Genomic DNA, 57,671 nt, shown 5'->3' with positions numbered 1-57,671 from the left:
AATGAGGGATGCCGAATTTTGGCGAAGTCTAATATTGGCTTTATTAAAGGCGAGATCAAATTTTTGCGTTTGACCATAAATAGGCTTTTCAAGTACAACGGAAACAAAGTTTGAGCCGTTAAATACCACATTATTGGCGAATAAATTTTTGAGTGAAAAATCGGAAAACAACATTTCGATGTTGGCAGAATTCAATGCGTTTTCACTCAATTTGGCTTGCTCAATGGTGAGCTGTTGTAATTTTATTTCACCGAAAATGAGTGGGAGAAAGGCGAATTTTCCCTTAATTTTTTTTAATGAAACGGTGCGATAATTCAGTTGTTCAATGGAAACGGTTGGTTGAGGAATGAAGTTTAAATCCAACGATTTAACCTCAATTCCCCGTTGTGCGAATTGCTCGGTGAGCTGTGATTTGATTTGCTGTAATTGAACATAAAGACCGACAAAGATCGCAACAAGCACGATCAGCAGGCTTATTGCGATCTTTTTCATTATTTATCCTCATCAATACGGCTTGCCACCGCATTTTGCTGATTTTTATATTTGGCATCTTTACGGCTATTGTAAGGGCGTGCTGCCGTGCCGCTTAACACTTCAAAACTTAATGCACCAATCACCATATTCGGGCGAAGGGCTAAAGGCAATTTGCCGGAATTATAAAATTCCAACACGATTTTGCCTTCCCAACCCGGATCGATACGGTGGGCGGTTACGTGAACCATTAATCCTAGACGGGCAAGGGAAGAACGTCCGTCCAACCAACCGATAATATTTGCCGGTAATTTTACCGATTCAAGGGTTGTGGCAAGTGCCAGTACACCGGGGTGTAGGAAAAAGGCTTCCCTCTCGGGAATGATGATTTCATCGCTCATCACGGATTCTAACTGAGCGGACACCTCCTCTTTTGGGCCGCTTAAATCAATATATGGGGCGGAATGTTCACGAAATACACGGAAAGAATTGCCTAAACGCACATCAATGGTGGCACCATTGATTTTGTCATTTTCGGGACGGGGCGTTAAAGAAATAATGCCATCGTCCAGATAGCGTTCAATATCGGTATCACAAAGGCGCATAACTTCTCCTATTTTTGACTTAGTAAATGAAGAATTTGAGCTTTTAACATATTGATCGCAATACGGTTTTTGCCACCGCGTGGAATGACAATGTCGGCATATTGTTTGGAAGGCTCAATAAATTGGAGGAACATTGGGCGAACGGTGGCACGATATTGCTCAATAACCGATTGAAGGGAACGCCCGCGTTCTTCCATATCGCGTTGTAAACGGCGGATAAAACAAATATCCAGCGGCGTATCCACAAAGACGGAAATATCGGTGAGTTGGCGAACCCATTCATCAGTGAGTAATAAAATGCCTTCTAAAATCACAATACGCTTCGGCGTAAAACGGGTGGTTTCATCTGTACGGGTGTGTTCGACATAGCTATATACTGGAATATCCACGGCACGACCGGCTTTTAAATCTTTCAAATGTTGAATCAATAAATCACGATCCATTGAATTAGGGTGATCATAATTGGTTTTCACCCGTTCACTCATTTCTAAATGGCTTTGATCTTTATAGTAGCTATCTTCTGCAATAATCCCAATTTGTTGACAACCTAATTCATTGCAAAGTTCTTTGTGAACGGTGGAGGCGATGGAGCTTTTTCCGGAAGCGGATGCGCCGGTAACGGCGATGATGATACAAGATGAATCTGGCATAAAGAGAATCTGAAAGGTTAGAAAAATTCCCCGAATTATAAAGAAAAGTGCGGTCGATTTCACCTTTATTTTTTATGTTAAATTTTAAAAACTGTGAGGGCTATCACGGTATTCTTTCGCATTTTCGCATAAGATCTTACCATTTTTATCCAATAGGAGTGTTTATTATGAAATTCAACAAAATTTCTTTTGCGATTTCAACCGCACTTTTGGCGGCAGGTTTAGCCGTATCCGGTGCGGCGAATGCTAAAGGTCGATTGGTGGTTTATTGCAGTGCAACCAATATTTTATGTGAAACCACCACAAAAGCCTTTGGCGAAAAATATGATGTGAAAACCTCTTTTATTCGTAACGGTTCGGGCAGTACCTTTGCCAAAATTGAGGCGGAAAAAAATAATCCGCAAGCGGATGTGTGGTTTGGCGGTACGTTTGATCCGCAGGCACAAGCGGCAGAACTCGGTTTAATTGAACCTTATAAATCCAACTATATTGCGGAAATTACCGAGCGTTTTCGTGATCCGGCAAAAACCAAAGGACATTATGTTTCCGCCATTTATATGGGCATTTTAGGTTTTGGCGTAAATACGGAACGCCTTGCAAAATTAGGCATTAAAGAGGTGCCAAAATGTTGGAAGGATTTAACCGATCCACGTTTAAAAGGCGAAGTACAGATTGCCGATCCACAAAGTGCCGGTACGGCTTACACCGCTTTGGCAACCTTTGTTCAACTTTGGGGTGAAAATCAAGCCTTTGATTTCTTAAAAGCCTTGCATCCGAATATTTCTCAATACACCAAATCCGGTATTACCCCTTCCCGAAATGCCGCACGTGGTGAAGCGGCAGTGGGCGTTGGGTTCTTACACGATTATGCCCTTGAAAAACGTCAAGGTGCGCCATTAGAATTAGTCGTGCCTTGCGAAGGAACAGGCTATGAATTGGGCGGTGTGAGCATTTTAAAAGGCGCACGCAATATTGATAATGCCAAATTATTCGTGGATTGGGCGTTATCCAAAGAGGGGCAAGAATTGGCTTGGAAGAAAGGCGATTCACTACAAACCTTAACCAATACCACGGCAGAACAATCGCCAATGGCGTTTGACCCGACTAAACTTAATTTAATCAATTATGACTTTGAAAAATACGGTGCAGCAGAACAACGCAAAGCCTTAATTGAAAAATGGGTGCAAGAAGTAAAACTGGCACAATAATGTTGTTGATGAAACGGTAGATCTTCTGCCGTTTTATCTTTTTACCTTCTGCGAGGTTGTATGAACGCAAAAAAACTTTCCATTTTGCATTCCGCTAATTTTTGGATCATTTTATCTTTACTGGCATTTGCCTTTTTACCTTCCCACGCATTGGATTATGGCTTGTTTGAAAGCACTGCCGATGAGTATTGGGAGGCGATGGGGTGGGCTTCTTTGAATCTCACTTGGTTGTGGTTTTTGCCTATGATTATTTACGGCACACTGCCCTTTTTCAATCAACCCAAAGTGCAACAGGCAAAAACAGCATTATTTTTGACCGCACTTTCCGTCCTTTTTATGTTTGTCAGTGCTTCCATATATAAAATCAGTATGGGCTATGCCGTGATTGTATTGCTTGCCGGTTATACCGCATTGGCAACCCTTTCTTTGGCAAAACTAAACGTTATGCAGGGCGATAAATTTATTATCGCTTCCTTACTTTGCATTATTTTGCTGATTTTCTTCTTTATCGTGTATCCAACATTGGCGATTTTTGTGTCAATGTTTTATGACGGTGAAACCTTTGCGCCACAACAGGTGATGCGTATTTTGACGCAGAACTATATTGTCCGTGTGATTAGCAACTCGCTTTTGCTGTCCGGTTTTGTGGGGACTGTTTCCACCGTGTTTGGTTTAGCGTTTGCACTCTATACCACCCGTATCGCACGCAAAACCGCTTTTATTGGAAAAATCTTCTCTATTTTACCCATTGTTACCCCACCATTTGTGGTGGGCTTGGGCGTGACCTTAATGCTAGGGCGTTCCGGTTATGTTACCGAATTTTTAAGCACTTATTTGGGGTTCACAAATTACAACTGGCTTTATGGCTTTAATGGCATTGCGATTGCACAGATTCTCGCCTTTGCGCCGGTTTCTTTTATGATTTTGGACGGCGCATTAAAATCTGTTCATCCCTCCATTGAAGAAGCCTCTTACACCTTGCGGGCAAACCGTTATCAAACCTTCTATCATATTATTTTCCCATTGCTCCGCCCTGCATTGGCAAACTCATTTTTAATTGTGTTTATCCAATCCCTTGCGGATTTCAGCAATCCATTGGTATTAGGCGGTAGCTTTGATGTGATTGCCACACAAATTTATTTTTATATTGCCGGTTCACAGCTTGATTACGCGTCGGCAAGTACATTGGGATCTATGCTGTTAATTTTCTCACTGGCAATTTTTATTATTCAATATATTTGGATTGGTAACCGCTCTTATGTAACGGTTTCCGGCAAGTCTTATCGAGGTGATGTGCAAGATCTGCCTAGTGGTTTGAAATATACGATTATCGCAATGCTCGGTTTTTGGATTCTGTTCAATATGGCACTCTATGGCAGCATTTTCTACGGTAGCTTCACCGTAAACTGGGGCGTAGATTACACTCTCACCTTGAAAAACTACGCTATGTTGTTTGGTCAAGGTTTCAGTGACGGTGCGTGGCCATCCCTGATTAATACCCTAATCTATGCGGGTATTGCCGCACCGTTGACAGCATTCTTTGGGTTATTAATTGCCTATATTGTGGTACGGAAAGATTTCCAAGGTAAAAAATCCCTTGAATTTTTAACAATGCTTTGTTTTGCCGTGCCGGGAACGGTTGCCGGTGTTTCCTACATTTTAGCCTTTAATAATGCACCGCTTTATATTACCGGCACCGGCGTTATTGTGATTATTTCAATGGTTATGCGTGATTTGCCAATTGGTATGCGTGCGGCTATTGCAGGCTTGGGGCAACTGGACAAATCTTTGGATGAAGCCTCCCTTTCTTTAAAAGGCAGTTCGTGGAAAACCCTTTGGTATATCGTGTTACCGTTGTTAAAACCGGCATTACTGTCCGCACTGGTTACCAGTTTTGTACGGGCAATGACAACCGTGAGCGCCATTATTTTCCTAGTGACGGCAGATACCCGTGTTGCAACCGCCTATATTTTAAACCGTGTAGAAGACGGCGAATATGGTATCGCTATCGCATACGGTTCTATTCTGATTGTAGTGATGATGGCGATTATTTTATTTTTCGATTGGATTGTAGGCGATACCCGTATTGCCCGTTCCAAAGCGAAAAAAATGAATTAATGCAATTTAGGTAAAAAATTATGAGCAATAATGATTTCTTAGTATTAAAAAATATCACCAAAGCCTTCGGCAAAGCCGTTGTGATTGATAATTTAGACTTAACCATTAAACGCGGCACAATGGTCACTCTGCTTGGCCCTTCCGGTTGTGGAAAAACAACGGTTTTGCGGTTAGTGGCGGGGTTGGAAAATCCAACTTCCGGTCAAATTTTTATTGACGGCGAAGATGTCACAAAATCCTCCATTCAAAATCGGGATATTTGTATTGTGTTCCAATCCTACGCCCTGTTCCCACATATGAGCATTGGCGACAATGTTGGCTATGGTTTAAAAATGCAAGGCATTGGCAAAGAAGAACGACAACAACGCGTAAAAGAAGCATTGGAATTGGTAGATTTAGCCGGTTTTGAAGATCGCTTTGTGGATCAAATCTCCGGTGGTCAGCAACAGCGGGTGGCATTGGCACGTGCCTTGGTACTAAAACCAAAGGTACTTTTATTTGATGAGCCATTAAGTAATTTAGATGCCAATCTTCGCCGTTCAATGCGGGAAAAAATTCGTGAATTGCAACAACGCTTGGGAATAACTTCTTTGTATGTTACCCACGATCAAACAGAAGCCTTTGCCGTCTCTGATGAAGTGATCGTAATGCACAAAGGTAAAATTATGCAAAAAGCCCCGGCAAAAGAACTTTATCTTCGTCCCAATTCCCTGTTTTTAGCGAACTTTATGGGCGAATCCAGTATTTTCGAGGGGAAATTAAACAATAGCATTGTGGAAATTAACGGCTACCAAGTCTCTCTTTCCAATGCCGAACAATTTAATTTACCAAATGGTGAGTGTTTAGTCGGTATCCGCCCTGAAGCGGTTTTCTTAGCGGCGAGTGGTTCGGAATCCCAACGCTGCACCATAAAAAGTGCGGTTTATATGGGAAACCATTGGGAAGTAGTCGCAAGCTGGGCCGGTAAAGATTTATTAGTGAATTGCAAACCGGAAGATTTTAATGCAGATCTCAAACAAGCCTATGTGAATTTGTCGGAATACGGCGTTTTTCTGTTGAAGAAAGAATAGTACGTATTGCATAGTAATTGTATAAAGTGAAAATAATCTGATTAGTAGGGACGCTACGCTTGGCGTCCCTAGTTAATTTATTGAAATTGTTTGTTTTTGGATATAGGACGCGAGGGATCGCGTCCCCACTGATCACGTTAGTTGTGTGATAGGTGTATTGCGTTGAAAACTTCCGAAATTTTGACCGCACTTTTTCTCGTTAAAGATGTTTCACCCGGCGTTTTACTTCCTCCTGTTTGCCTGCATTGAATGGGCGGGCATCAGGGCTGCCTAAGTAGCCGCATACCCGGCGGGTAACGGATACTTTTGCGCTATCGTGATTGCCACATTTCGGGCAGACAAAGCCTTTGCTGGTACATTCGAATTCACCGGTAAAACCACACTCGTAACACTCATCAATCGGGGTGTTTGTGCCATAATAAGGCACACGCTCGTAACTGTAATCCCACACATCTTCAAGGGCTTTCAAATTGTGTTGAATATTCGGGTATTCGCCATAGCAAATAAAGCCACCGCTCGCCAATGGTGGATAAGCCATTTCAAAATCAAGTTTATCGTAGGGATTCACTTTCTTTTCAACATCCAAGTGATAGCTATTGGTGTAGTAACCTTTGTCGGTGACACCCTCAATCACGCCAAATTGTTTGGTATCCAAACGGCAGAAACGGTCGCATAGGTTTTCGCTTGGCGTAGAATACAGGCTAAAAGCATAACCCGTCTCTTTTTGCCATTGTTTTACGGTATCGCTTAAATGGCGAACAATCGCAATGCCTTTTTCGCGTAATGTTTCATCATCAAAAATATGTCCTCGATGATAAAGTGCATTGATGGTTTCGTGAATGCCGATATAGCCAAGGGAAATGGAAGCCCGCCTATTTTTGAAAATTTGCGCTACATTATCGTCCGCCTTCAGACGTACACCGCACGCTCCCTCCATATAAAGAATTGGGGCAACACGGGCTTTGGTATTTTCAAGGCGGGCAATGCGTGTCATTAAGGCTTTTTTGGCAATCGCAAGGCGTTCGTCCAAAGTGCGGTAAAATTCCGCTTCGTTTTTGGATTCTAATGCGATGCGGGGCAAATTCAGACTTACGACACCTAAATTATTGCGACCATCGTGAATTTCTTCGCCTTGTTCTTCATATTTCCCTAGGAAACTACGACAACCCATTGGTGCTTTGAAAGACCCGGTGACTTTCACTACTTGATCATAATTAAGAATATCCGGATACATTCGCTTAGAAGCACATTCTAAAGCAAGTTGTTTGATGTCGTAATTGGGATCGCCTTTTGCCTGATTAAGCCCTTTTTTAATGGTGAAAACCAGTTTTGGGAAAACCGGTGTTTTGTGGTTTTTGCCTAACCCTCGAATGCGGTTTTTCAAAATAGCTTGTTGAATTAAGCGTGCTTGCCAACTTGTACCAAGACCAAAACCGAAGGTGACAAAAGGTGTTTGACCGTTAGAAGTATGGAGTGTATTGACTTCGTATTCTAAGGATTGGAAGGCATCAAAACATTCTTTTTCAATGAGTGCTTTGGCGTAGCCTTCCGCATTGGCTACATTCCATTCTTGTGCATTGTTCAAATGTTTTTCATAACTGATCTGAACATAAGGGGCAAGCACTTCATCAATGCGGTTGATCGTTGTACCGCCGTAGATATGGCTAGCGACTTGGGCGATAATTTGCGCCGTGACAGCAGTCGCCGTGCCGATTGATTTTGGCGGTTCAATTTCGGCGTTACCCATTTTGAAACCTTGCGAGAGCATTCCCTTCAAATCCACTAACATACAGTTAAACATTGGGAAGAAGGGGGCGTAATCAAGATCGTGATAATGGATTTCGCCTTTTTCGTGTGCTTCCACCACATCACGTGGCAGAATGTGGTGTTTGGCATAATGTTTTGCCACAATGCCGGCAAGTAAATCACGTTGGGTGGGAATGACTTTGGCATCTTTATTGGCGTTTTCGTTAAGTAATTCTACGTTGCTTTGCTCAATCAATCCCTCAATTTCTTTGGTGAGTTGGCTACGTTTTTCCCGTGCCAGATCACGATCGTGGCGATATTCAATGTAAGCCCGTGCGATTTGAGGATAACGACCCACCATTAATTTATCTTCAACGATTTTTTGAATTTGATTAATGTCGATTTCTTGTTGGTGATGGGTGAAAATTTCGTTACTTACTTCCGCACCGAGTTGGTTGCAGTAAAATTCATCGTGAATATTCACCGCACTTGCGGCTTTTTTGATGGCGTTGATTATACGCTGAATTTCAAAATCAGCCCGAGATCCGTCACGTTTAATTACCTGAAAATTGCTCATAGAATGCTCCGATATATTGTGTCTTTAAAATTTGAGTTGCACTATATATAGATCTAAAAAGATAATCAACACACAATATGTAGTGTTTTTGATAGCAAGAGGGCTAGGGAAATTGCCTTAAATATTGATTTTATTGGTTGGAATGAAGTTTCTTATTGAGAATTAATCTCAAATAAAAAATGATTTTTGTGATCTTGATCAAACTTTGGATGGGAAATAAAAAACGGTCGAAAAATCGACCGCTCTTTTTACCTTTTTACTTAACTTCTAAGATTATGCCGCAACCATTACCATTGCGGGACGAATAACACGACCGTTTAAGGTATAGCCTTTTTGTAATACGGTAGTGATTTGATTCGCATCAAAGCCTTCTGCCGGTTGCATTGAGATAGCTTGATGCAAATCCGGATTGAAGACTTCACCAACGACACCCACGGCCTCTACACCAAAGCGACCAACGGTAGAAAGTAACTCTTTTAGGGTGAGTTCTACACCGTCAAACAGGGCTTTGACACTTTCATCTTCGGTATTTGCCGGTGTGGCAAGGGCGCGTTCTAAATTATCAATGGTATTTAAAATGTCTTTTGAGAATTTTTCTAAAGCAAATTTGTGGGCTTTTTCTACATCTTGTTCGGTACGGCGGCGAATATTGTCTATTTCAGCACGGGTACGGAGCAATAAATCTTGTTCTTTTTTCGCCGTTTCTTCCATTTGTGCTTTGAGTTGTTCTTCTAGTTCTTGCACTCGAGCGATGGCCTCCTCTAAAGGATCTTCCGTTTGCTCTGTTTCTTGTGCTTGTTGGGTTTCCAACTCAAGTTCATCGGTGTTTTCAAATTTTTGTTCTTGTTCAGACATAGAGGTTCTCCGTAAATCAAAATTTTCGCTATTTTAGCAAGCTTCCAACAAAATTCATACTTTTGACAAGCCTATGTAATATAATGGTGCAAATGTTAAATTCAAGTGCGGTCAAAAATGAGAGAATTTTCGCACGATTTTAGAGTTAACTATGGAACATTTATTGCGTTCTTTTAAAACGATTGGATTAGTGGGGAAGCCCCGCAACGACATTAATTTGCAAATGCATAAGAACTTGGCGCAATGGCTGCAGGAGCGTGGCTATCGCGTGTTGGTGGAAAAAGACGTGGCGGAAAAACTGGCGCTGCCTAAAGAAAGCCTTGCTACATTAGAGGAAATCGGTCAGCAGGCACAACTGGCGGTGGTGATTGGTGGTGACGGCAATATGTTAGGGCGTGCGCGAATTTTAGCCAAATATGACGTCGCCTTAATTGGTATTAACCGTGGAAATCTGGGCTTTTTAACCGATATTGACCCGAAAAACGCCTATGCACAACTAGAGGCTTGCCTTGATCGTGGTGAGTTTTTTGTGGAAGAACGTTTTTTATTGGAAGCCAAAATTGAGCGGGAAGGCGAAATGATTGCTTCAGGCTATGCCGTGAATGAGGCGGTTATTCACCCGGCAAAAATTGCTCATATGATCGATTTTCACGTTTATATCAATGATAAATTTGCTTTTTCGCAGCGTTCTGATGGGTTGATTGTCTCTACGCCGACAGGTTCGACCGCCTATTCCCTTTCTGCCGGCGGTCCAATATTGACACCGAACTTAAATGCCATTGCGCTTGTGCCAATGTTTCCTCATACCTTAACATCACGTCCCTTGGTCATTGACGGCGACAGTAAGATCTCCATTCGTTTTGCCGAACATAATACCTCCCAACTGGAAGTGGGGTGCGATAGCCAAATTGCACTGGATTTCACACCTGACGATATTGTACATATTGAAAAAAGTAGCCATAAATTACGCTTACTTCATCTTAAAAGTTACAATTATTACAATGTATTAAGTACCAAATTAGGTTGGTTGAAAAATTTTTAGGCGAAATAATAAAAAAATCTTTACTGTATATTAAATCAGTATTAATATGACAAATATACAGTGATAGAGGATATTGTTATGCTTACTCAATTAACTATTAATAATTTTGCCATTGTTCGCCAGCTTGAAATTGAATTAGCGAAAGGAATGTCGGTGGTTACCGGTGAAACCGGTGCCGGTAAATCCATTGCCATTGATGCTCTGGGCTTATGTTTAGGGCAGCGCGTTGAAAGTGCAATGGTAAGAGAGGGGCAAGAACGTGCAGAAATCTGTGCGGCTTTTTCCCTTGAACCGCATAACCCTGCTTATCAATGGCTACAAGAACAAGAATTGCAAGATTCTGATAACCCCTCCGAATGTATTTTACGCCGTGTTATTAACGCGGATGGACGTTCCAAGGCATTCATCAATAGTACACCTGTTTCCGCCTCACAGTTAAAAGAAGTCGGACAATATCTTATTCACATTAACGGACAACACGCCTCCCAACTTTTACTGAAAAACGACTATCAACTGCAAGTGGTGGACAGCTTTGCACAACATTCTCGGCTGCTTAATCAAATGCGGGAAGACTATCGCACGTGGAAAAATCTACAAACGCAAGTCAAAACTTTTCAACAAAAAGTGGCGGAAAATGAGGCGAAAAAACAGTTACTTCAATATCAAGTGCAAGAATTGGATGAATTTAATCTTCGCCCAAATGAATATTTGGAATTGGAAGAAGATCAACGCCGATTGTCGAATAGTGAGCAACTCACTTTACTTTCCCAATCTGCTTTGCAAATTTTGAGTGAAAATGAAACGGTGAATATTGATACAATGTTGTACCGTGCAACTCAATATATTGAAGAATTGGCTGAATTAGATCCCCGCTATGCCGATGTGCAGAATTTACTGAATGAAGCATTAATTCAAGTGCAAGAGGCGACAAATGAAATACAGCATTTATCTTCAAATATTGAACAAGATCCGGCGTTATTACAAGAAATTGAGCAACGTATGGGACAGGCGTTGCAACTTGCCAAAAAACATAATGTGAAGCCTGAAGAATTAGTGGAATGGCATAAAAAATTAAAGGCAGAATTGGCCGCACTTTTAGATTTTTCAGAAAGTGAAGAAGTCTTAATCGCCCAAGAAAAAGCCGCATTTGCCCAAATGCAGGCTACGGCTGCCGAATTAACTGCAAGTCGTCAAAAATCAGCAAATTCATTGGCGCAACAAGTTACCCAATTGATTAAACAACTTGCAATGGAAAATGCGGAATTTTACGTAGAATTGAAAACCGATAATGAAAAAGTGACCTCAAATGGGGCGGATCAAATTGTATTTACGTTACGCAGTAATTTAGGTCAACAACCCCAACCTTTGGCAAAAGTGGCATCCGGTGGTGAGCTTTCCCGAATTTCTCTTGCGATTCAAGTGTTGACTTCGGATCAATGGGCAATTCCAACTTTGATTTTTGATGAAGTAGATGTGGGGATTAGTGGTTCAACCGCAAGTGTAGTGGGGAAATTATTGCGTGAATTAGGTAACAAATGCCAAGTGCTTTGTGTTACTCATCTACCACTGGTGGCTTGTTGCGGACATCACCAATTTAATGTGGAAAAATTCACCGTAAATGATAAAACAGAAACCAAAATGACCGCACTTTCTCAAGAAGAACGTATCCCTGCGCTGGCGCGTTTATTAGGGGGAACGCAAATGACAGAGCTTGCATTGGCAAATGCAAAAGAAATGTTGGAATCGGTGATTTAAGTTTTTGTTTACTATTAACACATTGAAATTGTTTGTTTTTTGGTATGGACGCCAGCGTGGCGTCCATACCGATCACGTTATTTGGGCATTACTATGCAACTCCTTTTCCTTCTTCTTCCATTTTATTTTTTTCTTCAGAAGGCTGCAGATCTTGTTCTTGTTGTGTTAATTTTTTGATTTTTTGTTCTTCATCATTAGCTAAAATTTCCGCTGCTTCGTCATTTAGTGCTTCGGCATCAATATGAGGTTCAATAAAGGGTTTTGGTGTCCAGTAGCGGCGGACAATATCCATTGAAAAGCCGTGTAATACTTCTTCATTTAACCGTTCTTGGTCGAGATGACGAACTTCTGTAATCACCTCATCGGCTTCCATTTTATTCACGCCTAATTGCATAAGAGTGGCGTGAGCCAAGGTGAGTGCGGATTCAAAGGTTTCCCGTACAATAAAATCCACATCTTGTTTGATAAGATTCACGGTGGTTCGGCGATCGTAAGTTCGGGTCAAAATCGGCAAATGTGGATAGGCGTGTTTGAGTTGCTCTACAATGCCTTCAATACGGTTTGTATCACTGATACCAATAACGATACATTTTGCTTTATCAATGCCGGCGGCGTGTAATACGTCTAAACGCACGCCATCCCCATAATAAACTTTAAAGCCAAATTTTGCGGCTGCACGGATGTTTTCAATATCACGGTCAATCACCGAGACATTAATACCGCGTACCAATAAGGTTTGACACACAATTTGACTGAAGCGTCCAAAGCCCAATACCACCACAGAATCTTCCAAGTTTTCGATTGGATCGAGATCACTGGTGTCGGGTTCGACTTTATTTTTATCGGCATAACGTTGGGACAGTCGGCGTGAAAGTAGGGTAATCAATGGGGAAAATAACATTGAAATAATCACGGCGGCAGTAAAGGTGGCATTTTGATTCACGCTTAGTACACCGGCAGTGGTAGCAGCAGAGAAAAGCACGAACGCAAATTCTCCCCCGTGAGCCATAATGGTCATTCGCCCGATAGATTCACGCTGATTCAAGCGGGTGAGACGTGCCACAAGGTAAACCGCCAGTGCTTTTCCCAAAATATAAAGTAATACAATGCCAAGGAGCAGTAACCAATGTTGGAAGACAAGGGACAAATCTAGGGACATTCCCACGCCCATAAAAAATAGCCCCAGCAATAAACCACGGAAAGGTTCAATATCTGCTTCTAATTGGTGGCGGAAAGCCGATTCTGACAACATTACACCTGCTACGAAAGCCCCCATTGCCATAGAAAGTCCGCCTGCTTCCATTGCTAAAGCCGCGCCCAGTACGACAAGAAGTGCTGCAGCCGTCATCATTTCACGAATATGTGCTTTTGAAATAAGGCGGAAAATGGGGTTCATTAGCCATTTCCCTGTCACAATTAATCCGATCACCGCAGAAAGTGCGATACCAATGGAAGTCCAGTTGGTTTGATGTTCAACGTGCTTGCTTTCAGGGGTTAAAAAGGCGATAGAGGCAAGCAGTGGCACAATAGCGAGATCTTCAAAAATCAAGGTGGAAATAACACGTTGTCCCTTTGGTGTAGCGGTGATCCCCCGTTCTTCCAACACTTGCATTACGATTGCGGTGGAGGAAAGGGTGAACCCCATTCCGGCAATAAAAGCGACTTCTTTGGGTAAATTGAGGAGATAAATGCCGGCAAGGGTCAGGAGTGTGCCGCATAAGCCCACTTGTAATAAGCCTCGCCCGAAAATGGCTTTACGCATCGCCCAAAGGCGTTCGGGATGCATTTCAAGCCCAATGATAAATAAAAACATCACCACACCCAGTTCCGCCATATGCACTACGGAAGCCGGATCTTGAATAACGCCAAATACAGAAGGGCCAATTAAGCAACCTGCCACTAAATAGCCTAATACACTGCCTAAGCCAATACGTTTAAACAGTGGCACAATGGTAACACTGGTGGCAAGTAGAACAACGGTTTTGATTAATTCGGGACTGACGACATTTGACATTGAATAACCTATTTGAGGGCGAGGAATGAATGCCCAATTCTAGCTTTTTTCATTAAATAAAAAAACACAGCAAATTAAGAAATTGCTATAATTTCGCAAAATTTATCTTTCACAAAACGGTCATTTTTATGACCGCACTTTTTATTTTCTTCTCGGAGTTTTATGTCATTACAATTTAATATGATCGCCTTGTTATTAGTGGTGTTAATCATACTTGGCGTGGTGAGCCATAATAGTGCGATCACGATTTCCGCCGCCGTGTTATTGATTATGCAGCAAACATTTTTATCCGAACATATTCCCTTACTTGAAAAATATGGTTTAAAGGTGGGCATTATTATTTTAACCATTGGCGTATTAAGCCCCTTGGTTTCCGGCAAAATTCAATTACCCGATTTAGCCGGTTTATTAAGTTGGAAAATGGCACTTTCTATTGCGGTGGGGATTTTTGTCGCTTGGCTTGCCGGAAAAGGTGTGCCTTTAATGGGGGAACAGCCGGTATTGGTAACCGGTTTGTTAATCGGCACGATTATTGGCGTATCGTTTCTTGGTGGCATTCCTGTCGGCCCACTGATCGCCGCAGGGATTTTGGCATTATTAATGGGGCGAATTTAAGTGAAAAATAAATGGTTATTGATTGCCTCAATAAGTGGCTTTTTTTGCGTTGCGATGGGGGCTTTTGCCGCACACGGATTAAGTAAAATTTTAGACAACAAAGCCTTAATGTGGATTGATACCGCACTCAAATATCAAATGTTTCACACCCTTGCCATTCTGAGTATCGGGCTTGTGCAAATAGGTCGGCAACCATTTGTTTTCAACAAAACCTTTAATTTGGCTGCCTCAGCGTGGTCGCTTGGCGTATTTTTGTTTAGTGGCAGTTTATATGCCTTGGCACTCGGTGCAGGAAAATGGATGGTGTGGGTAACGCCTGTAGGTGGTGTGTTATTTTTAATCGGATGGCTATGTTTGGCTTACGGTAGTATAAAATGCAAATCGGTATGAAAAAAAGAACAGTAAAACAACAGTTAAATCCTTTACAACAATCTCTCCTTGCTCAATTAAATAATGTAATGTTCACGGATAAACGCCGTTTATCCGCCCGAATTTACGGCATTGGTAAAATTAGACATCAAGAAGCACAACAAGCTGTGGCGGCAGAGATTGCACAACAAATTCAACAAGCTCAATGGCGTGTGGCACAACGTCAAAGTGCGGTCAAAAATCCCATTGTTTTTCCGGAAACACTCCCTGTTAGCCAACGCAAAGCGGAAATTCAAACATTATTAGCCGAACATCAAGTGATTGTGGTGGCAGGGGAAACCGGATCGGGTAAAACCACCCAGTTGCCAAAAATGTGCTTGGAATTGGGGTTGGGCAACCTTGGTATGATTGGGCATACTCAACCACGCCGAATCGCCGCACGTTCTGTCGCCACACGTATTGCCGAAGAATTACAAACGGAATTGGGCGACTTGGTGGGCTATAAAGTACGTTTTAACGATCAGATGAGTGACAATACTCAAATCAAATTGATGACGGATGGGATTTTACTGGCTGAAATTCAAACGGATCGTTTTCTTAACCAATATTCCTGTCTGATTATTGATGAAGCCCACGAACGCAGCCTGAATAATGATTTTATTTTAGGCTATCTAAAGCAACTATTGCCACGCCACCCTGATCTGAAATTAATCATTACCTCTGCAACCATTGATGTGGAACGTTTTTCCAAACATTTTGATAATGCCCCGATTATTGAAGTTTCCGGTAGAACTTATCCGGTGGAAGTGCGTTATCGCCCGATTAGCGAGGAAGCGGATCAAGATCAACTGCAAGGTATTTTAAATGCGGTGGATGAACTACAGGCGGAAGGGCGAGGCGATATTTTGATCTTTATGAATGGCGAACGGGAAATTCGCGATACCGCCGAAGCGTTGAAAAAACAAAATTTAAAACACACGGAAATTCTACCGCTCTTTGCCCGCCTTTCTGCGCAAGAACAAAATAAAATTTTTCACCCGAGCGGATTGAATCGAATTGTACTGGCGACAAATGTCGCGGAAACTTCACTCACCGTACCGGGGATAAAATATGTGATTGATCCGGGAACGGCACGTATTTCCCGTTATAGTTATCGCACCAAAGTACAGCGTTTACCGATAGAACCGATTTCGCAGGCTTCCGCCAATCAACGTAAAGGGCGTTGCGGACGGGTCAGCGAGGGGATTTGTATTCGCCTGTATTCGGAAGAAGATTTTCATTCCCGCCCTGAATTTACCGAGCCGGAAATTTTGCGCACCAATTTAGCCTCCGTTATTTTGCAAATGACGGCGTTGGGCTTGGACGATATTGAGGCTTTTCCTTTTGTGGACGCACCCGATAAACGCCACATTCAAGATGGCGTAAAGTTGTTGGAAGAACTGGGGGCGTTTGAATGGAAGAATATTAAAAAATCCCGCTCTATGGACGGGGAAAATAACGCCCCAAACTATCAAGAAAAGCGGGTACTGACAAACCTTGGTCGCCAACTCGCTCAACTTCCCGTTGATCCACGATTAGCGAAAATGCTACTAAGTGCGGTCAATTTGGGCTGTGTTTATGAAGTGATGGTGATTGTTTCCGCATTATCTATTCAAGATCCGCGCGAACGCCCAACAGAAAAACAACAAGCGGCAGATGAAAAACACCGCCGTTTTGCCGATAAAAAATCGGATTTTTTGGCGTTTTTAAATCTTTGGCACTATGTTCAAGAACAACAAAAATCACTGAGTAAAAATCAGTTCCGCCGCCAATGTCAAAAAGATTTCCTAAATTATCTCCGAATTCGGGAATGGCAGGATATTTATCAGCAAATTCGTCTTGCCGTGCGTGAAATGGGATTGCCGATTAATTCGGAAAAAGCGGAATATCCGCAAATTCACACTGCACTTTTAAGTGGTTTGCTTTCCCATATCGGCTTAAAAGAGGCGGAAAAACAGCAATATCTCGGCGCACGTAATGCGCATTTTGCGATTTTCCCTAATTCCGTTCTTTTCAAAAAACAACCGAAATGGGTGATGGCGGCTGAATTGGTGGAAACCTCCAAACTTTGGGGGCGTATGGTTGCCGATATTGACCCTGAATGGATTGAACCCCTTGCAGAACATTTGACCAAAAAATCCTATTCCGAACCACGCTGGTCAAAATCCCGTGGGGCAGTGATCGCCAATGAAAAAGTGAGTTTATATGGTGTGCCGATTGTCGCTGCACGACCGGTGAACTATGGGGCAATCGACCCTATGGTGAGCCGTGAAATCTTTATTCAATCTGCATTGGTGGAAGGGGATTGGCACACCAAACATTCCTTTTTCAAACAGAATCAGCGACTCATTCAGGAGGTGGAAGAGCTGGAGCATAAAAGCCGCCGCCGCGATATTTTGGTGGACGAACGGGCTTTGTTTGATTTTTATGATCAACGTATTGGCACGGAAGTGGTGTCGCAAAAGCATTTTGATGCTTGGTGGAAAAAAGCCTCAAAACAAGATCCTGAGTTACTCAATTTTGAGCGTTCTTTTTTGATTAATGAGGATGCCGAGCAGGTGAGCAAACTGGATTTTCCTAATTTCTGGCATCAAGGAAATTTAAAGCTCAAACTGACCTATCAATTTGAACCGGGGACAGATGCCGATGGTGTTACCGTTCATATTCCGCTGCCCCTGCTCAATCAAGTAGAAATGACCGGCTTTGATTGGCAAATTCCCGGCTTGCGGGAAGAATTGGTGATTGCCTTAATTAAATCTTTGCCGAAAACCTACCGCCGTAATTTTGTTCCTGCGCCGAATTATGCACAAGCCTTTTTGGCACGTGCCGTTCCTTTAGAAAAACCATTATTGGAGACACTGATTAATGAGTTACGGCGAATGACGGGCGTAACGGTGGAGGCGGAACATTGGCAATGGACGCAAATTCCAAGTCATCTAAAAATGACATTCCGAGTGGTGGATGAAAAGGGTAAAAAAATTGCCGAATCAATGGATCTGGATTCCTTGAAATTCGAGTTGAAAGATCGGGTGCAAGAAAGCATTTCTGCCGTGGCGGATGACGGCATTGAACAAAGTGGCGTGCATATTTGGAATTTTGCCGATTTACCACAATTTTACGAGCAGAAAAAACAGGGCTTTAGCGTAAAAGCCTTCCCCGCCATTGTGGATGAAAAAGAGGCAGTGGGGGTGAAATTATTTGAAACGGAATTTGAACAGGCGGTGGCAATGCAACAAGGCTTGCGCCGATTGTTGCTACTGAATGTGCCGTCTCCCATTAAATATTTGCACGAAAAATTACCGAATAAATCCAAACTGGGGCTATATTTTACGCCTTTTGGACGGGTGCTGGAGTTGATTGATGACTGTATTGCCTGTGCCGTAGATAAACTTATCAATGATTTTGGCGGTTTTGTGTGGAACGAACCCGATTTTGATAAATTGCGTGATTTTGTGCGGGAAAATCTCAATGAAGTTACCGTAGATATTGCACAAAAAGTGGAGCAAATTTTGACGTTCACCCACACCTTGAATCAACGCCTAAAAGGCAAAATGGATTTCACAATGGCATTCGCCCTTTCGGATATTAAAGTTCAGCTTGGAGGCTTGGTATATCAAGGTTTTGTGCAAAAAAGCGGTTATGATCGCCTGCCGGATTTATTGCGTTATTTACAAGCCATTGATAAACGTATCGATAAATTATTGCAGGATGTTAATCGAGATCGTGTAGCAATGCTACGAGTAGAGCAAGTACAACAAGCCTACCAACAACTGCTCAACAAACTCCCAAAATCAAAACCCATTTCTAATGAAGTGGCAGAAATCAGATATATGATTGAGGAGTTACGGGTGAGTTTATTTGCCCAACAGCTAGGCACGAAATATCCAATTTCCGATAAGCGAATTTTAAATTTGATCGTGCAATGCTAACAAATATCAATATTGTAGAATAAATAATCATGGTTTTATATTTTTTGTGAGCTACTTCAAACTTTCAACAAAAAATATAAACCTTCTATTTTTTTTATAGTCTTTTGAGCGTATATTTTTTCGCAAAATATTTGGAGAAAAAAATGTTGGAAGTTCAACAGTTTGGTTTAGAGGATATTAAAATCCTGAATGAAGAAACCGTGTATGACGGTTTTTTTACACTTAAAAAAATTCAATTTAAACACAAACTTTTTGCCGGTGGCGAAGGCGGTGTGGTTACGCGAGAATTGCTTATCAAAGGCGCAGCTTCCGCAGTGATTGCTTATGATCCCAAAGAGGATTCGGTGGTGTTGGTTGAACAAATTCGCATTGGAACAGCCTATCATCCCGTACCAAATCGCTCCCCTTGGTTATTGGAACTCATTGCCGGTATGGTTGAAAAAGGCGAGCAACCGGAAGAGGTGGCGTTACGTGAAAGTGAAGAAGAAGCCGGTGTAGTAGTGAAGAATTTAACCCATTGTTTGAGTGTATGGGATAGCCCCGGTGGCGTGGTGGAACGGATTCATTTATTTGTCGGGGAAGTGGACAGCTCGCAAGCGAAAGGAATTCACGGCTTGGCGACTGAAAATGAAGATATTCGCGTATGGGTTGTAAAACGTGAACAGGCTTATCAATGGATGTGTGAAGGAAAAATTGACAATAGCATTGCGGTGATGGGATTGCAATGGCTTCAATTAAATTATGCGCAGCTACAACACCGTTGGCAACGGGGGTAGGAGGCTTCTATGAAAAACACGTTTGTTCATCGGTCGGCAAATTCTGTTGTTAAGTTATTACAGATCACAGATTCACATTTGTTTAAAGATGAAAAAACAGAATTATTGGGTGTAAACACGCAAGCAGGTTTTGCACAGGTTTTAGCGGAAATTCAACAAGAAAAGCGGGAGTTTGATGTCATTTTTGCGACCGGTGATTTGGTGCAAGATGGCAGTGATGAAGGGTATCAACGTTTTGTTGAAATGATAAAACCTTTTGGTAAACCGGTATTTTGGATTCCGGGCAACCACGATTTTCAACCTAAAATGGTAGAAAATTTGAATCAATCACCAATGGAAAATGCAAAACATATTTTATTGGGCGACCATTGGCAGGCGTTATTATTGGATAGTCAGGTTTATGGCGTGCCACACGGCGAACTGAGCCAATATCAGCTTGAATTGTTAAAATTAACCTTGGCAGAATATCCCGAACGTTATACCTTGATTGTGTTTCATCATCATTTATTGCCGACCAATTCCGCTTGGCTTGATCAGCATAATTTACGCAATTCTCACGATTTACTTGATGTGCTTGCGCCTTTTAAAAATGTAAAAGCCATTTTATATGGGCATATTCATCAGCAAGTAGATGGGCAATGGAAGGGGTATCAAGTGATGGCAACCCCTTCAACCTGTATTCAATTTAAGGCAGACAGCAATCATTTTGCATTGGATACGGTGCAACCGGGATGGCGTGAAATTGATTTATATTCTGACGGTTCTATCGTGACAAAAGTCAAACGAATTCAGCAAACAAGGTTTTTACCTAATATGCAGGAAGAAGGGTATTGATTACAGGCATTTATGTTGTCGTTACGGTGAATTTTTACGAGATTATCCCAAAATTAAACGAAAGTGCGGTCAAATTTGACCGTATTTTTTATGGCGCTAAAAAATAAATTTTGACTGGTAAGCATAGTGACAAATCTGTACAATAGCCGACCGTTTTTATTGGATAAATTGACGATTGTAGAAAGTAAAAGATGACGCAAAAATTACATATTAAAACCTGGGGCTGCCAGATGAACGAGTACGATTCATCAAAAATGGCGGATTTATTATTAAGTACCCACGGGCTTGAATTGACAGAAATCCCTGAAGAAGCAGATGTGTTATTGTTGAATACCTGTTCCATTCGTGAAAAAGCACAGGAAAAAGTATTTCATCAATTAGGGCGTTGGAAAGAATTAAAGAAAACCAATCCAAACTTAGTGATTGGCGTGGGGGGCTGTGTTGCTTCTCAGGAAGGTGAGCATATTCGTCAGCGCGCGCCCTATGTCGATATTATTTTTGGGCCGCAAACCTTGCACCGTTTACCGGAAATGATTAATCAAATCCGTGGCGGTAAAAGTTCTGTGGTGGATGTGAGTTTTCCGGAAATTGAAAAATTTGACCGTTTGCCGGAGCCACGTGCAGAAGGGCCGACCGCATTTGTTTCCATTATGGAAGGTTGTAACAAGTATTGTACCTTCTGTGTTGTACCTTACACCAGAGGCGAAGAAGTAAGCCGTCCGGTAGATGATGTGTTATTTGAGATTGCACAGCTTGCCGAACAAGGCGTGCGTGAAGTGAATTTATTGGGACAAAATGTGAATGCGTATCGTGGCCCAACCCACGATGGACAAATTTGTAGCTTTGCCGAATTACTGCGTTTGGTGGCTTCCATTGACGGCATTGATCGTTTACGTTTCACCACCAGTCACCCGATTGAATTTACCGATGACATCATTGATGTTTATCGTGATACACCGGAATTGGTGAGTTTCTTGCATTTACCGGTGCAAGCCGGTTCTGACCGTATTTTAACGATGATGAAACGCGGCCATACTGCGTTGGAATATAAATCGATTATTCGTAAATTGCGTGCCGTGCGTCCTGATATTCAAATTAGTTCAGACTTTATTGTCGGCTTTCCGGGGGAAACGGCAGAAGATTTTGAGCAAACAATGAATTTAATTGCACAAGTGAATTTCGATATGAGTTTTAGCTTTGTGTATTCCGCCCGTCCCGGCACACCGGCTGCCGATATGCCGGATGATGTTACGGAAGAGGAGAAAAAACAACGTTTATATGTGTTGCAAGAACGCATTAATCAACAAGCGGCACAATTTAGCCGCCGTATGTTAGGAACGGAACAACGTGTGTTGGTGGAAGGCCCGTCTAAAAAAGACATTATGGAATTAACGGGAAGAACGGAAACCAATCGTATTGTGAATTTCCGAGGTTCACCGGAAATGATCGGTAAGTTTGTGGATGTAAAAATCACGGATGTGTACACCAATTCCTTGCGTGGCGAGGTGGTGCGTACAGAGGAGGAAATGGGGTTACGCATTGCCCAGTCTCCACAAGAAGTGATAAATCGTACAAGAAAAGAAGATGAATTAGGCGTGGGACGTTACCACGGATAATGATAAGTCAGGCAGGTTGATTAACCTGCCTTTCTTTTTAGAATTACGGTGATTTTTTCTCCCGCCAATAGGTGGCAAAGCGTGGTTTACCGGAATGGGTTAATCCACGGTATTTATAAGTAATCGTTGATCCTATGGGCGGCGGATTTTCACGTTCCTTAAAATTAAATCCCGAACCGATTTTAAATTCCCCGCGATCATTTTTACAGGTGAGCGATCCCATTACATTTTCAAATTGCCCTCTGCCTTTGTGGTGTGCAATGACAGTGCATTCTTCATCGTGAGCCGTTTTTAGTTTGAGTATTTGTGAACTGCGTTTTCTCTCATAGGGGGCATTGGGATTTCTTACCACAACACCTTCACCTAATTTACTTTCTACTTCACTTAAAAATTCATATAAGTGGGCTTTATCCCGCACGGGAATTTGTTCGATAATTTGAATATAGGGCGTGGGATGTTCAGCCAAATAAGTTTTCAATACGGCTAACCGTTCAAATAAATTTCCCTTGGCATCAGGTACGTCAAAAACATAAAGTTTGAGTTTTTCCCATCGTTCGCCTTTGAAAGATTTTGTAATAGAAGCGATTTCTTCAAAATGGTTCCGTTCACTAAAAAGTTCGCCGTCTATGGCAAAAGGGGGAAAGTCTTTCACAAAATAAGCCGGCGGTGAAAGCCGTTGATTTTGACGGGTTAAAAGTTGTTTACCATCCCAGTATCCTCGAACGCCGTCCAGTTTTTCCGACATCACCCAACCTTCAACAGATTGATTGTCATAATTTTGCAGAAGCATTACATCTACATTGGCATAAGGTTTTAGGCTGATAAATAAAATCAAAATGGCGAGTAGTTGTTTCATTGTGTTTCCTTGAGTAAAAACCAAAGAAAGACTAAAAAAGTGCGGTCAATTTTTGAAGTATTTTCAAACCGCTTTGCGGACAGAATCACAAAAAAGAGCGGTTTAGGGCGAAAAAGAGCGGAATTTGTTTTATCAACCTAGCGAAAAAAGGGTATCTGCTATACAATGCCGTGCGAATTTTCCATTGCTAAAAGGAGCAAAAATGTACTTAGATCAAATTAAAGCGGAACTTGTTGAAGCACAAGATGTATTAAATAAATTCATTTCTGATGAAAATAACATTAAATTAATTCAACAGGCGGCATTATTAATTTCGGACAGTTTCAAACAAGGCGGTAAAGTTCTTTCTTGCGGTAACGGCGGATCACATTGTGATGCAATGCATTTTGCGGAAGAATTAACCGGACGTTATCGTGAAAACCGCCCCGGTTATCCGGCGATCGCCATTTCCGATGTGAGCCATCTCAGCTGTGTGAGTAACGATTTTGGCTACGATTATGTATTCTCCCGTTATGTCGAAGCGGTGGGACAAAAAGGCGATGTGCTATTTGGTTTATCCACGTCAGGTAATTCTAAAAATGTGCTGAATGCTATTGAAGCGGCAAAAGCAAAAGGAATGAAAGTGATTGCGATGACCGGTAAAGACGGTGGAAAAATGGTAGGTTTGGCAGATGTTGAAATTCGCGTACCACATTTCCGTTATGCGGATCGTATTCAAGAAATTCACATTAAAGTGATCCATATTTTAATGATGTTAATTGAGTTTGAAATGGCGAAAAACGCCTAAAGTGCGGTTGTTTTTGACGATCTTTTTTCAAAAATCCCAAAATTTTTTGGGATTTTTTATTTTTACCGCTTGCATAAATATGCATAAAAACGTAATATTTCTTCACTTTATAAGAAGCAGAGAATAAAAATGGCGATACGAGTTAAAAATTTGAATTTTTTCTATGGTTCGGTTCAGGCATTATTTGATATTAATTTAGAAGCCGAAGAAGGCGATACCGTCGTATTACTTGGCCCGAGTGGTGCCGGTAAAAGTACGTTAATTCGCACGTTAAATTTATTGGAAGTGCCGACTTCCGGCGAATTAAACATTGCCAATAATGAATTTGATTTATCAAAAGCAACAGCGAATGCGAAGGCGGTTCGTCAGTTACGCCAAGATGTGGGAATGGTGTTCCAACAATATAATCTTTGGCCGCATTTAACGGTGATTGAAAATTTGATTGAAGCCCCGATGAAAGTGTTGTCAATCAATGAAACAACAGCAAAAAAAGAAGCAATGGAATTATTAAAACGCTTACGTTTAGAAGAATACGCGGATCGTTTTCCTTTGCATTTATCCGGCGGTCAGCAACAGCGTGTGGCGATTGCACGGGCATTAATGATGAAACCACAGGTTTTATTATTTGATGAGCCAACGGCGGCATTAGATCCGGAAATTACCGCTCAAGTTGTTGATATTATTAAAGAATTACAAGAAACCGGCATCACGCAGGTGATTGTTACCCACGAGGTGAATGTGGCACAAAAAGTGGCAACAAAAGTGGTCTATATGGAACAAGGCAAGATTATCGAAATGGGATCGGCAGATTGTTTTGAACACCCGAAAACCGAACAATTTAAACAATATCTTTCTCACTAGAAATTAAGGACATATTATGAAAAAATTACTTTTAAGCGCAGTATTATTAGGTTCAGCCGCGGTAGCGACCGCACAAGATATTACTTTTGCAATGGAACCAAGCTATCCACCTTTTGAATTTACCAATGAGAAAGGCGAGATTATCGGCTTTGATGTGGATGTGGCGAATGCCATTTGTAAAGAAATTCAAGCGACCTGTAAATTTAAAGGTGAGTCTTTTGATTCTTTAATCGCAAGTTTAAAAGCAAAACGTTTTGATGCGGCAATCTCGGCAATGGATATTACCGAAGCACGTGCAAAACAAGTATTGTTCTCCGATGCGTATTATGACAGCACCGCAAGTTATGTGGCGTTAAAAGGTAAAGCGACCTTAGAAACGGCGAAAAATATCGGTGTGCAAAACGGGACGACTTTCCAACAATATACCGTGAATGAAACCAAACAATATTCACCAAAACCCTATGCCAGCCTGCAAGATGCTATTTTGGATTTAAAAAATGGGCGTATTGACATCATTTTCGGTGATACCGCCGTGCTTGCGGATATGATTAACAAAGAGCCTGAAATTCAATTTGTAGGCGAAAAAGTAACCAATAAGAAATATTTTGGTAACGGTTTAGGTATTGCGATGAATAAATCTTCCAAAGATTTGGCGGCAAGCTTTAATAAAGGCTTGGCAGCGATCAAAGCAAGTGGTGAATACCAAAAAATCTATGATAAATGGATGACAAAATAATTTATGTTTGCCGATTTTCTTTCTTTAATGTTTACCGCAGCCCTTGTAACGTTGGGGCTGGCGGTTTGTTCTCTGGTAGTCGGCTTACTCTTTAGCGTGTTATTTGCTTTGTTGGAGGCAAATCGTTTTGTGGGTAAGCCAATGGCGGTGTTTGTCGCGTTATTGCGTGGATTGCCTGAAATTTTGGTGGTACTGCTGGTGTATTTTGGTTCTACGGAACTGGTGGAAATGCTTACCGGTGAATACATTGAATTTGGCGCGTTTGGCTGCGGTGTTTTTGCGTTGTCGCTTATTTTTGCGGCTTATGCTTCGCAAACATTACGTGGCGCGATCCAAGCCATTCCAAAAGGGCAGTGGGAATCCGGTGCGGCTTTAGGGTTAAGCAAAGGTTATACCTTCACCCACATTATTATGCCGCAGGTTTGGCGGCACGCTTTACCGGGGTTGAGTAATCAATGGCTGGTTTTATTAAAAGATACGGCACTCATTTCCCTTATTGGAGTAGATGATTTAATGCGTCAGGCACAACTGATTAATACCAACACGCATCAACCCTTCACTTGGTATGGCATTGCCGCATTAATTTATTTAATTGTTACTTTAGTCAGCCAAGCCGGTATTCGCCGTTTAGAGTTACGTTTTACCCGCTTTGAAAGAGGAGTGAAATAATGTTTCAAGAATATTTCACCGTGATTGCACAGGGAATTCCAACCAGTTTATTGCTCACGGTGGTTTCGTTATTAATTGCTTTCTTTCTGGCGTTATTTTTAACCTTTTTACTTTCAATGGAAAATGTATGGGTAAAAAGAGCGGTCAATTTATACCTTACTTTATTCACCGGTACACCGTTACTCGTGCAATTTTTCTTGATTTATGCCGGCCCGGGGCAGTTTGAGTGGGTGGTGAATAGCCCGTTTTGGCATATTTTGTCGAATGCGTGGTTTTGTGCGGCACTTGCCTTAGCTTTAAACAGTGCGGCATATTCCACACAATTATTCCACGGTGCGGTAAAAGCCATTCCGAAAGGTCAGTGGGAAGGTTGTGCGGCACTCGGTTTAAGTCGTTTGCAAACCTTAAAAATTCTGATTCCTTATGCGTTAAAACGTGCATTGCCTTCTTACAGCAATGAAATTATTTTAGTTTTTAAAGGCACAGCATTGGCATCAACCATTACGATTATGGATATTATGGGCTATGCCCGCCAGCTTTACGGCACGGAATATGATGCCTTGACCATTTACGGCATCGCCGGCGGTATTTATTTAGTGATTACGGGAATTGCCACTTTATTATTGCGTAAACTTGAAAATAAAGTGCTTGCTTTTGAACGATTAGAGACGAATAACACATAAAGTGCGGTCAGAATTTTAAGTAAATTTAATGGGTTGCCGAGGCGACCCATTTTTTATTACCTAGGTTATCAAACTTGCGATAATGATAAATAACGCAAAAATTACAAACCAAATAAGATGAAGTTTTGTGCTTTTTCGATTGATTTCTTCATTTCGTAAACGTCTTTCTTCCAGTTTTTGTCTATATCTTTCTATATTTTCCTGCTTAAAAGAAAAACCGCAGCTTGGGCAATATTCCGCGTGATTGCTTATTTTTTTGCCACATTCAGGGCAACGAAGAAGTGCCATTTTGTCCTCGTTGGTCGGTGTTTGGTATTTTTTATTGTATTCAAAATAAATGAATTAGGAAATGTGATGTTCATCACAAAATGGTGAAAATCACATAAATTCACTTTTTCCTTTGTGGGAAGTTGGCATAAAATAGCGCCGCTTGTTGAGAGCGTTTTTTTAACGACACAATTAATTATTTCCTGAGGTACATTTATGTTGTGGTTTTTCTTTTGTGTAGCCGTGTTGATTCTCGGTTATTTTATTTACGGAAAAATTATCGAAAAAATCTTTGTCATTAATCCTAAGCGTCAAACGCCGGCTTATCAAATCAATGATGGCGTGGATTATATGCCAATGTCCAAAACCAAAATTTGGTTGATTCAGTTATTAAATATTGCGGGTACGGGCCCGATTTTTGGCCCTATTCTTGGGGCGTTGTATGGGCCGGTGGCGATGCTTTGGATTGTTCTCGGTTGTATTTTTGCCGGCGCGGTACACGATTATTTCTGTGGAATGTTAAGTATTCGTCACGGTGGAGCAACAATGCCTTATTTGGCTGGGAAATTCTTAGGACGTCCGGTTAAAGTATTCATTAACCTGCTTGCTTTGGTATTGCTATTGTTAGTTGGCGTAGTATTTGTAGCAAGTCCAGCCCAATTAATGGGGACTATCACGATGGATGTTTTAGGGGCTTCTCAAGGTGCGTTACAACTTGGGGATGCGGAAGCGGTTCATCACGCGGTAGAAGCCGGTGGTATTAAAGTGTGGGGAATGGATAAAGCAACGGTGGTTGCCGTATGGACGTTGATTATCTTCGCCTATTACATTCTCGCCACATTATTACCTATTGATAAAATTATCGGTCGAATTTATCCACTCTTTGGTGCGTTATTGCTCTTTATGTCTGTTGGTATGGTGTATGGTTTGGTGTCTTCCCATTTACAGGTGGCTGATCCTATCGAATTTTTCCGTACGGTGAATACAGACGGCGAGGGATTAACTTGGGCTAAATTTACCCAAAACTTCCAAGTAAAAGGTGATGTGCCAATTTGGCCGTTGCTATTCTTAACCATTTCTTGTGGGGCATTATCCGGTTTCCACGCAACCCAAACGCCATTAATGGCACGCTGTGCGGAAAATGAAAGCGAAGGTCGTTTTATTTTCTATGGTGCAATGATTACGGAAGGGGTGATTGCATTGGTATGGTGTATGGTTGGTCTTGCTTTCTATGAAAATCCTCAAGCATTGCAAGATGCAATTTCCGCCGGTTCGCCATCTAAAGTAGTATATGACAGTTCATTACATTTTTTAGGCTTCATTGGCGGTATTTTTGCTGTGTTAGGCGTGGTTGTTCTGCCGATTACATCAGGCGATACGGCATTCCGTGCGGCACGTTTGCAATTAGCGGAAATTTTCAATATTGATCAACGTTCCCTGCCAAAACGTTTATTAATTGCGGTGCCGTTATTTGTGTTGGGGTATTTTGTTTCAACCATTGACTTTAGTATCTTATGGCGTTATTTCACTTGGGCGAATCAAATGACCGCAATGGTGATGTTATGGACTGCGGCAGCGTATTTATATCGTTATCGTAAATTCCACTGGGTGGCATCAATCCCGGCGTGGTTTATCACAACCGTTTGTGCAACCTATTTGTATTACAACAAAATTGGTTTCAACTTAGATTATCAATTATCGGTCTATTTAGGTTTTGCAACAACGATTGTGTGTATCGTACTGTTCTTCACTTTATTAAAACCATTGGGTGAACGGGATGAAGAAGCCTATGTGAATACCGCAAATTCATAATTTTTTTCTATAAATCCTAAAACCGTTTGAGTGAAAACTTAAACGGTTTTTTCTTTCCTAAAATTTACCGCACTTTACATTGGAATAGCTTGCAACTTTGTCTTACAACCGATAAACTTAGCCACTAAGTGGTGAAAAGTGGTTTTTTGTGGCGATTTTTACCAAAATTTTCATTTTAATAAAGGTTTAAAGTTAAAAAATGTTTCGTGGTGCAGCAGCGGTAAATTTAGATGCGAAGGGACGGGTTGCGATCCCCACCCGCTATCGTGCTGAAATCATTGAAAAAAATCAGGGGCAGATGGTTTGTACCGTTGATATTCGCCAGCCTTGTTTGTTGCTTTATCCTTTAGATGAATGGGAAAAAATTGAACAAAAACTTCTTGCACTTTCTAACTTTGACCCGAATCAACGCCGTTTACAGCGTGTAATGCTTGGGTATGCCACAGAATGTGAAATGGATGCACAAGGGCGTATTTTATTAAGTGCGCCGTTACGCCAACACGCAAAACTGGAGAAAGGCTTAATGTTGGTAGGGCAGTTAAACAAATTTGAAATTTGGAGCGATACCGAATGGAACGCTCAAATTGATGAAGACATTGCCGTGGCGGCAACGGCCGGATTTGCAATGGATACGAATTTAAATATGCTGTCATTCTAATTAAAAAAATTAGAAAAAGAACAGCAGCACTAGCGGGATAAGCGGTGTCATCACCGCCTTATCTTTTTTCTTAATTTATTTTTTATAAACATTATGACAATGCAAAATTCTTTTTCTTCACCGCAGCACATCACTGTTTTACTTCACGAAGCAGTGGATGGCTTGGCATTGAAAGAAAATGGAATTTATATTGACGGTACATTTGGGCGTGGTGGCCATTCCCGCTTAATCCTTTCTAAGTTATCTCAAAACGGTCGTCTTATTGCCATTGACCGTGATCCTCGTGCGATTGCCGAAGCGCAAACTATTCAAGATCCCCGCTTTCAAATTGAACATCATAGCTTTTCTCACCTGCCTGAAATTTGTGAAAAATTAGGTTTGGTTGGCAAAATCGATGGTATTTTATTGGATCTCGGTGTGTCATCTCCTCAGTTGGATGAAGCGGAACGAGGCTTTAGTTTTATGAAAGACGGGCCTCTTGATATGCGTATGGATACCACTCAAGGTTTATCTGCGGCAGAATGGTTAAAACAGGTTTCGGTGGAAGATTTAACGTGGGTGCTGAAAACCTTTGGAGAAGAACGTTTTGCCAAACGTATTGCAACAGCGATTGTGGAATACAACAAAAGTGCGGTCAAAAATGGCGGAGAATTTTTATCCCGCACGGCACAATTAGCCGAACTTATTTCTCAAGCCGTGCCTTTTAAGGATCAACATAAACATCCGGCAACCCGTAGTTTTCAGGCGATTCGTATTTTTATTAATTCGGAATTGGATGAATTAGAAAGCGTGTTAAATTCGGCTTTGGAAATGTTAGCACCACAAGGGCGTTTATCTATCATTAGTTTCCATTCTTTAGAAGATAGAATGGTAAAACATTTTATGAAAAAACAAAGTAAAGGCGAGCCGCTTCCGAAAGGTTTACCGTTGCGGGAAGACCAAATTCAACGAAATCAAAAATTAAAAACAATTGGCAAGGCGGTTCAACCGTCAGAGGCGGAAATTCAGGCAAATCCACGCTCAAGAAGTGCGGTGTTGCGCGTGGCAGAAAAAATAGGGTAGGGGAAAAATGTTAGAAAATAGTGAACGTTATCCTTTGCAAAATCTTTTAGTGGAAGATTTATTTTCATCCAATAAATTAGTGGCATTGTTACTGCTACTGATTTTAGCGTCTGCAATGGCAACAATTTGGGTAACCCATCAAACACGGGGATTGGTTTCCGAAAATGGTCAGTTGGTATTACAACACCAAGCATTGGAAGATGAATATCGGAATTTGCAATTGCAAGAAGCGACCGAAGGTGATAGCACAAGAGTAGAGTCTATCGCCATTGGTACATTAAAAATGAAAAGAGTGGAAGGCGACCAAGAAGTCGTTATTTTGGAGTAAACCGAGAAGTACGTTGGGATAAAGCAGATGGTTAGGTTCAATTCGTCAAAAAAATCAAATAAAGCGAAAAAGACGATCAGAAAACTTTCAACACCGGCAGCCGCGGTGAAACCGAATAAGCCAAAAATGGTGTTTGAAAAATGTTTTTTGCGTGGGCGTTATATGATTGCCGCGACATTGATTTTTTCCTGTCTGGGTGCATTAGTGGCGCGGGCAGCTTATGTGCAATCCGTTCAATCGGATGTGTTGTCGGATGAGGCGGATAAGCGATCCTTACGTAAAGATGAAATTCTTTCTGTGCGTGGTTCAATTTTGGATCGTAATGGACAATTATTATCGGTGAGTGTGCCGATGAGTGCCGTTGTGGCAGAACCTAAACGTATCCTTAAAGAAGGTTCGTTGAATGATAAAGAGCGTATCAAAGCCCTTGCGGATGTATTAGGCTTGAGCTACAACGAATTAGTTAAAAAAATTGAAAAAAATCCAAAATCCGGTTTCTTGTATTTAGCCCGTCAGGTTGAGGCAGGAAAAGCACAATATGTGAAAGAACTCAAAATTAAGGGTATCAGTTTAGAAAATGAGCCTCGCCGCTTTTATCCTCGCGTGGAAGAAACCGCTCATTTAATTGGTTATACGGATATTGACGGAAACGGTATCGAAGGCATTGAAAAAAGTTTTAACACAATGCTTGTCGGTAAAGATGGCGCGCGTTTAGTCCGCAAAGATAAACGTGGTAATGTGGTTGAACATATTGCCGATCAGAAAAAATATGATGCGCAAGATGTTACCTTGAGTATTGATGAAAAATTACAATCAATGGTGTACCGTGAAATTAAAAAAGCGGTAACAGAAAATAAAGCTGAATCAGGCACTGCCGTGCTTGTAGATATTCGCACCGGTGAAGTGCTGGCAATGGCGAATGCCCCTTCTTATAACCCAAATAATCGTGCCGGAGTTAAAGCGGAATTAATGCGTAACCGTGCGATTACCGATGTGTTTGAACCGGGTTCTACGGTAAAACCTTTCGTGGTTTTGACCGCACTTCAACGTGGTGCAGCGAAGCGTAACGAAATTATCAATACAGGTTCTTTCACCGTAAGCGGTAAAGAAATTGTGGACGTTGCCCCTCGCGCGCAACAAACCTTAGACGAGATTTTAATTAACTCCAGTAACCGTGGTGTGAGTCGCCTTGCATTGCGTATGCCGCCAAGCGCATTAATGGATACATACCAAGCGGCAGGCTTAGGCAAACCAACGGATCTTGGCTTAATTGGTGAACAGGCAGGGCTTTTAAACGCTAATCGTAAACGTTGGGCGGATATTGATCGTGCAACGGTTTCTTATGGATATGGGATTACCGCCACACCATTACAAATGGCACGGGCTTATGCCACGTTAGGCAGCTTTGGTATTTATCGCCCACTTTCCATTACCAAAGTTGATCCGCCGGTGATTGGTCAGCGTGTCTTTTCGGAAAAAACAACGAAAGAAATCGTCAATATGTTAGAAAAAGTCGCCATTAAAAATAAACGGGCGATGGTAGAAGGCTATCGTGTGGGGGTAAAAACCGGTACGGCACGTAAAATTGAAAATGGACGTTATGTGAATAAATATGTCGCCTTTACCGCCGGGGTTGCGCCAATCAGTGATCCCCGTTATGCTTTGGTGATTTTAATTAATGATCCGAAAGCAGGACAATATTATGGTGGTGCGGTGTCTGCACCGGTATTTTCCAGCATTATGGGGTATGCGTTACGGGCAAATGGTATTGCACCTGATGCCGAAGCAACGGATAAAACCGCAAAACGTACCGTTCGTCTTACACCGAATAAATCTGAACGTAATAAAATTGAACAGGTGAATTAAGGAAAAAATAATGAAAAAATTGACCGCACTTTTTAATTTACCTTCCCTTCCGGTAGCACTTGAAATAAATGAATTGGTGCTTGATAGCCGAAAAGTAAAAACGGGCGATCTTTTCGTTGCCGTGAAAGGACATCAAGTTGATGCAACAAAATTTATTGAGCAAGCCATTTTATCCGGTGCGAGTGCGGTGGTGGCGGAAACAGATTTGATTGATTGCCATTTAATGGTGGAATATCAACAACAAAAACCGGTGATTCATTATTATAATTTGTCGGCGGATCTGTCCGAAATTGCCGACAAGTTTTATGATTCACCTTCTAAAAAATTGACACTGGTTGGTGTCACCGGCACAAACGGAAAAACCACGGTTGCCCAGTTGCTCGCCCAATGGGCGCAATATTTAGGGCATAAATCGGCAGTGATGGGGACGATTGGAAACGGTTTGTGGGGAGAAGTGGTGGAAGCCAAAAATACCACAGGTTCACCCATTGAAATTCAATCTTCGCTTGCTGCTTTTGTCAGTGCCGGGGCTGATTTTGCTGCAATTGAGGTTTCCTCTCACGGTTTGGTGCAGCACCGTGTTGAGGCCTTAGATTTTAATGTCGCAATTTTTACGAATTTAAGCCGTGATCATCTTGATTATCACGGCACAATGGAAGAATATGCTCAAGCGAAAAAACGTTTTTTCTTTGAGATAAATTCCGATTTGCAAATTTTAAATGCAGATGATCCAATAGGGTCGAAATGGTTGGAAGCGTTGCCGAATGGAATTGCAGTAAGTTGTAATTCGGATTTTCAATCGAATTCCGAAAAATGGATAAAGGCAACGTCAGTTCATTTTACTCATCAAGGTACAATCATTCATTTTACTTCAAGTTGGGGAACCGGTACGTTGAATAGTCCGTTAATCGGTGCATTTAATGTAAGCAATCTACTGCTGGCAACAGCAACACTACTGGCGTTAGGTTATTCATTGGATGATTTAACAAAAACTGTTTCACAACTAAAAGGAGTTAGAGGAAGAATGGAAACTATCAAAGTAAGCGGAAAACCAGCGGTTATTGTCGATTATGCACACACACCGGATGCGTTGGAAAAAGCGCTCATTGCCGCACGTGAGCATTGTGATGGTAAATTATGGTGTATTTTTGGTTGCGGTGGTGATCGTGATGCGGGAAAACGTCCGTTAATGGCGAAAGTCGCAGAACAATTTGCAGATATGATTGTGGTGACGAAGGATAATCCTCGCACAGAAGATCCGGATAAAATTGAAGCGGATATTGTCGCAGGTTTTACCAATATGGAGAAAGTGGGGTTAATTCCGGATCGTGATCAAGCCATTGAATTTGCCATTCAAAGTGCGAAGGAAAACGAGGTGATTTTAATTGCTGGAAAAGGCCACGAAGACTACCAAATTATTGGTGATGAAACCTTACATTTTTCCGATCAAGAAACGGCAGAATTTTATCTAAACCAATAATTTAATTAGCTTTACTAATGATTAACTTAACCACACAACAGCTTGCTCACATTCTCAATGCAGAATTAATCGGGGATGAGCAGGTTGTTGTTGAAAATATCAACACTGACACACGTCAATCCGTTCCACATCATTTGTTTTTTGCCTTAAAAGGTGAAACATTTGATGCCCATCAATATCTTCACCAAGCTATCGCACAAGGGGCGGTAGCCTTGGTGGTTCAGCAATTCAACCCGAGTATCTCCATTCCACAATTAGTGGTGGCGGATACCCGTCTTGCCTTAGGGCAACTTGCAAAATGGCTGCGTGAAAAAATCAATCCTCTCACCGTGGCGATGACTGGTTCTTCCGGCAAAACAACGGTGAAAGAAATGACTGCCGCTATTTTGCAGAAAACCGCAGGCAATGCCGAGGCAGTGTTATTTACCAATGGCAATTTCAATAATGATATTGGTGTACCGCTCACCCTGTTGTGTTTAACGGAAAAACATCGTTTTGCCGTGATTGAACTTGGGGCTAATCATTTAGGGGAAATTGACTACACGACCAAATTAGCCAAACCGGATGTTGCCCTGATTAATAATATTGCGCCGGCTCATCTTGAAGGATTTGGCTCTTTAGAAGGCGTTGTGCGGGCAAAAGGCGAGATTTATCGTGGTTTAACGAAAAAGGGTGTGGCAATTATTAATGCCGAGCATAATCATCTTGATGTTTGGCAGAGAGAAATTGGCGATCACTCTATTCAATATTTTAATGGCAAAGATTATTTTGCGAAGAATATCCAACACAGCCCGCTGGGTGTGCATTTTGTCCTTGTCTCACCGCAAGGCGAAATTGAAATTAATTTGCCGTATTTGGGTGAACATAATGTAAAAAATGCCTTGGCAGCAACCGCACTTGCGATGAATGTCGGGGCGGGGTTGGCAGCGGTAAAAGCCGGGCTGGAACAACGTTCTCAAGTAAAAGGGCGATTGTTCCCAATTCAAATCGGCGGCAATTTATTATTGTTGGATGATACATACAACGCCAATATGGATTCCCTCAACGCGGCGATTGATGTGCTGAAAAGTTATCCTGCCTATCGCATTCTTTGTGTAGGCGATATGAAAGAATTGGGCGAAAATTCTTTGGATATTCATCGTCAGGTCGGGCAGCACGCCAAAGCCACCAATTTGGATTTGGTTTGCTCTTTTGGTGAGGAAAGTGCGGTCATTTCCGGTGCTGTTTTGGGAAAACATTTTACCGATAAAGCTGAAATGGTTGATTTTTTGATCCCCGTGATTGAAACCCAATTACAACAAAATAAATCGGTTGTGGTGTTAGGGAAAGGCTCTCGTTCGATGAAAATGGAAGATGTGATTTATTCATTAAAGGATAAAATAAAATGTTAGTTTGGCTTGCTGAATTTCTTGTTCGTTATGAAACGGCGTTCAATGCGATTTCTTATATTACCGTTCGTGCAATTTTGGCGTTATTGACCGCACTTTTAATTTCCCTTTGGATTGGGCCTAAGGTGATTAAACGTTTACAAATTTTGAAATTTGGTCAGGAAGTGCGTAATGATGGGCCGGAAAGTCATTTTGCCAAAAAAGGCACGCCAACAATGGGCGGCGTGATGATTCTTTTCGCCATTGGGGTCAGCACATTGTTATGGGCAAATTTGGCGAATCCTTATATTTGGCTTTGTTTATTTGTTTTGTTTGGTTATGGGGTGATTGGTTTTGTGGATGATTACCGCAAAATCACCCGCAAAAATACGGATGGCTTGATTGCCCGTTGGAAATATTTTTGGATGTCCGTTGTCGCGCTTGTTGCCATCATTTGGTTGTACTGGCTTGGTCAGGATACGGATGCCACCCGCTTGGTCGTGCCGTTCTTTAAAGATGTAATGCCACAGTTGGGCTTGTTCTATATTGTTCTTTCCTATTTTGTGATTGTAGGAACAGGGAATGCGGTCAATTTGACAGACGGTTTGGATGGCTTGGCGATTATGCCAACCGCCTTGGTTGCCGGTGCATTTGGGCTTATTGCTTGGGCGACAGGAAACGTGAATTTTGCCGAATATTTGCATATCCCTTATATCAAATATAGTTCCGAAGTGGTGGTGTTTTGTACGGCGATTGTTGGCGCAGGCTTGGGCTTCTTGTGGTTCAACACTTATCCGGCGCAAGTCTTTATGGGCGATGTGGGTTCATTGGCGTTAGGCGGTGCTTTGGGTGTGGTTGCTATTTTAGTTCGCCAAGAATTTTTACTTGTCATTATGGGCGGCGTGTTTGTGGTGGAAGCCTTATCGGTGATTTTACAGGTGGGATCTTACAAACTGCGTAAACAACGTATTTTCCGTATGGCACCCATTCATCATCATTTTGAATTGAAAGGCTGGCCTGAACCAAGAGTGATTATCCGTTTTTGGATCATTTCATTAATGTTAGTGTTGATGGGATTGGTGACGCTTAAATTACGCTAAAATGTGGTGGGCGACAAACCCACGATAAAAAATTCAATCATTTAACATCAGAAAAATAATATGTATCAAAACAAAACCATCACCATTATCGGGCTTGGTAAAACAGGGTTATCTTGTGTCGATTACCTTCAATCCCAAGGGGCAAATTTGCGTGTTATCGATACCCGAACTCATCCCGCCGGTGCAGATAAATTAGCAAAAAATATCCCACTTCATACAGGTAGCCTAAATCAACAATGGTTGCTTGAAAGTGACATCATTGTCATTAGCCCGGGATTGGCGGTAAAAACACCGGAAATTCAGACCGCACTTTCAGCCGGTGTGGAAGTGATTGGGGACATTGAATTATTTTGCCGTGCCGCCACCAAGCCTATCATTGGTATTACCGGTTCTAACGGTAAAAGCACGGTAACAACGCTTGTGTATGAAATGGCAAAAGCAGCAGGCATTAAAGTGGGAATGGGCGGAAATATTGGTATTCCGGCATTATCTTTATTAAAAGAAGATTGTGATTTGTATGTGTTGGAGCTTTCCAGTTTCCAACTTGAAACCACTTATAGTTTAAAAGCAGCCGCAGCGACCGTTCTTAATGTGACGGAAGATCATATGGATCGCTACGTGGATTTAGCGGATTATCGCCAAGCAAAATTGCGTATTTATCATAATGCGGAAACGGCAGTGGTGAACAATGAAGATCAATTAACTTTCGGCGAAGGTAAAAACCAAGCAAAACAAACCGTTTCTTTTGCTGAAGATAATGCGGACTATTGGCTCAAAACAGAAAATGACAAGCAATATTTAATGGCGAAAGAGGACGTGATTTTGCCTTGCGATGAGGTTACCTTGGTTGGTCGTCATAATTATATGAATATCCTTGCCGCAACCGCGTTAGCGCAAGCGGTTGGTATCAATTTAACGGCAATTCGTACCGCACTTCGTCAATTCAAAGGTTTGGATCATCGTTTTCAATTGGCTTATCAAGCCGATGGCGTGCGTTGGATTAATGATTCTAAAGCAACCAATGTGGGGAGTACGGTAGCAGCCCTTGGCGGATTATATGTGGCAGGCAAATTGCATTTATTACTTGGCGGAGACGGCAAAGGCGCGGATTTTTCAGAATTGGCGGCACTGATTAATCAACCGCATATCATTTGTTATTGTTTTGGGCGTGATGGTGCACAACTTGCCGCACTTTCCTCGCAAAGCCATTTATTTGAAACGATGGAACAAGCGGTAGCGTTTTTACGTCCAACACTTAAAGCAGGCGATATGGTATTATTGTCGCCGGCTTGTGCAAGCCTTGATCAATTCGCCTCTTTTGAAAAACGCGGGGAGGAATTTACCCGCTTGGCAAAACGAAGTTAGTCATAGAAAACAATGGAATTTATTCGGAAAATTAAACAACATATTGATTCTTGGACCAGAATTACCCCGCAAGGCTTATTGTACGATCGGGCGTTATTCTGGCTTTTTGTGATCTTATTGCTGATTGGCTTAATCGCCGTTACTTCGGCTTCCATTCCTTATAGTTCCCGCTTATTTAACGATGCGTTCTATTTTGCTAAACGTGATGCAATTTATGTGTTTTTCTCATTGCTAACCTGCTATTTTTCTATGCAGATTTCCACTCAGCAATGGGAAAAATGGCACGCAAATATCTTCTTTTTAGCCATCGTTTTGTTATATGTGGTATTAATTATTGGTTCTTCCGTGAATGGGGCACAGCGTTGGATTTCACTTGGTGTACTTAATTTCCAACCGGCAGAATTTGCCAAACTGGCACTTACCTGTTTTCTCGCAAGCTATTTTACCCGCCGTTATGATGAAGTGCGGTCAAATAAACTCAGTGCTTTTAAACCTTTTATTGTAATGGGAACAATGGGGGTATTTTTATTAGCCCAGCCGGACTTGGGGAGTACCGTTGTATTGTTTGTGATCACTTTCGGAATGCTTTTTATTGTGGGGGCTAACTTTTGGCAATTTATCGGATTAATTGGTACAGGCGCATTGCTATTTGTATGGTTGGTGCTTTCGGCATCTTACCGTTTAAAACGTTTTACCGGTTTTTTAGAACCGTTTAAAGATCCTTACGGCACGGGGTTTCAGCTCACCAATTCATTAATGGCTTTCGGGCGTGGAGAAATTACCGGTGAAGGATTGGGCAATTCCATCCAAAAATTAGATTATTTACCGGAAGCCCATACGGACTTTATTATGGCGATCATTGGCGAAGAATTTGGTTTTATCGGTATTCTTGTGGTGATTGTATTACTGGGCTTATTAATTTTCCGAGCCTTAAAAATTGGGCGTGAATCCTTACAATTAGAACAACGTTTTCGTGGATTTTTTGCCTTGGGGATCAGCTTTTGGATTTTCTTCCAAGGGTTCGTTAATTTAGGAATGGCACTTGGGATGTTGCCAACGAAAGGTTTAACCTTCCCACTTGTCAGCTATGGGGGGTCGAGTATCATTATTATGTCGGCAACCATTGGTATTTTATTGCGTATTGACCACGAAAATCGTTTACAACGTGGTGGACAGGCACGCTTGCGTGATGATTAGGAATAAAAATGAATAAACAGAAAAAATTATTAGTAATGGCAGGGGGAACGGGCGGACACGTTTTTCCTGCCATTGCCGTTGCTCAAACTTTACAAAAACAGGGTTGGCAAATTTGTTGGCTTGGTACGAAAGACAGAATGGAAGCACAACTGGTACCAAAACACGGTATTCCAATTCATTTTATTCAAATTTCGGGCTTACGTGGAAAAGGTGTTAAGGCGTTATTAACCGCACCTTTTGCAATTTTCCGAGCGGTGTTACAAGCCAAAAAAATTATTCAGGAAGAAAAACCGAATGCCGTGTTGGGGATGGGCGGTTATGTTTCCGGGCCGGGTGGTGTGGCGGCAAAACTTTGTGGTGTGCCGATTATTTTGCACGAACAAAATGCGATTGCAGGACTAACCAATAAATGGTTGGCAAAAATAGCAACCCGTGTGCTTCAAGCTTTCCCCAATGCCTTTCCTAATGCGGAAGTGGTGGGCAATCCGGTTCGTCAGGCTTTATTTCAAATGCCGACACCTGAAGCCCGTTTTGCAAACCGTGGGGAAAAATTACGGGTGTTGGTGGTGGGCGGTAGCCAAGGGGCGAGAGTGTTGAACCAAACCCTCCCTCAAGTGGTCGCACAATTAGCCGATAAGTTAGAAGTTCGTCACCAAGTGGGAAAAGGTTCGGTTGAAAATGTGACCGCACTTTACGGTGAAAATGCCCCACAAGTAAAAATTACCGAATTTATTGATGATATGGCACAAGCCTACGCGTGGGCAGATATTGTGATTTGTCGCTCCGGTGCGTTGACAGTGTGTGAGCTTGCCGCTGTGGGCGTGCCGGCGATTTTTATTCCTTTCCAACACAAAGATCGCCAACAATACCTTAATGCAAAATATTTGGCGGATGTTGGTGCGGCAAAAATTGTCGAGCAGGCGGATTTAACCGCGGAAATTTTGGTGAATTATCTACAACATTTTACCCGCGATGAATTATTGCAAATGGCGGTAAAGGCAAAAGCAATGTCTGCCCCTCTTGCTGCGCAACGTGTCGCAGAAGTCATTATTGAAAACGCAAAATAAGATAAAATTCTTTGGATTTTTTGACCGCACTTTTTTACTTCGGCGGCAAGATTTTTCCAAAAGACAAAAGGAAAAAAGATGAAACATTCTCACGAAGAAATTAGAAAAATTATCCCTGAAATGCGCCGTGTGCAACAAATTCATTTTATCGGAATTGGCGGTGCGGGAATGAGTGGTATTGCCGAAATTCTTTTAAACGAAGGCTATAAAATCTCAGGTTCGGATATTGCCGATGGCGTGGTTACGCAACGCCTTGCACAGGCGGGGGCAAAAATTTTTATCGGTCACGCAGAAGAAAATGTGGAGGGGGCGAGCGTGGTGGTGGTGTCCAGTGCCATTCACGAAAATAATCCCGAGCTGATGGCGGCAAAACAAAAACGTATTCCGGTGATTCAACGGGCGCAAATGTTGGCGGAAATTATGCGTTTTCGCCACGGTATTGCGGTGGCCGGGACGCACGGCAAAACTACTACAACGGCGATGATTTCAATGATTTATACCCAAGCGAAGTTAGATCCCACTTTTGTAAATGGCGGCTTGGTAAAATCAGCGGGCAAAAATGCCCATTTGGGGGCAAGTCGTTATCTTATTGCGGAAGCCGATGAAAGCGATGCTTCTTTCCTTCATTTACAGCCGATGGTTTCTGTGGTTACCAATATGGAGCCGGATCATATGGATACTTATGAAGGCGACTTCGAGAAAATGAAAGCCACTTATGTGAAGTTTCTGCATAATTTGCCGTTTTATGGTTTGGCGGTGATGTGCGCCGATGATCCTGTGTTAATGGAACTTGTGCCTCAAGTAGGGCGTCAAGTGATAACCTATGGTTTTAGTGAAAATGCCGATTATCGTATTGAAGATTACGAGCAAACGGGTTTCCAAGGACATTACACGGTGATTTGCCCGAATGGCGAGCGAATCAATGTTTTGTTAAATGTACCGGGTAAGCATAATGCATTAAATGCTACAGCAGCCCTTGCGGTGGCAAAAGAAGAAGGCATTGCGAATGACGCAATTTTAGCCGCACTTGCCGATTTCCAAGGTGCGGGACGGCGTTTTGATCAGCTTGGTGAATTTATTCGTCCAAATGGAAAAGTGCGTTTAGTGGATGATTATGGTCATCACCCGACAGAAGTTGGGGTTACGATTAAAGCGGCTCGAGAAGGTTGGGGGGATAAACGCATTGTGATGATCTTCCAGCCACATCGTTATTCCCGCACTCGGGATTTATTCGATGATTTTGTACAGGTGCTTTCACAAGTGGATGCATTGATAATGCTGGATGTTTATGCCGCAGGCGAAACGCCGATTGTGGGGGCGGATAGTAAGGCACTTTGTCGTTCGATTCGTAATTTGGGCAAAGTTGATCCGATTTTAGTGTCGGATACAGCACAACTAGGCGATGTATTGGATCAAATTATTCAAGACGGTGATTTGATTCTTGCGCAAGGGGCAGGCAGCGTGAGTAAAATTTCCCGTGGCTTGGCGGAATCTTGGAAAAATTAATTAATAAAAGAAGAAAAAATAGGATAGAAAATGAATTTAAAACAAGAAAAAATTGCCGTATTGTTGGGGGGTACTTCTGCGGAACGTGAGGTTTCTTTAAATTCCGGTAAAGCGGTGTTGGAAGCATTGGTAAGTCAAGGCTATGAAGCACACCCGATTGATCCGAAAGAATATAATGTCGCAAATTTGAAAAAAGATGGCTTTCATCGTGTATTCAATATTTTACACGGTCGTGGCGGTGAAGATGGCACAATGCAGGGCTTATTAGAGCAAATCGGATTGCCTTATACCGGTTGCGGAGTAATGGCATCGGCTTTAACTATGGATAAAATGCGTACGAAAATGCTGTGGAAAGCCTTTGGCTTACCGGTTGCCGAAATGGAAGTCGTAACCCGCGAAACCTTGGCTCAGTTAGATCCGCAAGCCGTTGTGGCGAAGTTAGGTTTGCCGTTAATGGTGAAGCCTTCTCTTGAGGGATCAAGTGTTGGTTTAACGAAAGTGAAAGCGGTGGAAGAATTAAAAAGTGCGGTCGAAACGGCACTTAAATTTGATAATACAATTTTGATTGAAGAATGGCTTGCCGGTGATGAATTAACCGTGCCGGTGTTGGATAGCCAAGTATTACCGGCTATTCGCATTGTGCCGGAAGGGGAATTTTACGATTACGAGGCTAAATATATCTCCGATAATACTCAGTATTTTTGTCCGGCAGGATTAACGCCGGCGCGTGAGCAGGAATTGGCAACCTTAGTCAAACGTGCTTATGATGCGGTAGGCTGCCGAGGTTGGAGTCGTATTGATGTGATGTGCGATGCAAAAGGCGATTTCCGTTTAGTGGAAGTGAATACAAATCCCGGTATGACAAGCCATAGTTTATTCCCTAAATCGGCGGCGACCGTTGGGATTTCGTTTGAACAACTCGTGGTTAAAATTTTGGAGTTAAGTGCATAATGAATGTACTGAAGCGCAAAAATACGCAAAGTGTCCGATATGGTGAAGCGAAGTCTAAATATTTTTTACAGGTTCGCCTATTGGTTGCGCTATTGTGCGTTGGATTAGGATATTTTGTTTATTCAAATTGGCAAAATTGGCTGGAAAGTTTGGATACAAAACCGATAACTGCTTATGCATTAGTGGGTAAAACGGAATTTACCGATTATGCAGATGTGAAGGAGATTCTGTCAAATATGACCCTAAAAGGGTTTTGGGGACAGGATGTTAAAACCATTCAAGAACAGCTTGAAACCTTACCTTGGGTGAAAGGTGCGGTGGTGCGGAAGATTTGGCCAAACCGTCTAAGTATTTGGTTAACGGAATATATGCCGGTGGCAATTTGGAATAAAACGGAGTTTGTGACAAAAGAAGGAACGGTTTTTCAACTGCCGATGGAACGCTTGAAAAATAAAACATTACCTTATTTGGGCGGGCCGGATTATCAAAGTCTAAAAGTGCTTGAGGCTTGGAACCAAATTTATGCGGATTTCAAAGCGAAAAATTTAAATGTGAAAGGGATAACAATTGATGAGCGTGGCGCGTGGCAAGTCACCCTTGATAATGATATAGTACTGAAACTTGGACGTGGGGAATGGAAATCAAAACTGGAACGTTTTGTGACAATTTATCCGCAAATTGAAATACCGGAAGGCAAACGCATTGATTATGTAGATTTACGATATGCGGCAGGTGCGGCAGTCGGAATGGTAGATGAATAACATTTGGGTGTAAAAAATGGCAAAAATGGTTGAAACAAAAGTGATTGTAGGGCTTGAAGTCGGCACATCAAAAGTTGTTGCCGTGGTGGGAGAAGTCTTACCTGATGGCGTGGTGAATGTGCTTGGCGTTGGTAGTTGTCCTTCAAAGGGAATTGATCGCGGAAGTATCACGGATTTGGATGCCGTGGTCAATTCTATTCAGCGCGCCATTGAATCTGCCGAATCGATGGCGGATTGTCAAATTATGAGTGTGACTTTAGCGATTACCGGTGAACATATTCAAAGTTTAAATGAAAGCGGATTTGTACCAATTGGTGAAAGCGAAGTAACACAGGAAGAAATTGATTCTGCCTTACATAATGCCAGTACCATCAAATTGCCGGAAGGCGTTTCTTTGTTACACGTTATTCCACAAGAATATGCGGTGGATCGCCAATTAAATATTAAAAACCCTTTGGGCTTGCAGGGGGTACGTTTGAATGCGCACGTACATCTTATTGCTTGCCATCAAGATTGGCAGAATAACTTGAAAAAAGCGGTAGAGCGTTGCGGTTTGCAGGTTGATAAAGTGGTATTTTCCGGTTTTGCCGCCACCCATTCTGTTTTGACCGAAGATGAAAAAGATCTTGGCGTATGTTTGATTGATTTTGGTGCAGGCACAATGAATGTGATGGTCTTCACCAATGGGGCGTTACGTTTTAGTAAGGTGATTCCTTACGCAGGCAATATTGTCACCAACGACATTGCCCACGCTTGCACCATTTCCCGCGCGGAAGCCGAACGGGTTAAAGTGAATTACGCCAGTGCTGTCTATCCGGCTCGTTTACACGGCGATAAAAAAATTGAAGTTGCCGGGATTGGTGGACGTGCGCCCCGTTCTTTAACAAAAAGTGATTTATCGTTAATCACATCAGCCCGTTATTCTGAACTTCTTGGCGTTGTGAAAGACGAATTAGATAAGCTAAAAACAGATTTAGAAAGTAAACATATTAAATTTGAACTGATTGCCGGTGTGGTCATTACCGGTGGTGGGGCGCAAATTGAAGATTTAAAAGAATGTGCAATGGATGTCTTTAATTGCCAAGTGAGAATTGGTAGCCCTCTAAATGTCACCGGTTTAACGGATTATGTAAACCGACCTCAATATTCCACCGTGGTAGGATTATTACAGTATAGTCATAATAATAGTGATGATGAACTGATCGGTGGTGAGGATTCTGAGGACAGTGTAATTAATACAATTTGGAAGGGAATTAAAAAAATTGTAAATAAAGTGCGGTCAGAATTTTGATTATTTTAGATTTTCATCTACAATACGGACAATTTATCTTTATTAATGTGCTAGCAGAGTATTAGCAGAGCGGAGAACAACAGATGTTATACCCAGATTACGGTGATTTTGAAGAACAATCAGGCGCGCTGATTAAAGTTGTCGGCGTTGGCGGCGGCGGCGGTAATGCCGTTAACCATATGGTTGCCAATATGATTAAACAGGATGTTGGCGGTACTTTCCTCGGTGAAAATACGATGGACAGTGAGGAGTACGGAAAAATTATTTTCTATGCCGTTAATACCGATGCTCAAGCATTGCGTAAAAGCCAAGTTCAACAAACCGTGCAAATCGGTGGGGCAACAACTAAAGGTCTTGGTGCGGGCGCAAACCCTAATGTCGGTCGTAAAGCGGCGGAAGATGATCAGGAAGAAATCCGTAAAATGCTTGAAGGTGCAGATATGGTATTTATCGCCGCCGGTATGGGTGGCGGTACAGGAACCGGTGCCGCACCTGTTGTTGCGAAAGTTGCTAAAGAATTGGGTATCTTAACCGTTGCGATTGTTACAAAACCATTCGTTTTTGAAGGTAAAAAGCGTATGCAGTTTGCCGAGTTAGGGATCAAAGATTTATCGCAATATGTTGATTCAATGATCATCATTCCTAACCAGCAAATTCAAAAAGTTCTCCCTAAAAATGCAACCTTGGTTGATGCATTTGCTGCGGCTAATGATGTCTTGCGTAATTCCGTTATGGGAATTTCCGATATGATTACTTCTCCGGGTATGATTAACGTGGACTTTGCCGATGTAAGAACCGTGATGTCAGAAATGGGACAAGCGATGATTGGTTTTGGTTCTGCCAAGGGTGCGCCGGGTGAAGGGCGGGCAGAAGAAGCCGCAAGAATTGCCGTACGCAATGATTTATTAGAGAAAGTTGATTTAACCAATGCAAAAGGTATTTTAATCAATATTACCGGCGGATTTGATATTGCATTTGATGAATTTAACGTTGTGGGTGATACCATCCACAGTTTTGCTTCGGAAGATGCAACGATTGTTGTAGGGACAACGTTAGTGCCTGAAATGAGCGATGAAATTCGTGTGACGATTGTTGCCACCGGTTTGGGAGAAATTACACCAAATGAGCTAATTCAAGTGCAAAAAACGGTTCAGCAATCTTCGCCACTCCACCAACCAACAGATGGGAATGCACAAGCTATTCCATTAAGAACACAAGAGCAAATTACATCTTTTAGACAACCTGAGCCAATTCGTCCTTCTTATTCTCAGGAGCAACAACCGAAAGAGAATTATCGTAGCGAATTGGAAAGACCGATTACAGATCGCTTATCTACGTTTAAAAAATTTGATCCCAATACATTGGGTCAGGACGATCAGTAATAGCTTATTTTATGATTTTGCACTAAAGGCAAAAAATTATGATTAAACAAAGAACATTAAAACAAAGCATTAAAGTAACCGGTGTAGGGTTACATAGCGGTAAAAAAGTAACATTAACATTGCGTCCGGCTATGCCAAATACCGGTGTGATTTACTGCCGCACGGATTTAAATCCACCGGTAACTTTTCCGGCAAATGCAGAATCTGTTCGTGATACGATGCTCTGTACAGCACTTGTTAATGATCAAGGTGTACGGGTTTCAACAGTTGAACACTTGAATGCGGCATTGGCAGGGCTTGGTATTGATAATATTATTATTGAAGTGGATGCGCCTGAAATTCCAATTATGGATGGCAGCGCAAGCCCATTTATCTATTTATTGTTAGATGCCGGTATTGAAGAACAAAATGCAGCGAAAAAATTTATTCGTATTAAGCAAAAAGTACGCGTGGAAGACGGTGATAAATGGGCGGAATTTAAACCTTATAATGGTTTCCGTTTAGATTTCACTATTGATTTTGAACATCCGGCAATCGGTAAAAACGTACGTAATTACGTGATGGATTTTTCTGCTCAAGCCTTCGTTCATCAAATTAGCCGTGCAAGAACTTTCGGTTTTATGAAAGATATCGAATATCTTCAATCGCAAGGTTTGGCATTGGGCGGTAGCTTAGATAATGCCATTGTATTAGACGATTATCGTATCTTAAACGAAGAAGGTTTACGCTTTAAAGATGAATTGGTTCGTCATAAAATGTTGGATGCAATTGGCGATCTTTATATGGCGGGTTATAACATCATTGGTGACTTCAAAGCCTATAAGTCTGGTCACGGCTTGAATAACAAGTTACTTCGAGCAGTGCTTGCTAATCAAGAGGCTTGGGAGTTTGTCACCTTTGAAGATAAGGAACAGGTACCACAAGGCTATGTAGCCCCTGTTCAAGTATTGATTTAATGATTTTCGGTTAAAAAGCTATATTTCCAAAAGAAGTATAGCTTTTTTATTTTGTTGTTTGCTCTTAAAAGAGCGGTCTATTTGGGATGAGTTTTTTTATGAAAAAATTATTCACAGTTTTACCTTTGGTTGTTGCAACCTCCTCGGCGATGGCGTATGAGCAGGATAAAACCTATCACTTCACGCTTCTTCACACCAATGATACTCACGGACATTTCTGGCCGAATAATAAAGGTGAATATGGTTTTCCTGCGCAGAAAACCATCATCAATCGAGTGAAGGCAGAAGTGGAGAAAAATGGCGGATCGCTGATTTTATTAAATGCAGGGGATTTTAATACCGGTGTGCCGGAATCCGATATGCAAAATGCCGAACCGGATATTCAAGCGATGAATGCAATGGGTTATGAAGCAACAGTGTTAGGCAATCACGAATTTGACAACCCGCTACAAATGCTCGGAATGCAAGAGTCTTGGGCGAAATTTCCTTTCTTAGCCGCTAACGTAATTAATAAGAAAACCAATCAACCCCTTGTTAAACCTTACACGATTCTTGATAAACAAGGCTTAAAAATTGCCGTTGTGGGATTAACTACCGAAGACACGGCAAAATTAGGGAATCCTGAATATACGAATAATGTCATTTTTAAAGATCCAACCGAATCGGCAAAAGAGAGCTTAAAATCATTAAATGAAAATGAGAAACCCGATATTAAAATTGCACTAACGCATATGGGGTATTATTACAATGCACAATACGGTTCTAATGCGCCGGGAGATGTCACGCTTGCCCGCAATTTAGATAAAGGTGCATTTGATATGATTGTTGGAGGGCATAGTCACGATGCCGTTTGCGTTGATGAAAAAGGCGTTTGGATTAAAGATTACAAGCCAACACAATCTTGTAAACCGGATTATCAAAACGGCACTTGGATTATGCAAGCCTACGAATGGGGAAAATATATCGGTCGTGCGGATTTTAAGTTTAAAAATGGCGAATTAAAATTGGTTCATTATGAACTTATTCCGGTGAACTTGAAGAAAAAAGTCACAAAAGAAGACGGTAAATCGGAATATGTTCTTTATGCCGAAGAAATTCCACAAGATCCTGAAATTGAAAAACTCTTAAAGGCTTATCAAAATAAAGGCGATGAATTACTTGGTCGTGAACTGGGTGAACTAAAAGGTAAATTAGAAGGTGATCGCACGGTAATTCGTTTTAAACAAACCAATCTTGGACATTTAATTGCAGAAGCCCAACGTGAGCGTGCCGGTGCTGATGTCGGTATTATGAATTCTGGAGGGATTCGTGATTCAATTCAACCGGGCAAAGTGACCTATCGTGATATTTTGAAAGTACATCCATTTGGTAACATCGTAAGCTATGTGGATTTAACCGGTAAGGAATTACTTGATTACCTCAATGTTGTGGCATTAAAAGAAGTGGATTCCGGTGCTTATGCACAATATTCCGGTATTTCAATGGTGGTCAATAAACAAGCGAAGAAAGTCGAAAATGTCAAAATTCAAGGTAAACCCTTAGAGTTAAACAAAACTTATCGCATTTCTTTGCCAAGCTATAATGCGGCTGGTGGAGACGGCTATCCGGTGGTAACCAAAAATCCGACTTTCTTAAATACCGGATTTATTGATGCTGAAGTGTTAGCAAAATATATTTGGAAAAATTCACAAAAAGCCCCAATTGACGCGGCTAAATATGATCCAAAAGATGCAGTAACCTTCAAATAAGGATAAATATGGCTTTAGAACTGTCAGAAATTCGCCAACAAATTACACAACTTGATCGCAGCTTATTGAAGCTGCTTTCTGAGCGTCATCGTTTGGCTTTTGATGTGGTGAGAAGTAAAGAAGTCACCCAAAAAGCCCTGCGTGATGTCGAACGGGAACAACAGCTTTTGCAAGAATTGATACAATTTGCCGAAAATGAAAATTATCAGCTCGAACCGCAATACATTACTTCGATTTTCCAAAAGATCATTGAAGATTCTGTATTGACACAGCAAGTGTATCTACAAAATAAATTGAATGAAGAACGTAGCCAAAATTTGCATATTGCTTTTTTAGGTAAGCGGGGTTCATATTCCAACTTAGCGGCACGCAACTATGCCGCACGTTACCAAAAACAATTTATTGAGTTGGGCTGCCAATCTTTCGAGCAAGTCTTTGAAAGAGTGCAAAATGGCGAAGCGGATTTCGGTATTCTTCCATTAGAAAACACCACTTCCGGTGCGATTAACGAAGTGTATGATTTGTTACAGCACACCGATTTATCACTTGTCGGAGAGCTGGCTTACCCGATTAAACATTGTGTTTTGGTGAACGATAAAACGGATTTAAGCCAAATTGATACCTTATACAGCCATCCGCAAGTCATTCAACAATGTAGCCGTTTTATTCACAATTTAGGGCGGGTGCATATTGAATATTGCGAGAGTAGCTCCCACGCAATGCAACTGGTTTCAAGTTTGAATAAACCAAATATTGCGGCGTTGGGTAATGAAGATGGCGGAAAATTATATGGCTTGAACGTATTGAAAGCGGATATTGCCAACCAAGAAAACAATATCACCCGATTTATTGTCGTGGCAAAAGAACCGCGAGAGGTTTCACCGCAAATTCATACTAAAACCCTTTTGTTGATGACCACTTCACAACAGGTTGGATCATTAGTTGATGCATTACTGGTATTCAAAAAACATCAAATCAATATGACAAAACTTGAATCCCGCCCGATTTACGGCAAGCCTTGGGAAGAAATGTTTTATCTTGAAATTGAAGCCAACATCCATCATCCGGACACGCAAAAAGCCTTGGAAGAGTTAAAAGCCTATAGCAATTATTTAAAAATTCTCGGTTGCTATCCAAGTGAAATTATCAAGCCGGTGAATGTTTAACAAAAGTGCGGTCAATAAAAACAATGTTTTTATGACCGCACTTTTCTTTTAAAACGATAAATCAATATTGCTGAAAAAATAAGTAAACAGCCGATAATTTTTGTGAAGAATATTTCTTCATTCAATACTAAGTAGCCTAATAGTAACGTCCAAACAGGCTCTAACAACATAATGATCGCTGCTGTATTAACGTGACATTGCTTTTGAGCGATGGTTTGTAATAAGACACGGACATTTGTTGCAATAATTACACTGAGTAAAAACCATCCCCAAGTTTCCCAAGAAGGAACACGCCATTGTTCAAAAAAGAAAGAGTAAATTGATGTAAAAAGCCCAACAATGCCTAGTTGTATTGTAGTGAGGGGGAAGGGCGGAATTTCTTTCGCAAATTTATTATTTAAAACAAAATAAAATCCGGTTGAAATGGAACAAAGTAAAAAGAATAAATTGCTTAATGAGAGGTGAACAACGCCTTGTTTAATCGATAAAAAGTATAAACCTAGAAACGCCATAGGCATTGCATACCAAAAAGTTTTCTTGGGTTTATCTTTGAATAAAAGCCAAGCAATAATTGGTGTCATCAACATCGATAAACTAAAAATAAATGCCCCTTCGCCCAAATCTTCACTGTAAATTAAACCGGTGATCCATAGCACCATATTAATCGCATAAGTTATACCAACAAAAATGGCTTTTATTTTCTGAGTGGAAGTAAGATTGCGGATAGCTTGGAAGGAAAAGGGGAGAAAAATCAGACCGGCTAAGCTGAATCGCAATCCAATAAAGCCCATTGTCGTCATTCCTTCTAAGGAATATTTAGAAAAGAACCAACCCGATGCGGCAATAAACGTCACAATAAAGAGAAGGATCTCACCGGTATATTTTTTCATAGCATAATATTAATAGGGGAATGATAAATTTCATTCCCCTTTTGGTTTATTGATTAAAATACACTTTCTTTAATGCCATCTCTAATCCACGGAATTCTGCCAAGCCTTTTAATCGACCGATAGCAGAGTAGCCCGGGTTTGTTTTTTTATGTAAATCATCCAACATTTGATGACCGTGATCCGGACGCATTGGAATTAAGCGGGTATCTCCTTTACTCAATCGGCGATATTCTTCGCTGAGTAAGGCTTTCACCACATTAAACATATCCACATCACCTTCTAAATGCGCGGCTTCGTGGAAAGTCAACGGATTTTCTTCACGTTGGGTGGAACGTAAATGAGCAAAGTAGATACGATCGGCAAATTGTTCGGTCATTTTCACTAAGTCATTATCAGAACGCACACCATAAGAACCCGTACACATTGTAAAACCGTTTGCGGGTAGCGGTTGCGTTTCGATAAACCACTGCATATCCTCAATGGTGGAAACAATGCGTGGAAGTCCCAAAATCGGGCGAGGCGGATCATCGGGATGAATGGCCATTTTGATTCCCACTTCCTGTGCAACAGGAACGATTTCCTTTAAGAAATAGGCTAAGTGAGAACGGAATTTTTCGACTGAAATGTCTTTGTAGCGATCTAATTGGTTTTGAAATTCATCTAATGTATAGCCTTCTTCAGCCCCCGGCAACCCTGCAATAATATTGCGGGTAAGTTGCTGAATCTCGGCTTCCGTCATTTTATCGTAGTAGGCTTTCGCTGCTGTAATTTCTTCCGGATTATAGGTTTTCTCGGCACCGGGGCGTTTTAAAATATAAAGTTCAAAAGCCGCAAAGGCGATATGGTCGAATCGCAGTGCTTTTGAACCATCCGGCAATTCATAAGCCAAATCGGTTCTTGTCCAATCTAAAACCGGCATAAAATTATAACAAACCGTATCAATGCCACATTGGGCAAGGTTTCGTAATGTTTGTTTATAGTGATCAATCCATTTTTGATAATTTCCGGTTTGTGTTTTAATTTCTTCGTGAACCGGCACACTTTCAACCACAGACCACGTTAGCCCCGCTTTTTCAATTTCAGCTTTACGCTTTTCAATTTCTTCAACAACCCAAATTTCACCATTAGGGATATGATGAAGTGCGGTCACAATACCGGTTGCTCCCGCTTGTCGAATATCCGATAAAGAAACCGGATCTTTTGGTCCATACCAACGCCATGTTTGTTCCATTTTTTACTCCTTTGATGATTTTAACGATCGACAACAATTGGACTCATATTAAACAAATAACCATCAAAATTAGGATCATCTACATCAGATAATTCAAACAGTTTTTGTTTAACGTTTTCTAAATGTTGCCACATTGCTTTTTTTGCCATTGCCGGATCTTTACGTTGCAAGGCAGTGATAATATTTTCGTGATCCTGCAACCAGAGATGACGATAACTCTGATTTGGAATATGTAGATGAAGCCCTTTCCACATTTGGCTGTTCATACGAAGATCCCACAAGGCTTTCTGCATTTGAACAATGACTTCATTTTGTGTAATTTCGGCGATAGTGCGGTGAAAATCTTCATCGGCAACATAATCTTCATCACCCTGTTCAAGGGTTGCCCGTTCCATTGATAAAATTTCTTTGAGTTTGGTTATATCGGATCTTGTCGCTTGAAGTGCTGCAAATTCGGCAATGCTACTTTCTAATAATTGGCGTGCCTGCAAAAGCTCAAAAGGGCCGACATCGACTTTATCTAAAAATTCATCATTGCTCGCCGCTCGTTGGGGTAAAGCAATAACATAGACGCCGGAACCTTTGCGTACTTCCACAAGATTTTCCAGTTCAAGCATAATAATGGCTTCTCGAACAACGGTACGGCTGACATTAAAATATTCGGCTAAATCACGTTCGGCGGGTAACTTATCGCCGATTTTATATTGCTGGTTTTCAAGTTGTGCTTTTAATTCATTTCCTATTTTTTTATAGGAACGTAACGCATTAAAGTTCATAAGGCTTTCCTAATTTTTATTGGATAAATTCATTTTATAATTTGGATTCACCGATTCTCCGTTAATGATGAATTGTCTTTCCTCATTTTTCGGGAGACGGAAATTAATTTCCGTATATTGAGGTGAATAATCACCGGATTTTTCTAAAGTGAGTTCGATTGTTTGAGCGGTACATTTGAGATGAATATTAAGTTTCAAATAGTTTCCTTCTAAATAATTAAAACTTTCTCCGTCATCATCAAATATGCTGATATTTCGTTCACCTTGGTTAATAAAAGGCATTACTAATAATTCTCGATAGTCATCGGATAATGTATTTTTATGCCCTTTTCTAGCCATTGGAATAACACTTCCTGCTCTTAAAAATAAAGGGATTTTTTCTAATGGTGCATCCGCTGTTATTTTTTCTCCACCATTAAACCACTTATGGTTATAAAAATCATACCATCCGGCAAAATTTTGTGGCAGATAAACATCACGGGTTCGTTGGTGAGGTTCAACAACGGAAGCAACCAATAAATCTTCCCCCAAAAGATAATCATCATTTTCCTCAAAGGTGTTTTTGTCATTTTCGTGATCAAGAAATGTTGGGCGTAATATTGGCTCGTAATGATGGTGTGCTTTCCAAAGCAAATTATATAAATAAGGCATTAAAGTATAACGTAGCTGAATAGCATCGCGAATAATGTGGGTAACTTCAGGATACATCCAAGGTTCATTGACCGTTTTATCATCATTCCAAGAATGAATGGTAAAACGCGGGTGCATTACACCATTTTGTACCCAACGTACAAATAACTCGGGATCAGGTTTATTGCCTGAAAAACCACCCACATCGTGTCCTATGTTATAAAGTCCGGAAAGGCTCATCCCTAACCCCATTTTAATGTTGTAACGAAGCGTGTTCCAACTTGTTCGATTATCGCCGGACCAAGTTTGAACATAGCGATTCATTCCCGGCGAGCCGGAACGGGAAATTAAATAAGGGCGTTTATTGGGGGTATATTCCAATTGTGCTTCATAGGATGCTTTCATCATCAAGAGAGGCTGTAACGGGCGTAATAATTTAACTGGACGCGTTTTTCCAAAATAATGGCATTTCGCATTATTATCCCAAACTTCAAATTCATTATTGTCGTTCCAAGTGGAATCAATGCCATAAGCAAGTAGTTGCTGTTTTACATTGTTTTTCCACCAATTTACGGTTGCCATATTGGTGAAATCTAAATGCGATCCTTCATCATCCCAAAACATTGATTTTTCCGGATTATCCGATTCGGAATCTTTAATAAATAGACCTAATTTTTCCACTTCTTGATAACGGGGATGATCTTGCAGTAAACAAGGCTTAATGTTCGCTGCCAGTTTCATTCCTGCATTGTGAAAGTATTGTGTCATTTCTTTGGGTTGAGGGATTTTGTCGTTATTCCAATTAAACACGTAGCGTTTTTCATTGATGGATGTATAACCTGATGATAATTGAAATGAATCGCAAGGGATATTATGTGTTTTGCATAATTCAACAAATTTTTTCAGTTGATTTTGAGCATCGGGTGCATCGGTATAATGCATTGTAGAACCGCTATAACCTAAACTCCATTTAGGGCTAAAAATCGTACCGCCGGTTAATTGGTTATATTTTTTAGTCACATCAAGGATTTTAGGCCCCAGAATGACATAGTAATCAAGATTTCCGTCTTCGGCTTTATAGCTACGATAGTAAGAATGATAGTTGTCAATTTCACTACCCAGCGTAAACCAACAATGTGCAAGATTATCGTAATACAAACCATAACTCACTTCAGGGGTATGCGTGATATAAAATGGAATATGCTTATAAAGCGGATCGGTGGATTCGGCGTTATATCCCATCGCATCAAGGTTACGCATTTCAAAACGCCGACCGTGACGGTTGAGATTCCCTGTTTTTTCGCCCAATCCATAATAATGTTCCTGCACATCTCGTTGCAAATAGTGGGATACTTCGGTATTTGAGATACCCATTAAATAAGCACCGGTTTTTCTGTCGGTAAATAAGGGTTTCCATTCATTTCCCTGTTTATATTTCCATTCTAAATAGAGTGGTTGATGAACGATAACTTTTAAAAGTGCGGTCGAAATTTCAAGTGTTTTTTCCGTTTGTTTGATTTCATAGTTTGGGCAAGAAAAACCGTCTAATGACCATTTATCACGACCTTTCCAATCTATATCCGACTGATTGGGCGTGATCGCCCAAGTGTGAGGTACGGTAAATACTTTGTTTTTTGTAAAGGCAACACGCAACAGATCATTTTCTAATACGAAAATATGTAATTGGTAACCCTGATCACAGTTAATATCAATACGATGATTTTGATTTTCTTTAAAATGCCAATTTTTAATCGATCTCATCTTCTTTTCCTAATGCTATAAATTAATAACCTAATAACCTAATAACCTAATAACCTAATAACCTAATAACCTAATAACCTAATAACCTAATAACATTTGCGGTAACGCAAGACTTAGTGAAGGCACATAAGTGACTAAAAGAAGCGTTAAAATCAGCACAATATAGAATGGAAGTAACGGTTTAATAACTTGGTTGATTTTCACTCCGCCTACCGAACAACCGATAAAGAGTGCGCTACCAACCGGTGGCGTACAGATACCGATAGAAAGGTTAAATGCCATTAAGATACCAAAATGAACAGGATCCATTCCCAATTCTGTGACGATAGGTAAGAAAATTGGTGTAAAGATAAGCAATGCAGGTGTCATATCCATAAATACCCCGACAATCAATAGGAGCATATTGATAATTAACAGGATAACAATAGGGTTATCTGAAATATTTAATAATGCATCGCTGATCGTATAAGGAATATCGGCATTTGCCATTGCCCAAGACATACCCATCGATGTGCCGATTAAGAGTAAGACAATTGCAGTGGTAAGGACAGATTCTAAAATAATGTTTGGCAACTCTTTAATGGTAACTTCTTTATAAAAGCCTACCGCGAGAATTAATGTATAGACAACGGCAAATGCAGAGGCTTCGGTTGCGGTGAAAATACCGCCAATAATTCCCCCCATAATTACAATGATTAAACCTAGACTTGGTAAGGCATCAAGTGTTTTTTTCACCGCTTCGGAACGGGTCGGCTTTGGCGAAACCGGATATTTTCTTTTTTTAGCAATCACGGCAACCACAAGCATTATGCCTAACCCCATTAAGATACCCGGAATGTAGCCGGCAAGGAATAAAGCACCAATAGATGTACCACCTGAAATGAGGGAGTAAACAATAAATGTATTACTTGGTGGAATGAGTAAACCGGTTGGACAAGAGGCAATATTCACAGCCGCTGAAAAGGACGGATCATAGCCTTCTTTCTTTTGTAGTGGCGACATAATCCCACCCATTGCCGCACCGGAGGCGACTGCTGATCCGGAAATTGAGCCAAACATCATATTGGCTAATACGTTGACGTGTGCAAGCGAACCGGGTAAGCGACCACCAATCACTTTTGCAAATTCAATTAATCGTATGGCAATACCACCACGATTCATAATATTTCCGGCTAAGATAAAAAATGGAATCGCAAGCAGTGAAAAACTATCTAATCCCGAAGCCATTTTTTGTGAAATAACCGTAATTGCAGCATCAAAAGGAATTGAGAGACTGATAGTGAGAAGGGAGGCGAGTCCAATCGAAAATGAAATTGGTACACCAATAAAGAGTAATACAAAGAAACTTGAGCAAAGCACAATAATATTTGACCATTCCATTTTATCCTCCTTAACGAGCCGATGTGAATAATGAAATCGAATTCATATTATGGATATTGTCGATAATATCCCTTAAAAGATAAATCAGCATAAAGCAACCGCTTAAAGGGATTGCAAGATAGACAAGCCCCATTTGAATTCCCAATACTGGGGAAATCTGCCCATTATTCATCGTATCAATAACAAGTTTAAATCCACCATAGCACATAATAATGGTTATAAAGGCGACACTGATGAGGTTAATAATGAGTTGCAGGCGATTTTGACTAATTGGCGAATTTTCAAATTTGCTTAATAGAAGATCAATGGCAAGGTGTTTTTTCTGACCTAATGCATAAGCCGCCCCCATTAAGCCTACCCAAATAAAAAGAAAGCGTGCTATTTCATCGGTATAAGTGCTTGGTGTGCCAAGGATATACCGAGAGAGAACCTGCCAAACTACACAACACACCAAAAATGAACTTAAAGCTACGCAAATTGTAGATAGCACCTTATTTATTGTGGTGATGAATTTACTCATAGTCACTCCTTAATTTTGTCATTCATTAAAATTGGTGAGCCAATTATGAGGAAAAAATCTTTTTACGCAATGTTTTTTATTTAAAAATGTGATCAGGATCACCAATTTGACATAATTGGATTGACCGGTTTGAAAATTTTGGTCTATTATCTTTGCAACATCCGAGTTGTTAGAGGATTATTCTTCAATTTATTTACTATGGGAGATGCATTATGCAAATCAAAAAAAACGTTCTTTCTTGTGCGTTGACGTTGGCATTGTCTGCAGGTATG

At 41.3% G+C, this 57,671-nt stretch carries 50 protein-coding genes (2 of these 50 cut by a window edge); 36 read left to right on the top strand and 14 right to left on the bottom strand.

Annotation, left to right across the window (positions count from 1 at the left end; translation table 11 throughout):
• The 3 genes in view from BKL49_RS02240 to udk are tightly spaced (at most 8 nt apart) and all read right to left on the bottom strand, a layout consistent with a single transcriptional unit that may run on beyond the window.
• A protein-coding gene (locus BKL49_RS02240; protein ID WP_077423010.1) for an AsmA-like C-terminal region-containing protein crosses the window boundary here: on the bottom strand, positions 1-492 show its 5' end (the start). Its footprint begins 699 nt before the window's first position; only the first 492 of its 1,191 coding nucleotides appear in the window; the start codon lies at positions 490-492; its stop codon lies off the left edge, out of view.
• Entirely contained in the window at positions 492-1,076 is a 585-nt protein-coding gene (dcd, locus tag BKL49_RS02235) for a dCTP deaminase (protein ID WP_077423009.1), read from the bottom strand. Before dcd ends, BKL49_RS02240 begins: the two co-directional genes overlap by 1 nt.
• Before the next feature lie 8 nt (positions 1,077-1,084).
• The gene (udk, locus tag BKL49_RS02230; RefSeq protein ID WP_077423008.1) at positions 1,085-1,726 is read right to left on the bottom strand and encodes a uridine kinase; all 642 of its coding nucleotides are present in this window, start codon (positions 1,724-1,726) and stop codon (positions 1,085-1,087) included.
• 167 nt (positions 1,727-1,893) lie between these two features.
• Here udk and BKL49_RS02225 point away from each other — a divergent pair, with 167 nt between their 5' ends.
• From BKL49_RS02225 to fbpC, 3 genes are read left to right on the top strand one after another with little or no spacing between them, the layout of a single operon-like run.
• A complete protein-coding gene (locus tag BKL49_RS02225; RefSeq protein WP_077423007.1) occupies positions 1,894-2,934 on the top strand; it encodes an ABC transporter substrate-binding protein in 1,041 nt (346 codons plus the stop codon).
• 60 nt (positions 2,935-2,994) lie between these two features.
• Complete coding sequence (locus BKL49_RS02220) at positions 2,995-5,052, top strand: ABC transporter permease (RefSeq protein ID WP_167367105.1); 2,058 nt, start codon at positions 2,995-2,997, stop codon at positions 5,050-5,052.
• Positions 5,053-5,072: 20 nt separating this feature from the next.
• Positions 5,073-6,122 carry a ferric ABC transporter ATP-binding protein gene (gene fbpC / locus BKL49_RS02215; protein WP_077423006.1) on the top strand — a complete coding sequence of 350 codons (1,050 nt, stop codon included), beginning with the start codon at positions 5,073-5,075 and terminating at the stop codon, positions 6,120-6,122.
• A 199-nt stretch (positions 6,123-6,321) separates the two neighbouring features.
• On the opposite strand, the gene nrdD is transcribed toward fbpC, so the two are convergent.
• Together nrdD and grpE are read right to left on the bottom strand one after the other, a co-directional pair.
• On the bottom strand, positions 6,322-8,445 hold the full coding sequence (gene nrdD / locus BKL49_RS02210) for an anaerobic ribonucleoside-triphosphate reductase (protein WP_077423005.1): 2,124 nt from the start codon (positions 8,443-8,445) through the stop codon (positions 6,322-6,324).
• 273 nt (positions 8,446-8,718) lie between these two features.
• Positions 8,719-9,300: a nucleotide exchange factor GrpE gene (grpE, locus tag BKL49_RS02205; RefSeq protein WP_077423004.1), complete on the bottom strand. Its 582-nt coding sequence runs from the start codon at positions 9,298-9,300 to the stop codon at positions 8,719-8,721.
• A gap of 151 nt (positions 9,301-9,451) precedes the next feature.
• Here grpE and BKL49_RS02200 point away from each other — a divergent pair, with 151 nt between their 5' ends.
• Positions 9,452-10,342 (top strand): NAD(+) kinase, encoded by an 891-nt coding sequence (locus tag BKL49_RS02200; protein ID WP_077423003.1) that lies wholly within the window; start codon positions 9,452-9,454, stop codon positions 10,340-10,342.
• A 78-nt stretch (positions 10,343-10,420) separates the two neighbouring features.
• On the top strand, positions 10,421-12,097 hold the full coding sequence (gene recN / locus BKL49_RS02195; RefSeq protein ID WP_077423002.1) for a DNA repair protein RecN: 1,677 nt from the start codon (positions 10,421-10,423) through the stop codon (positions 12,095-12,097).
• Positions 12,098-12,188: 91 nt separating this feature from the next.
• Here the strand turns inward: recN and BKL49_RS02190 are convergent, their stop codons facing one another.
• Positions 12,189-14,111: a monovalent cation:proton antiporter-2 (CPA2) family protein gene (locus BKL49_RS02190; protein WP_077423001.1), complete on the bottom strand. Its 1,923-nt coding sequence runs from the start codon at positions 14,109-14,111 to the stop codon at positions 12,189-12,191.
• Between the two features lie 162 nt (positions 14,112-14,273).
• Between BKL49_RS02190 and BKL49_RS02185 the strand changes: the two genes are divergently transcribed.
• The 6 genes from BKL49_RS02185 (at position 14,274) to miaB (ending at position 22,289) form a co-directional block, all read left to right on the top strand.
• A complete protein-coding gene (locus BKL49_RS02185) occupies positions 14,274-14,726 on the top strand; it encodes a DUF441 domain-containing protein (protein ID WP_077423000.1) in 453 nt (150 codons plus the stop codon).
• A complete protein-coding gene (locus BKL49_RS02180; protein ID WP_077422999.1) occupies positions 14,727-15,116 on the top strand; it encodes a DUF423 domain-containing protein in 390 nt (129 codons plus the stop codon).
• On the top strand, positions 15,113-19,063 hold the full coding sequence (gene hrpA / locus BKL49_RS02175) for an ATP-dependent RNA helicase HrpA (RefSeq protein WP_077423016.1): 3,951 nt from the start codon (positions 15,113-15,115) through the stop codon (positions 19,061-19,063). Before BKL49_RS02180 ends, hrpA begins: the two co-directional genes overlap by 4 nt.
• A 143-nt stretch (positions 19,064-19,206) precedes the next feature.
• Positions 19,207-19,839, top strand: a complete 633-nt coding sequence (gene nudF / locus BKL49_RS02170; RefSeq protein WP_077422998.1) for an ADP-ribose diphosphatase — start codon at positions 19,207-19,209, stop codon at positions 19,837-19,839.
• A 9-nt stretch (positions 19,840-19,848) separates the two neighbouring features.
• Positions 19,849-20,673: a 3',5'-cyclic-AMP phosphodiesterase gene (cpdA, locus tag BKL49_RS02165; protein ID WP_077422997.1), complete on the top strand. Its 825-nt coding sequence runs from the start codon at positions 19,849-19,851 to the stop codon at positions 20,671-20,673.
• Positions 20,674-20,864: 191 nt separating this feature from the next.
• The gene (miaB, locus tag BKL49_RS02160; protein WP_077422996.1) at positions 20,865-22,289 is read left to right on the top strand and encodes a tRNA (N6-isopentenyl adenosine(37)-C2)-methylthiotransferase MiaB; all 1,425 of its coding nucleotides are present in this window, start codon (positions 20,865-20,867) and stop codon (positions 22,287-22,289) included.
• 43 nt (positions 22,290-22,332) lie between these two features.
• Here the strand turns inward: miaB and BKL49_RS02155 are convergent, their stop codons facing one another.
• Positions 22,333-23,145 carry a DNA ligase gene (locus tag BKL49_RS02155; protein ID WP_077422995.1) on the bottom strand — a complete coding sequence of 271 codons (813 nt, stop codon included), beginning with the start codon at positions 23,143-23,145 and terminating at the stop codon, positions 22,333-22,335.
• A 202-nt stretch (positions 23,146-23,347) separates the two neighbouring features.
• On the opposite strand from BKL49_RS02155, the gene lpcA reads away from it, so the two are divergent.
• The 5 genes from lpcA to artM all read left to right on the top strand — a co-directional run bounded on the left by lpcA (position 23,348) and on the right by artM (position 26,881).
• Entirely contained in the window at positions 23,348-23,932 is a 585-nt protein-coding gene (gene lpcA, locus BKL49_RS02150) for a D-sedoheptulose 7-phosphate isomerase (protein ID WP_077422994.1), read from the top strand.
• A gap of 129 nt (positions 23,933-24,061) precedes the next feature.
• Positions 24,062-24,793 carry an arginine ABC transporter ATP-binding protein ArtP gene (gene artP, locus BKL49_RS02145; protein WP_077422993.1) on the top strand — a complete coding sequence of 244 codons (732 nt, stop codon included), beginning with the start codon at positions 24,062-24,064 and terminating at the stop codon, positions 24,791-24,793.
• A gap of 16 nt (positions 24,794-24,809) precedes the next feature.
• A complete protein-coding gene (locus BKL49_RS02140) occupies positions 24,810-25,529 on the top strand; it encodes a lysine/arginine/ornithine ABC transporter substrate-binding protein (RefSeq protein WP_077422992.1) in 720 nt (239 codons plus the stop codon).
• Positions 25,530-25,532: 3 nt separating this feature from the next.
• Positions 25,533-26,198, top strand: coding sequence for an arginine ABC transporter permease ArtQ (gene artQ, locus BKL49_RS02135; RefSeq protein ID WP_077422991.1), 666 nt, complete (start codon positions 25,533-25,535; stop codon positions 26,196-26,198).
• A complete protein-coding gene (gene artM, locus BKL49_RS02130) occupies positions 26,198-26,881 on the top strand; it encodes an arginine ABC transporter permease ArtM (RefSeq protein WP_077422990.1) in 684 nt (227 codons plus the stop codon). Before artQ ends, artM begins: the two co-directional genes overlap by 1 nt.
• 60 nt (positions 26,882-26,941) lie before the next feature.
• Here the strand turns inward: artM and BKL49_RS02125 are convergent, their stop codons facing one another.
• On the bottom strand, positions 26,942-27,169 hold the full coding sequence (locus tag BKL49_RS02125) for a zinc-ribbon domain-containing protein (RefSeq protein WP_077422989.1): 228 nt from the start codon (positions 27,167-27,169) through the stop codon (positions 26,942-26,944).
• A gap of 195 nt (positions 27,170-27,364) precedes the next feature.
• Here BKL49_RS02125 and BKL49_RS02120 point away from each other — a divergent pair, with 195 nt between their 5' ends.
• The 19 genes from BKL49_RS02120 to BKL49_RS02030 all read left to right on the top strand — a co-directional run bounded on the left by BKL49_RS02120 (position 27,365) and on the right by BKL49_RS02030 (position 50,211).
• The gene (locus BKL49_RS02120) at positions 27,365-28,960 is read left to right on the top strand and encodes a carbon starvation CstA family protein (protein ID WP_077422988.1); all 1,596 of its coding nucleotides are present in this window, start codon (positions 27,365-27,367) and stop codon (positions 28,958-28,960) included.
• Positions 28,961-29,159: 199 nt separating this feature from the next.
• Complete coding sequence (mraZ, locus tag BKL49_RS02115) at positions 29,160-29,618, top strand: division/cell wall cluster transcriptional repressor MraZ (RefSeq protein WP_077422987.1); 459 nt, start codon at positions 29,160-29,162, stop codon at positions 29,616-29,618.
• 93 nt (positions 29,619-29,711) lie between these two features.
• Positions 29,712-30,680 carry a 16S rRNA (cytosine(1402)-N(4))-methyltransferase RsmH gene (rsmH, locus tag BKL49_RS02110; RefSeq protein WP_077422986.1) on the top strand — a complete coding sequence of 323 codons (969 nt, stop codon included), beginning with the start codon at positions 29,712-29,714 and terminating at the stop codon, positions 30,678-30,680.
• A 7-nt stretch (positions 30,681-30,687) separates the two neighbouring features.
• Positions 30,688-31,008: a cell division protein FtsL gene (ftsL, locus tag BKL49_RS02105; RefSeq protein ID WP_077422985.1), complete on the top strand. Its 321-nt coding sequence runs from the start codon at positions 30,688-30,690 to the stop codon at positions 31,006-31,008.
• Between the two features lie 27 nt (positions 31,009-31,035).
• Positions 31,036-32,874, top strand: a complete 1,839-nt coding sequence (locus tag BKL49_RS02100; protein WP_077422984.1) for a penicillin-binding transpeptidase domain-containing protein — start codon at positions 31,036-31,038, stop codon at positions 32,872-32,874.
• Between the two features lie 10 nt (positions 32,875-32,884).
• The gene (gene murE, locus BKL49_RS02095) at positions 32,885-34,354 is read left to right on the top strand and encodes a UDP-N-acetylmuramoyl-L-alanyl-D-glutamate--2,6-diaminopimelate ligase (protein ID WP_077422983.1); all 1,470 of its coding nucleotides are present in this window, start codon (positions 32,885-32,887) and stop codon (positions 34,352-34,354) included.
• 17 nt (positions 34,355-34,371) lie between these two features.
• Positions 34,372-35,745 (top strand): UDP-N-acetylmuramoyl-tripeptide--D-alanyl-D-alanine ligase, encoded by a 1,374-nt coding sequence (gene murF / locus BKL49_RS02090; protein ID WP_077422982.1) that lies wholly within the window; start codon positions 34,372-34,374, stop codon positions 35,743-35,745.
• Positions 35,739-36,821 carry a phospho-N-acetylmuramoyl-pentapeptide-transferase gene (gene mraY, locus BKL49_RS02085; RefSeq protein ID WP_077422981.1) on the top strand — a complete coding sequence of 361 codons (1,083 nt, stop codon included), beginning with the start codon at positions 35,739-35,741 and terminating at the stop codon, positions 36,819-36,821. The genes murF and mraY overlap by 7 nt, the downstream gene beginning before the upstream one ends.
• Before the next feature lie 60 nt (positions 36,822-36,881).
• Positions 36,882-38,186 carry a UDP-N-acetylmuramoyl-L-alanine--D-glutamate ligase gene (murD, locus tag BKL49_RS02080; RefSeq protein WP_077422980.1) on the top strand — a complete coding sequence of 435 codons (1,305 nt, stop codon included), beginning with the start codon at positions 36,882-36,884 and terminating at the stop codon, positions 38,184-38,186.
• A gap of 12 nt (positions 38,187-38,198) precedes the next feature.
• Positions 38,199-39,383: a putative lipid II flippase FtsW gene (gene ftsW / locus BKL49_RS02075; RefSeq protein ID WP_077422979.1), complete on the top strand. Its 1,185-nt coding sequence runs from the start codon at positions 38,199-38,201 to the stop codon at positions 39,381-39,383.
• 8 nt (positions 39,384-39,391) lie between these two features.
• Entirely contained in the window at positions 39,392-40,450 is a 1,059-nt protein-coding gene (murG, locus tag BKL49_RS02070; RefSeq protein ID WP_077422978.1) for an undecaprenyldiphospho-muramoylpentapeptide beta-N-acetylglucosaminyltransferase, read from the top strand.
• 78 nt (positions 40,451-40,528) lie between these two features.
• Positions 40,529-41,956, top strand: a complete 1,428-nt coding sequence (gene murC / locus BKL49_RS02065) for a UDP-N-acetylmuramate--L-alanine ligase (protein ID WP_077422977.1) — start codon at positions 40,529-40,531, stop codon at positions 41,954-41,956.
• Between the two features lie 30 nt (positions 41,957-41,986).
• Positions 41,987-42,907 carry a D-alanine--D-alanine ligase gene (locus tag BKL49_RS02060; protein ID WP_077422976.1) on the top strand — a complete coding sequence of 307 codons (921 nt, stop codon included), beginning with the start codon at positions 41,987-41,989 and terminating at the stop codon, positions 42,905-42,907.
• On the top strand, positions 42,907-43,668 hold the full coding sequence (locus BKL49_RS02055; RefSeq protein ID WP_077422975.1) for a cell division protein FtsQ/DivIB: 762 nt from the start codon (positions 42,907-42,909) through the stop codon (positions 43,666-43,668). Before BKL49_RS02060 ends, BKL49_RS02055 begins: the two co-directional genes overlap by 1 nt.
• Positions 43,669-43,684: 16 nt before the next feature.
• Entirely contained in the window at positions 43,685-44,959 is a 1,275-nt protein-coding gene (gene ftsA / locus BKL49_RS02050) for a cell division protein FtsA (RefSeq protein ID WP_077422974.1), read from the top strand.
• Positions 44,960-45,042: 83 nt separating this feature from the next.
• Positions 45,043-46,341, top strand: a complete 1,299-nt coding sequence (gene ftsZ / locus BKL49_RS02045; RefSeq protein WP_077422973.1) for a cell division protein FtsZ — start codon at positions 45,043-45,045, stop codon at positions 46,339-46,341.
• Between the two features lie 38 nt (positions 46,342-46,379).
• Complete coding sequence (lpxC, locus tag BKL49_RS02040; RefSeq protein WP_077422972.1) at positions 46,380-47,297, top strand: UDP-3-O-acyl-N-acetylglucosamine deacetylase; 918 nt, start codon at positions 46,380-46,382, stop codon at positions 47,295-47,297.
• Between the two features lie 98 nt (positions 47,298-47,395).
• The gene (gene ushA / locus BKL49_RS02035) at positions 47,396-49,045 is read left to right on the top strand and encodes a bifunctional UDP-sugar hydrolase/5'-nucleotidase UshA (RefSeq protein ID WP_077422971.1); all 1,650 of its coding nucleotides are present in this window, start codon (positions 47,396-47,398) and stop codon (positions 49,043-49,045) included.
• An 8-nt stretch (positions 49,046-49,053) separates the two neighbouring features.
• Positions 49,054-50,211: a chorismate mutase gene (locus BKL49_RS02030; protein ID WP_077422970.1), complete on the top strand. Its 1,158-nt coding sequence runs from the start codon at positions 49,054-49,056 to the stop codon at positions 50,209-50,211.
• A 29-nt stretch (positions 50,212-50,240) separates the two neighbouring features.
• Here the strand turns inward: BKL49_RS02030 and BKL49_RS02025 are convergent, their stop codons facing one another.
• The 6 genes from BKL49_RS02025 to BKL49_RS02000 form a co-directional block, all read right to left on the bottom strand.
• Positions 50,241-51,101, bottom strand: coding sequence for a DMT family transporter (locus BKL49_RS02025; protein ID WP_077422969.1), 861 nt, complete (start codon positions 51,099-51,101; stop codon positions 50,241-50,243).
• 46 nt (positions 51,102-51,147) lie between these two features.
• On the bottom strand, positions 51,148-52,332 hold the full coding sequence (gene uxuA, locus BKL49_RS02020; protein WP_077422968.1) for a mannonate dehydratase: 1,185 nt from the start codon (positions 52,330-52,332) through the stop codon (positions 51,148-51,150).
• 20 nt (positions 52,333-52,352) lie between these two features.
• Positions 52,353-53,108, bottom strand: coding sequence for an FCD domain-containing protein (locus BKL49_RS02015; RefSeq protein WP_077422967.1), 756 nt, complete (start codon positions 53,106-53,108; stop codon positions 52,353-52,355).
• Between the two features lie 9 nt (positions 53,109-53,117).
• On the bottom strand, positions 53,118-55,499 hold the full coding sequence (locus BKL49_RS02010; protein WP_077422966.1) for a glycoside hydrolase family 31 protein: 2,382 nt from the start codon (positions 55,497-55,499) through the stop codon (positions 53,118-53,120).
• Between the two features lie 78 nt (positions 55,500-55,577).
• Positions 55,578-56,879 carry a TRAP transporter large permease gene (locus BKL49_RS02005; protein WP_077422965.1) on the bottom strand — a complete coding sequence of 434 codons (1,302 nt, stop codon included), beginning with the start codon at positions 56,877-56,879 and terminating at the stop codon, positions 55,578-55,580.
• A gap of 10 nt (positions 56,880-56,889) precedes the next feature.
• Complete coding sequence (locus BKL49_RS02000; RefSeq protein ID WP_077422964.1) at positions 56,890-57,399, bottom strand: TRAP transporter small permease; 510 nt, start codon at positions 57,397-57,399, stop codon at positions 56,890-56,892.
• A 212-nt stretch (positions 57,400-57,611) separates the two neighbouring features.
• On the opposite strand from BKL49_RS02000, the gene BKL49_RS01995 reads away from it, so the two are divergent.
• Positions 57,612-57,671, top strand: the 5' end (the start) of a protein-coding gene (locus tag BKL49_RS01995; protein WP_077422963.1) for a TRAP transporter substrate-binding protein. The gene runs 933 nt beyond the window's last position; the window shows 60 of its 993 coding nt (coding positions 1-60); the start codon lies at positions 57,612-57,614; its stop codon lies off the right edge, out of view.

The sequence above is a fragment of the Rodentibacter myodis genome, assembly GCF_001999305.1.
Lineage (GTDB): Bacteria > Pseudomonadota > Gammaproteobacteria > Enterobacterales > Pasteurellaceae > Rodentibacter > Rodentibacter myodis.
This window is presented reverse-complemented; position numbering and strand designations above follow the sequence as displayed.

Bases quoted from the DNA above. Each gene is read 5' to 3' on its own strand.
- udk (WP_077423008.1), bottom strand. From the start codon at position 1,726: ATGCCAGATTCATCTTGTATCATCATCGCCGTTACCGGCGCATCCGCT.
- ftsL (WP_077422985.1), top strand. From the start codon at position 30,688: ATGTTAGAAAATAGTGAACGTTATCCTTTGCAAAATCTTTTAGTGGAA.
- BKL49_RS02030 (WP_077422970.1), top strand. From the start codon at position 49,054: ATGGCTTTAGAACTGTCAGAAATTCGCCAACAAATTACACAACTTGAT.
- murE (WP_077422983.1), top strand. From the start codon at position 32,885: ATGAAAAAATTGACCGCACTTTTTAATTTACCTTCCCTTCCGGTAGCA.
- BKL49_RS02140 (WP_077422992.1), top strand. From the start codon at position 24,810: ATGAAAAAATTACTTTTAAGCGCAGTATTATTAGGTTCAGCCGCGGTA.
- grpE (WP_077423004.1), bottom strand. From the start codon at position 9,300: ATGTCTGAACAAGAACAAAAATTTGAAAACACCGATGAACTTGAGTTG.
- fbpC (WP_077423006.1), top strand. From the start codon at position 5,073: ATGAGCAATAATGATTTCTTAGTATTAAAAAATATCACCAAAGCCTTC.
- BKL49_RS02120 (WP_077422988.1), top strand. From the start codon at position 27,365: ATGTTGTGGTTTTTCTTTTGTGTAGCCGTGTTGATTCTCGGTTATTTT.
- BKL49_RS02200 (WP_077423003.1), top strand. From the start codon at position 9,452: ATGGAACATTTATTGCGTTCTTTTAAAACGATTGGATTAGTGGGGAAG.
- murF (WP_077422982.1), top strand. From the start codon at position 34,372: ATGATTAACTTAACCACACAACAGCTTGCTCACATTCTCAATGCAGAA.
- nrdD (WP_077423005.1), bottom strand. From the start codon at position 8,445: ATGAGCAATTTTCAGGTAATTAAACGTGACGGATCTCGGGCTGATTTT.
- BKL49_RS02220 (WP_167367105.1), top strand. From the start codon at position 2,995: ATGAACGCAAAAAAACTTTCCATTTTGCATTCCGCTAATTTTTGGATC.
- lpcA (WP_077422994.1), top strand. From the start codon at position 23,348: ATGTACTTAGATCAAATTAAAGCGGAACTTGTTGAAGCACAAGATGTA.
- BKL49_RS02055 (WP_077422975.1), top strand. From the start codon at position 42,907: ATGAATGTACTGAAGCGCAAAAATACGCAAAGTGTCCGATATGGTGAA.
- murC (WP_077422977.1), top strand. From the start codon at position 40,529: ATGAAACATTCTCACGAAGAAATTAGAAAAATTATCCCTGAAATGCGC.
- BKL49_RS02010 (WP_077422966.1), bottom strand. From the start codon at position 55,499: ATGAGATCGATTAAAAATTGGCATTTTAAAGAAAATCAAAATCATCGT.
- ftsZ (WP_077422973.1), top strand. From the start codon at position 45,043: ATGTTATACCCAGATTACGGTGATTTTGAAGAACAATCAGGCGCGCTG.
- mraZ (WP_077422987.1), top strand. From the start codon at position 29,160: ATGTTTCGTGGTGCAGCAGCGGTAAATTTAGATGCGAAGGGACGGGTT.
- BKL49_RS02060 (WP_077422976.1), top strand. From the start codon at position 41,987: ATGAATTTAAAACAAGAAAAAATTGCCGTATTGTTGGGGGGTACTTCT.
- recN (WP_077423002.1), top strand. From the start codon at position 10,421: ATGCTTACTCAATTAACTATTAATAATTTTGCCATTGTTCGCCAGCTT.
- artM (WP_077422990.1), top strand. From the start codon at position 26,198: ATGTTTCAAGAATATTTCACCGTGATTGCACAGGGAATTCCAACCAGT.
- BKL49_RS02100 (WP_077422984.1), top strand. From the start codon at position 31,036: ATGGTTAGGTTCAATTCGTCAAAAAAATCAAATAAAGCGAAAAAGACG.
- rsmH (WP_077422986.1), top strand. From the start codon at position 29,712: ATGACAATGCAAAATTCTTTTTCTTCACCGCAGCACATCACTGTTTTA.
- BKL49_RS02225 (WP_077423007.1), top strand. From the start codon at position 1,894: ATGAAATTCAACAAAATTTCTTTTGCGATTTCAACCGCACTTTTGGCG.
- BKL49_RS02155 (WP_077422995.1), bottom strand. From the start codon at position 23,145: ATGAAACAACTACTCGCCATTTTGATTTTATTTATCAGCCTAAAACCT.
- uxuA (WP_077422968.1), bottom strand. From the start codon at position 52,332: ATGGAACAAACATGGCGTTGGTATGGACCAAAAGATCCGGTTTCTTTA.
- ftsW (WP_077422979.1), top strand. From the start codon at position 38,199: ATGGAATTTATTCGGAAAATTAAACAACATATTGATTCTTGGACCAGA.
- ushA (WP_077422971.1), top strand. From the start codon at position 47,396: ATGAAAAAATTATTCACAGTTTTACCTTTGGTTGTTGCAACCTCCTCG.
- artP (WP_077422993.1), top strand. From the start codon at position 24,062: ATGGCGATACGAGTTAAAAATTTGAATTTTTTCTATGGTTCGGTTCAG.
- nudF (WP_077422998.1), top strand. From the start codon at position 19,207: ATGTTGGAAGTTCAACAGTTTGGTTTAGAGGATATTAAAATCCTGAAT.
- hrpA (WP_077423016.1), top strand. From the start codon at position 15,113: ATGAAAAAAAGAACAGTAAAACAACAGTTAAATCCTTTACAACAATCT.
- BKL49_RS02125 (WP_077422989.1), bottom strand. From the start codon at position 27,169: ATGGCACTTCTTCGTTGCCCTGAATGTGGCAAAAAAATAAGCAATCAC.
- artQ (WP_077422991.1), top strand. From the start codon at position 25,533: ATGTTTGCCGATTTTCTTTCTTTAATGTTTACCGCAGCCCTTGTAACG.
- ftsA (WP_077422974.1), top strand. From the start codon at position 43,685: ATGGCAAAAATGGTTGAAACAAAAGTGATTGTAGGGCTTGAAGTCGGC.
- cpdA (WP_077422997.1), top strand. From the start codon at position 19,849: ATGAAAAACACGTTTGTTCATCGGTCGGCAAATTCTGTTGTTAAGTTA.
- lpxC (WP_077422972.1), top strand. From the start codon at position 46,380: ATGATTAAACAAAGAACATTAAAACAAAGCATTAAAGTAACCGGTGTA.
- murD (WP_077422980.1), top strand. From the start codon at position 36,882: ATGTATCAAAACAAAACCATCACCATTATCGGGCTTGGTAAAACAGGG.
- BKL49_RS02025 (WP_077422969.1), bottom strand. From the start codon at position 51,101: ATGAAAAAATATACCGGTGAGATCCTTCTCTTTATTGTGACGTTTATT.
- BKL49_RS02005 (WP_077422965.1), bottom strand. From the start codon at position 56,879: ATGGAATGGTCAAATATTATTGTGCTTTGCTCAAGTTTCTTTGTATTA.
- BKL49_RS02000 (WP_077422964.1), bottom strand. From the start codon at position 57,399: ATGAGTAAATTCATCACCACAATAAATAAGGTGCTATCTACAATTTGC.
- mraY (WP_077422981.1), top strand. From the start codon at position 35,739: ATGTTAGTTTGGCTTGCTGAATTTCTTGTTCGTTATGAAACGGCGTTC.
- murG (WP_077422978.1), top strand. From the start codon at position 39,392: ATGAATAAACAGAAAAAATTATTAGTAATGGCAGGGGGAACGGGCGGA.
- miaB (WP_077422996.1), top strand. From the start codon at position 20,865: ATGACGCAAAAATTACATATTAAAACCTGGGGCTGCCAGATGAACGAG.
- BKL49_RS02015 (WP_077422967.1), bottom strand. From the start codon at position 53,108: ATGAACTTTAATGCGTTACGTTCCTATAAAAAAATAGGAAATGAATTA.
- BKL49_RS02190 (WP_077423001.1), bottom strand. From the start codon at position 14,111: ATGTCAAATGTCGTCAGTCCCGAATTAATCAAAACCGTTGTTCTACTT.
- BKL49_RS02185 (WP_077423000.1), top strand. From the start codon at position 14,274: ATGTCATTACAATTTAATATGATCGCCTTGTTATTAGTGGTGTTAATC.
- dcd (WP_077423009.1), bottom strand. From the start codon at position 1,076: ATGCGCCTTTGTGATACCGATATTGAACGCTATCTGGACGATGGCATT.